The sequence below is a fragment of the Thermomonas haemolytica genome (assembly GCF_004346265.1).
Lineage (GTDB): Bacteria > Pseudomonadota > Gammaproteobacteria > Xanthomonadales > Xanthomonadaceae > Thermomonas > Thermomonas haemolytica.
Genome location: NZ_SMAP01000007.1, coordinates 1 through 57671, shown reverse-complemented (window position 1 = coordinate 57671; position 57671 = coordinate 1). Strand labels below are relative to the sequence as shown.

Genomic DNA, 57671 nt, shown 5'->3' with positions numbered 1-57671 from the left:
TGGTGGGGGCCGGCGGCGCCGGCCTGCGCGCCACCTTCGGCCTGGCCCAGAAGGGCCTGCAGACCGCCTGCATCAGCAAGGTCTTCCCCACCCGTAGCCATACCGTGGCGGCGCAGGGCGGCATCTCGGCCGCGCTGGGCAACATGGGCGAGGACGACTGGCGCTTCCACTTCTACGACACCATCAAGGGCTCGGACTGGCTGGGTGACCAGGACGCCATCGAGTACATGTGCCGCGAGGCGATCCCGGCGATCATCGAGCTGGAGCACCAGGGCGTGCCGTTCAGCCGCACCGAGGAGGGCAAGATCTACCAGCGCCCGTTCGGCGGCATGACCACCCACTACGGCAAGGGCATCGCCCAGCGCACCTGCGCCGCCGCCGACCGCACCGGCCACGCGATCCTGCATACGCTGTACCAGCAGGCGCTGGCACACCAGGCGCAGTTCTTCATCGAATACTTCGCGCTCGACCTGATCATGGACGAGGAGGGCGCCTGCCGCGGCGTGCTCGCGCTGGACATGGCCGAGGGCACCCTGCACCTGTTCCGCGCCCAGGGCGTGGTGCTGGCGACCGGCGGCTATGGCCGCGCCTATTTCAGCGCCACCTCGGCGCATACCTGCACCGGCGACGGCGGCGGCATGGCGCTGCGCGCGGGACTGGGCCTGCAGGATATGGAGTTCGTGCAGTTCCACCCGACCGGCATCTACGGCGCGGGCTGCCTGATCACCGAGGGCGTGCGCGGCGAAGGCGGCATCCTGCGCAACGCCAACGGCGAGCGCTTCATGGAGCGCTACGCGCCGAATGCGAAGGACCTGGCCAGCCGCGACGTGGTGTCGCGCTCGATGACCATCGAGATCCGCGAGGGGCGCGGCGTCGGCGAGCACAAGGACCACATCCTTCTCGACCTCACCCACCTCGACCCGGCGACGATCCACGAGAAGCTGCCCGGCATCGCCGAGAGTGCGCGCATCTTTGCCGGCGTGGATGTCGAGAAGCAACCGATCCCGGTGATCCCGACCGTGCACTACAACATGGGCGGCATCCCCACCAACTACCACGGCGAAGTGGTGCAGGTGAAGAACGGCGACCCCGATGCGGTGGTGCCGGGCCTGTACGCGATCGGCGAGGCCGCCTGCGTCTCCGTGCACGGTGCCAACCGCCTCGGCTCCAACTCGCTGCTCGACCTGGTCGTGTTCGGCCGCGCCGTGGCCAACCGCTGCGCCGAGACCATCAAGCCGGGCGCGCCGCACAAGCCGCTGGCCGCGGATGCCTGCGACAAGGCGCTGGCCAACCTGGACAAGCTGCGCAATGCCCACGGAGATACTCCCACCGCGCAGATCCGCCTCAACATGCAGCGCGCGATGCAGCGCGACGCCGCGGTGTTCCGCACCGGCGAGACCCTCGCCCAGGGCGTGAAGGCCATCCGTGACATCCACGCCAGCTTCGCCGACGTGAAGGTGTCCGACCGTTCGCTGGTGTGGAACTCCGATTTGATCGAGACCCTGGAGCTGCAGAACCTGCTGGGCCAGGCGCTGGTCACCATCGTGTCGGCCGAGAACCGCAAGGAATCGCGCGGCGCCCACGCCCGCGAGGACTTCCCCGAGCGCGACGATGCCAACTGGCAGAAGCACACCGTCTGCTGGGCCGACGAGGCGGGCAATACCCGCATCGACTACCGCCCGGTGCACATGTACACGCTCACCGGCGACGTCGACGTGGTGCCGCCGAAGAAGCGCGTTTACTGATCCGGGAACCCTGACCCCATGGCCGAATTCACCCTCCCGAAGAACTCCAGGATCCAGCCGGGCAAGCACTTCCCGGCGAAGGGCGCCAAGCAGCCGCGCACCTTCAAGATCTATCGCTGGAACCCGGACGATGGCCTCAATCCGCGCACCGACACCTACGAGGTGGACATGGCGGCGTGCGGCCCGATGGTCCTGGACGCGCTGATCAAGATCAAGAACGAGATCGACCCGACCCTGACCTTCCGCCGCTCCTGCCGCGAGGGCATCTGCGGGTCCTGCGCGATGAACATCGGCGGCACCAACACCCTGGCCTGCATCTGCGCGGTCGAGGACGTGAAGGGCAAGGAAATCAGCATCTACCCGCTGCCGCACATGCAGGTGGTGAAGGACCTGGTGCCTGACCTGACCCATTTCTACGCCCAGCACGCCAGCATCCGCCCGTGGCTGCGCACGCAGACCCCGCCGCCGCCGGACCGCGAGCGCCTGCAGAGCAAGGAAGACCGCGCCAAGCTGGACGGCCTGTACGAGTGCATCCTGTGCGCCTGCTGCAGCACGTCCTGCCCCAGCTACTGGTGGAACGGCGAGCGCTACCTCGGCCCGGCGATCCTGCTGCAGGCCTACCGCTGGATCGTGGACAGCCGCGACGAGGACACCGGCACCCGCCTGGACGAGCTGGAAGACCCGTTCAAGCTCTATCGCTGCCACACCATCATGAACTGCGCGCGCACCTGCCCGAAGGGCCTGAACCCGGCCAAGGCGATCGCCGAGATCAAGAAGCTGATGCTCGCGCGCAAGGCCTGACCGGCCCGCACCGCAGAAGCAGCGCAAGGCCGTCGCCCTCCGGGGCGGCGGCTTTCGCGTTCATGGACCTCTCGGCCTCACTTGACCCGTCGTTTCTCCAGCTTGCGCGCCAGCGTGCGGCGATGCATGCCGAGCTGGCGCGCCGCCTCGGAGATGTTGAAATCGGCTGCGGCCAATGCCTCGTGGATGTGCTCCCACTCCAGCGTTTTGATCGAGCTCTGGCGCTGGCCGAGGGCGACGTCGGTATCGCCGCCGGCGCGCTCGAAGGCGGCCTCGATGTCGTCGGTATTCGAGGGCTTGGCCAGGTAGTGGCGGGCGCCGAGTTTGATCGCCTCCACCGCGGTCGCGATGCTGGCGTAGCCGGTCAGGACCACGATCACCATGTCCGGGGCATGCTCGTGCAGCATCTTCACGCAGGCCAGGCCGGAACTGCCGCCGGCCAGCTTGAGGTCCACCACCGCGTGCGTGTGCGTGCAGCCGGTGGCCAGCAGGGCCTGCAGTTCCTCCTGCCCGGGCACCGTGTCCACGGCATAGCCGCGGCGCTCGAACGAGCGCGCCAGCGTGCGCGCGAAGGCGGCGTCGTCCTCGATCAGCAGCAGGCGGCGAGCGTGTCCGGTCATTGCGATGCACTCCCGTAGGGCGTCAGGGCCTGCAGCGGGATTTCCACCACCACCCGCGCGCCGCCCCCGGTGCGATTGTGCGCGCGGATGCTGCCGCCCAGGGTACGCGCCACGTTCACCGACAGGAACAGCCCCAGCCCGCGGCCGGGCGCGCCCTTGCTGGAATGGTACGGCGTGCCCAGGTGCTCGAGCATATCGGTGTCGAACCCGGGGCCGGCGTCGTCCACCACCAGCACCAGCGTCCCGCCCTGCAGCCGCGCCTCCAGCGCTACCTGGCCGGGCGAGGCCTCCTGCGCATTGTCCAGCACATTGAACAGCATCTGCTGTAGGCCGGTGTCGGCGATGATGGCGATCCCGGGTTGCAGCCGATTGTCCAGCGCCAGCGCGTCCATCGCGCGTTGCCGCCACTGCTGCGCCAGTTCCTCGATGAAATCGCGCAGGTCAGCGGCGTGCGGCGCCTCGCCGCGCGGTTCGCCGGCCGACTGCAGGATGCCGCGCACGATCGCCTTGCAGCGCAGTACCTGCGCCTGCATTTCCACCACGTCGTTCAGCAGCTCGGGATCGGAGGTGAAATGGGGTAGATGCTGCCAGTCGCCGAGGATGACGGCCATCGTCGCCAGCGGCGTGCCCAGCTCGTGCGCGGCGCCGGTGGCCAGCAGGCCCATGCGCACGATGTGTTCTTCTTCGATCGCGCGCTGGCGCAGGGCGGCCAGGCGCGCGTCGCGGGCGCGCAGGATCTCCCCGATCCGACCCATGAACACCACCAGCAGCGCGGCCACCAGCACGAAGCACAGCAGCAGGCCCTGCACGTAGCGGTCGCCTAACCCGGCATCCAGGTTCGCGGGCAGCCGCACCGGGCTTGGGATGAGCGCCAGCCACAGCAGGCAGCCGCTGGTCACCGCCACCAGCAGCCAGCGCGCGCGCGGGCGCAGCAGCACGGCCGCCAGCACCACCTGCAGCAGGTACAGGAACACGAACGGGTTGGCGATGCCGCCGGCCAGGTGCAGCAGCGCGGTCAGCGCCGCCACGTCCACCAGCAGCGCCAGCAGCAGGTGGCGCTGGCGCACGTGGTGTAGGCGCTGCCAGTACAGCGGCCCGGCGAGGTTGAACAGGCACAGCCCGGCCAGCACCAGCAGCATCGGCGCCAGCGGCAGGTGGATGCCCATGCCGAAGTGCACCACCACGATCGCCAGCAGCTGGCCGCCGATCGCGATCCAGCGCAGCTGCTGCAGCTGCTGCATGTTCTTGCCGCGCGCGGTGTTGCGCCAGTCCACCCGGCGGACGCCGGCACGGACGGGACGGGGCTCAGCGTTGGGCGTCGTTGCCATCGGCATCGCCGCCATGGTGCCGCATGTGGCGTGAATCCGACAGCAGACGCCAGATACCCCACAGCGCCATCGCCGCCAGCACGAACCAGGTCAGCGCGTATTGCAGGTGCTGGTTGCGGAAGTGGATCACGGTCATGCCGGCGCGTGGCCAGCCGCTGCCGGCACCGGCGTCGGCCTCGGCATCGACGAAGTAGGGCGCCACGTCGCGCAGGCCGCGCGCCTGCGCGATCGCCGCCACGTCGCGCGAGTACCAGCGGTCCTGGCCGGGGCGGTTGTCGCGCAGGAAGCCGCCGCCCGGCTCGCTGATGCGCAGCAGGCCGCGCACGCGCACCTCGCCGGGTGGGGGCGGTGCGGGGCGCACGCCGTCCGGCACGAAACCGCGGTTGACCAGCACGATGCTGCCGTCCGCCAGTTGCAGCGGGCTCAGCACCCAGTGGCCGGCGCCGAGCTCGGTCAGCGCCTGGGTCTGGGTCTCCAGCCCGCGCAGGTAGGTGCCGCGCAGTTCCAGGCGGCGGTATTCGTCACGCTCGACGCCGATCCGCGGCCAGTCGCTGCGCGACGGCGGCGGCACCGGCGCGGCATGCACGCGGGCATCCACGCGCGCGATCAGGGCGCGCTTCCAGTGCAGCCGCTGCACCTGCCAGCTGCCCAGCGCGATGAAGCCGGCGCAGCAGCAGGCCAGCAGCACCAGCAGGGCAAGGCGGCCGCGGCGGCTGGCCTGCATCGGCGACTCCGGCTCAGTCCACCATCTGCGCGTCGTGCGCGCTCATCGGCATCATGTTGGCGTTCATGTGGTGCATGACCCACAAGGTGCCGGCCAGCAGGATCACCAGCAGGATCACGGTGAAGATCACCGACAGCAGGTTCCAGCCGCCTTCGGAGCGGGCGTCGAGGTGCAGGAAGTACACCATGTGCACCAGGATCTGCACCACCGCGAACGCCACCAGCACGATGCCGGTGATGGTCGCGCTGGGGATGACCTTGGCCATCACCAGCCAGAACGGGATCGCGGTCAGGATCACCGACAGCACGAACCCGACCACGTAGCCGCGCAGGCTGACGTGCACGTGCGGGGCGCCGTGCTCGTCGTGGCCGCCGTCGTGTCCGTGCCCGTCGTGGTGCTCGTGCGCGTGGGAGGAATGCGGATGTTGGCTCATTGCAGCACGCCCATCAGGTAAACGAAGGTGAACACGCCGATCCAGACCAGGTCCAGGAAGTGCCAGAACATCGACAGGCAGAACAGGCGCCGGCGGTTGGCGGTGGTCAGGCCGAAGCGGCCCACCTGCACCAGCATGGTCAGCAGCCAGACGATGCCGAAGCTGACGTGCAGGCCGTGGGTGCCGACCAGCGCGAAGAACGAGGTCAAAAACGCGCTGCGCTGCGGGCCCGCGCCTTCGTGGATCAGGTGCAGGAACTCGTAGATCTCCAGGCTCACGAAGGCCGCGCCGAGCAGGCCGGTGACCGCCAGCCAGCCGAGCACGCCGCGCTTGCTGCCGGCCTGCATCGCGATCATCGCGAAGCCATAGGTGATCGACGACAGCAGCAGCAGCGCGGTGTTGACCGCCACCAGCTTGAGGTCGAACAGCTCTGCGCCGGACGGGCCGGCCGCGTAGCTGCGGCCGAGCACGCCGAAGGTGGCGAACAGGCAGGCGAAGATGAGCAGGTCGCTCATCAGGTAGATCCAGAAGCCCAGCAGCGAGCCGTTCTCCGGATGGTGGTGGCCCTTCAGGTCGAGGAAGGCCGCGGTGGGGTCGGCCGGACGGCCGCTAGCGGGCAGGAGGGTCGCGTCAGACATGGGCGGTCGCCAGTTGCTGGGTGCGCGCGGCTTCGGTCGCGGCCACGTCGGCGGCCGGGATGTGATAGTCGCGCTGGTAGTTGAAGGTATGCACGATCGCGGCGATCACCAGCGCGGCGAACGAGGCGATCACCAGCCACCAGATGTGCCAGACCAGGGCGAAGCCCAGCACCAGGCTGATCGCGGCCAGCATCACGCCGGCGGCGGTGTTCTTCGGCATGTGGATCGGCAAAAAGCCGCTTTCCGGGCGCTTGTAGTCGTGCTGCTTCATGTCGGCCCAGGCGTCGTTGTCGCGCACCACCGGGGTGAAGGCGAAGTTGTAGGCCGGTGGCGGCGAGGAGGTGGACCACTCCAGCGTGCGGCCGTCCCACGGGTCGCCGGTGACGTCGCGCAGCTGCTCGCGCTTGCGGAAGCTGACGAACAGATTGAGCAGGAAGGCGCCGATCCCGACCGCGATCAGCAGCGCGCCGAACGCGGCCACGATGAACCACGGCTGCAGGCTGGGGTCGTCGAAGTGGCTCATGCGGCGGGTGACGCCCATCAGGCCCAGCACGTACAGCGGGGTGAACGCGAACCAGTAGCCCAGGAACCAGAACCAGAACGAGACCTTGCCGAGGCGGGAATCCAGCTTGTAGCCGAACGCCTTCGGGAACCAGTAGTACATGCCGGCGAACACGCCGAACACCACGCCGCCGATGATCACGTTGTGGAAGTGCGCGATCAAAAACAGCGAGTTGTGCAGCACGAAGTCGGCCGGCGGCACCGCCAGCAGCACGCCGGTCATGCCGCCCACGGTGAAGGTCACCATGAAGCCGATCGTCCACAGCATCGGCACCTCGAAGCGGATGCGGCCGCGGTACATGGTGAACAGCCAGTTGAACATCTTCGCCCCGGTCGGGATCGAGATGATCATGGTGGTGATCCCGAAGAACGAGTTCACGCTGGCACCCGAGCCCATGGTGAAGAAGTGGTGCAGCCACACCAGGTACGACAGGATGGTGATGCACACCGTGGCGTACACCATGGAGCTGTAGCCGAACAGGCGCTTGCCGGTGAAGGTGGACACCACCTCCGAGAACACGCCGAACAGCGGCAGGATCAGGATGTACACCTCCGGGTGGCCCCAGATCCAGATCAGGTTCACGTACAACATCGGGTTGCCGCCGAGGTCGTTGGTGAAGAAGTTGGTGCCCAAGTAGCGGTCCATCGTGAGCATCGCCAGCACCGCGGTCAGCACCGGGAAGCTGGCCACGATCAGGATGTTCGAGCACAGCGAGGTCCAGGTGAACACCGGCATCTTCATCAGGCTCATGCCCGGCGCGCGCATCTTGATGATGGTCACGATCAGGTTGATGCCCGATAGCGTGGTGCCAACGCCCGCGATCTGCAGCGCCCAGATGTAGTAGTCCATGCCCACGTCGGGGCTGTAGTCGATCCCCGACAGCGGTGCCATCGCTAGCCAGCCGGCCTTCGAGAATTCGCCCACGAACAGCGAGATCATCACCAGCATCGCGCCGGCGGTGGTCATCCAGAAGCTGAAGTTGTTGAGGAACGGGAACGCCACGTCGCGCGCGCCGATCTGCAGCGGCACCACGTAGTTCATCAGGCCGGTGATGAACGGCATGGCCACGAAGAAGATCATGATCACGCCGTGGGCGGTGAAGATCTGGTCGTAGTGGTGCGGTGGCAGGTAGCCGAGGTTGTCGCCGAAGGCGATCGCCTGCTGGCCGCGCATCATCAGCGCGTCGGCGAAGCCGCGCAGCAGCATCACCAGGCCCAGCACCATGTACATGATGCCGATCTTCTTGTGGTCGATGCTGGTGGCCCAGTCACGCCAGAAGGTGCCCCACAGGCGGTATTTGGTGACCAGGCCGAGCACGGCCAGGCCGGCCAGCGCGGCACCGATGAAGGTCGCGATCAGGATCGGCTCGTGGTACGGGATCGCCGCCAGGCTGAGCTTGCCCAGCCAGGGCGAGACGCTGGCGTACGGGTCGGGGGAGGTGGTGGGGGTCATGATCGTCTTTCTGGATGCGGTGGATCAGGGGGCGCGCAGGGCCAGCGTCCACGCGGCGGGCTTGACCTCGTCGGCGGTGCAGGTGGCGCCCGGCACGTAGGGGCGGCCGCGCAGGTCGCCGCGGCTGCGCTCGCGCAGCACGGCCACGCCGCTGTCGGCGGCGCGCCGGCCGCCGGCGGCGTCGATCGCCATCATCTCGTGCATGCACATCCGGCGCGGGTCGGCGCAGCGGTTCAGGATGGCGTCGTACAGGCCCGGATCGACGCTGGCGTAGAGGCGGGCGGGCTCGCGCTCGCTCGGCTTCTCCAGCTGCAGGTAGCCGGCGCGGTCGAGGCCGCTGCCGCTGGCGCGGGCCTTGGCCACCCAGGCGTCGAAGCCGGCGGCGTCGGTGGCGTGCACCGCGAAGCGCATGTGCGAGAACCCGGCGCCGCTGTAATTGGACGAGAAGCCGACGAACTCGCCGGGCTTGTTGGCGACCGCGTTCAGCTCGGTCTGCATGCCGGGCATGGTGTAGATCATGCCGGCCAGCTCCGGGATGTAGAACGCGTTCATCACGTTCGACGAAGTGAGCTTGAAGCGCACCGGGCGATCCACCGGCAGGGCCAGGTCATTGACCGCGGCCACGCCCTGTTCGGGATAGATGAACAGCCACTTCCAGTCCAGCGAGACCACCTGCACCTCGAGCGGCTTGACGTCGGCCGGCACCGGCTTGCCGGGCGCGATGCGGTCCAGCGGGCGGTAGGGGTCGAGGGTGTGGGTGGTGATCCAGGTGATCGCCCCCAGCGCCAGGATGATCAGCAGCGGGCCGCCCCAGATCACCAGCTCCAGCTGGGTGGAATGGTCCCAGTCCGGGGTGTACTTGGCGCTGCGGTTGGAGGCGCGGTAGCGCCAGGCGAAGAAAAGGGTGAGCGCGATCACCGGCACGATCACGATCAGCATGAGTGCGGTGGCGACCACGATCAGGTTGCCTTGCTGGCGGGCGATGTCGCCGGAGGGGTCGAGCACGACTGTCCGCGCGCAGCCGGAAACGGCAAGCAACGCGGGCAGCAGCCACGTGGCGCGTGGGAGCTTGGGCATGGTTCGGAGGTACGACTTGGGGGAGTCGGCGCACAATTTACTCCCCTCGGCGGGGTGGGCGCGATTGGACGTTTTGTCCTATCGCAAGGACAAACGGCCGCGCCTATGCTTTGATAGCCCCATCCCGCGCCCGCGGCGCGCCTTTCGCCAGGATATCCCCCATGTCCGCCCAATTCCCCGCTGCCACCGACCACGACCACGGGCGCCAGGCCAGCCACGAAGTGGCCCCGGGCGAGATCGCGGTCGGGGTGGTGATCGGCCGTGCCTCCGAGAACTTCGACTTCTTCGTGTACGGCATCGCCTCGGCGCTGGTGTTCCCGAAGGTGTTCTTCCCGTTCGCCGACCCGCTGACCGGCGCGCTGTACTCGTTCGCCATCTTCGCGCTGGCGTTCGTGGTGCGCCCGCTGGGCACCGCGCTGTCGATGCAGGTGCAGCGCCGCTGGAGCCGCGGCACCAAGCTCACGGTGGCGCTGTTCATGCTGGGCGTGGCCACCGCCGGGATCGCCTTCCTGCCGGGCTACGCCAACCTCGGCGGCACCGCCATCGTGCTGCTGGCGCTGCTGCGGATGCTGCAGGGCATGGCGATGGGCGGCTCCTGGGACGGCCTGCCGTCGCTGCTGGCCATGAACGCCCCGAAGCACAAGCGCGGCTGGTACGCCATGCTCGGCCAGCTTGGTGCGCCGGTCGGCTTCATCGTGGCGGCCGCGCTGTTTGCTTATCTGATCGCCAGCCTGGCGCCTGCGGATTTTTACGCCTGGGGCTGGCGCTACCCGTTCTACGCTGCCTTTGCGATCAACGTGGTGGCCCTGTTTGCGCGGTTGCGGCTGGTGGTGGCGCCTGAGTACGCGCAGGAGATGGGGCAGCGCGAGCTGGAGCCGGTGCCGCTGCGCGAGCTGGTCGAGGTCAAGGGCCGCCACGTGGTGATCGGCGCCTTCGCCCCGCTGGCCAGCTACGCGCTGTTCCACATCGTCACCATCTTCCCGCTGTCGTGGGTGCTGCTGTTCGCCCAGCAGTCGATCGTCAGCCTGCTGTGGGTGCAGGTGCTGGGCGGGTTCCTGGCGATCGGCGGGGTGCTGGCCTCCGGCATGATCGCCGACCGTTTCGGGCGAATTCCGACCCTGGGCGGGCTGGCGCTGGCAATTGCGATGTTCAGCGGCTTCGCGCCGACCCTGCTCGGGGGCGGCGAGCTGGCGCAGGATGCGTTCATCCTGCTCGGGTTCCTGCTGCTGGGGCTGTCCTATGGCCAGTCGTCCGGCGCGGTGACCCGCAACTTCGGCCCGCGCTACCGCTACACCGGCGCCGCGCTCAGCACCGATTTCGCCTGGCTGATCGGCGCAGCGTTCGCACCGCTGCTGGTGCTGTGGCTGTGCGCCAACTTCGGCCTGGCTTTCCTCGGCGCCTACCTGCTCTCCGGGGCGATCAGCACCTTCCTGGCGCTGCTGGTCCACCAGCGCATCAAGCGCGCCGAGGCGCAGGCCTGAGCCCGATGCCGGACGCGCGCCACGCCGTTCCCGCCATGCAGGCGAACGCGAACGCGGACGAAGAAGTCCAGCTGCGCAAGCTGCGCTGGCGCTGCCGGCGCGGCATGCGCGAGCTGGACCAGCTGCTCGAGCGCTGGCTGGAGCGCCGGTGGCGGCAAAGTCCGACCCACGAGCGCGAGGTGTTCCTGCGGCTGCTGGACAGCGAGGACGACAGACTCTGGCGCTGGTTCCTCGGCCATGAAACGCCCCCGGATGCCGACCTCGCCGCCCTCATCCAGCACATCCGCCAGCTGCCGGTTTGAATGGCGGCCATCGCGTCTCGGCCAGGCCGCATTGCTCGGTCTGGCGGGCTTAGGCGTGTTCTGCGTGCTGGCCTGCGACCTGCCCGCCGCGCTGGCCTGGCCCGGCGCGCTGCTGGTGGCCGCGGGCGCAGGCGTGCAGCTGCGCCGCTACCGGCGGTTGCCGGCCTGCGTGGTGGAGATCGCGCCCGCGGCCGGCATCGCGCGCTGCGACGGCCGGCCGCTGCAGTCGCTGCGCCTGCGCGGGTCGCTGGCGTTCATCGGCTGGCGGCAGGCGGATGGTCGCCGCGCATGGCGGCTGTTCTGGCCGGACCAGCTGGATGCCGCGCAGCGACGTGAACTGAAACTGGCGCTGCGCCGCCCGGCGGCTGCCGCGGGCGCGCCTTCGATGGCACGATAGCCGGATACCCGACGAAGAGCCGCGATGTTCAGACCCCTTCCTGTCGCCATCGGCCTGCGCTACCTGCGCGCCAAGCGCCGCAATGGCTTCATCTCGTTCATCTCGCTGGCCTCGATCCTCGGCATCGCGCTGGGCGTCACCGCGCTGATCACCACCCTGGCGGTGATGAGCGGCTTCCAGAAGGAAATCCGCGACCGCATGCTGGGCATGGCGGCGCATGCCACCGTCAGCGGCTACGGGCAGCCGCTGCAGGAGTGGCGGCATGCGGTGCAGGTGGCGATGGCCGACCCGCGGGTGGCCGGGGCCGCGCCCTACATCGAGAAGGAGGCGCTGATCTCCGGCGCCGACAACCAGCCGGCGATGCTGCGCGGGGTGGATCCGGCGCAGGAAGGCAAGGTGTCGGTGCTGCCGGCGAAGATGGTGCAGGGCACGCTGGCGCAGCTCACGCCCGGCAGCTTCAACATCGTGCTGGGCAAGGAGCTGGCGCTGTGGCTGGGGGTGTCGGTGGGCGACGACGTGATCGTCACCCTGGCCGATTTCCGCAGCACCCCGGTGGGCGGGGTGCAGACCATGAAGCGGTTCCGGGTCAGCGGCATCTTCGAGGCCGGCTACAACGAATTCGACAAGGGCCTGGCGGTGGTCAACCTGGCCGACCTGCAGCGCGTGCTGCGGATGGGCGGTGGCGTCACCGGGGTGCGCCTGAAGCTGCACGACATGGACCAGGCCTTCGACGTGGCGCGCACGCTGGCGCTCAAACTGAAGGGGCCGTACCGGGTCAGCGACTGGACCCAGGACAACGCCAACCTGTTCCGCGCGCTGAAGATGGAGAAGACGGTGATGGCCATCCTGCTGTCGCTGATCGTGGCGATGGGCGCATTCAACCTGGTGTCCTCGCAGGTGATGCTGGTGACCGACAAGCAGGCCGACATCGCCATCCTGCGCACCCTCGGCCTGACCCCGGGGCAGGTGATGCGGGTGTTCATGGTGCAGGGCAGCCTGATCGGGATCATCGGCACCGTGGCCGGCGTGATCGGCGGCATCCTGCTCACCCTCAACCTCAACCGCATCCTGCAGGGGATCGAATCGCTGTTCGGGGTGCAGCTGCTGCCCGAGGACGTGTACTACATCACCGGGTTGCCCACCGACATGCAGGCCCACGACGTGGTGGTGATCGTGCTGGTGGCGCTGGCGATGGCCTTCATCGCCACCCTGTACCCGGCCTGGCGCGCGGCGCGCACGGCCCCGGCGGAGGCGCTGCGCTATGAGTGAGCAGCAGGCCATCCCGGGCGAGGCGGTGATCCGCGCCGAGCGGCTCGGCAAGACCTACGCCGAGGGCAAGCTCTTCACGCCGGTGTTCGACGGGCTGGAGTTCGCCGTGCACGCCGGCGAGACGGTCGCCATCCTCGGCGCGTCCGGGGCCGGCAAGAGCACCCTGCTGCACCTGCTGGGCGGGCTGGACGTGCCCACCGCCGGCGAGGTGTACGTGGCCGGACAGAAGATGAGCGCGCTGTCGGATGCCGCGCGCGGCCGCCTGCGCAACCGTGCGTTGGGTTTCGTCTACCAGTTCCACCACCTGCTGCCGGAATTCACCGCGCTGGAGAACGTGATGATGCCGGTGCTGCTGGCTGGGCGGCCGGTAGAGGAGGCCCGCCTGCGTGCCGGTGCGATGCTGGAGGCGGTCGGGCTGGGCCACCGGCTGGCGCACAAGCCGGGCGAGCTGTCGGGCGGCGAGCGCCAGCGCACCGCGGTGGCACGCGCGCTGGTCAACCATCCGGCCTGCGTGCTGGGCGACGAACCCACTGGCAACCTCGACGAGCGCACCGCGGCGCATGTGTTCGAACAGATGCTGGAACTCAACCGTGTGCAGCGCACCAGCCTGGTGCTGGTGACCCACGACCGCGGGCTGGCGCGCCGGCTGGACCGGGTGCTGGAGCTGCACGAGGGTCGCCTGCGCCCGCTGACGCATTCCGAGGTGTGAGCGCCGCCGCCCGCCGGTCGCCCCGGTAAAACCCCGACCCCAGCGCGCGCCATCCGCCGAGCGACGCGCGGAGGGCCGCGGCCGAGACTGTCGCGATGGTGACCCCGATCGCGGCCCCGGCATCCTCTACCGTATCGACGCCCCTGCGCCGCCTGAAGGTGGCGATTGCGGCGATGTCGGTCGCGCCGTTCGGGCCGGCCAGCGCGGCGCTGCTGCTGGCCGGGGTTGGCGCCGCCCTGGCGCTGCCGTCGCTACCGCCCTGGCCACTGCTGGCTGTTGCCGGCGTGCTGGGCCTGGGCCTGTTCCTGCGGGGCGGCATCCCGCGCTTGATTGGCGGGTTCCTGCTCGGCCTCGCTTACGCGGGGCTGCAGGCTGCGGTGGTCCTGGCGGCGCAGCTGCCGCCGTCGCTGCAGGGGCAGGTGGTGCGGCTGCAGGGGCAGGTGCTGGAGCTGCCGGTGCACGAGCCGCGCCGGACCCGGTTCCTGTTCCAGCTGGACGATGCGGCCACGCTGCCGCCGGCGCTGCGTGGGCAGCGCCTGCGCCTGGCCTGGTACGAGGACGATCCGCGTCCGCGCCTGCAGCTGCGCGCCGGCAGCCGTTGGGTGCTGCAAGCGCGGCTGCGCGCCCCGCGCGGACTGCGCAATCCCGGCGGTAGCGATGCCGAGATGTACGCGCTGGGCGCGCGCATCGCCGCCAACGGCACCCTGCAGAAACCAGCGACGGCGCGGCAGGTGACAGCCCCGGCCGGGATCGACGCCTGGCGCGAGGACATGAGCGACCGCATTGCCGCGGCGGTGCCCGGGTCTTCCGCGCGCTACGTGCAGGCGTTGGCGCTGGGCGATACCCGCGCGCTCGACACCCGCGACTGGACGCGCCTGCGTGCGGCCGGGCTGACCCATCTGATCGCAATTTCCGGCTTCCATGTCGGCCTGGTGGCGGGGTTCTGCGCCCTGCTGGCGGGCGCGCTGTGGTGGCTGTGGCCGCCGCTGTGCCGCTGGCTGCCGCGGCCGTTCGCGGCCGGGGCGGGGGCGGTGCTCGGGGCCTTCGGCTATGCGCTGCTGACTGGGATGGCGGTGCCCACCGTGCGCACTGCGGTGATGATCGCGGTGCTGGTGCTGGCGCGCTGGCTGCGGCGGCGGCTGGGGATGGCCGATACGCTGGCGCTGGGCGTCTGGGTGCTGCTGGTGCTGGACCCGCTGGCAGTGCTCGGGGCCGGTTTCTGGCTCAGCTTCGCCGGGGTGGCCTGGCTGCTGTGGTGCCTGCCGGAGGGCGATGGCCGCGGCTGGCGCGGCCTGCTGGGCGGCTTCCTCGCCGCGCAGGGGGTGGCCAGCCTGGGGCTGTTGCCGCTGTGCGTGGCGCTGTTCGGCCAGGCATCGCTGGCCGGGCCGCTGGCCAATCTGGTGGCGGTGCCGTGGTGGAGCCTGGTGGTGGTGCCGCTCAGTCTTTTGGGCGTCCTGGCCGAGACCCTGCACGCGGGCTGGGGGGCGTGGTGCTGGCAGACTGCGGCGGCCTGCTTCGACCTGCCTTGGCCGCTGCTGGCGGCGATCGCGGACAGCCCGCTGGCGCTGGCCTGGCTGCCGCAGTCACGCTGGTATGGGGTGCCGCTGGCCCTGCTCGGGGCGCTGTGGCTGCTGCTGCCGCGCGGGCTGCCCGGGCGCTGGCTGGGGCTGCTGCTGTGGCTGCCGCTGCTGCTCCCGCCGCGCGAGCTGCCGGCCGCAGGCGAGGCGGAACTGGTGGTCATCGACGTCGGTCAGGGCCTGTCGGTGCTGGTGCGCACGGCCGGGCATGCCCTGCTGTACGACATGGGGCCGGCGCTGCCGGATGGATTCGATGCCGGCGAGCGCGCGGTGGTGCCGGCCCTGCATGCGCTGGGTGTGCGCCATCTCGACCTGGCCATCATCAGCCACGGCGACAACGACCATGCCGGCGGGCGCGAGGCAGTGGCGGCGGCGTTTCCGTTGTCGCGGGTGCTGGCGCCCGAGGGCAGCCCGGCGCGCGGCGATGCGCCCTGCCTGGCGGGCCAGCAATGGCAATGGGACGGCGTGCGCTTCCGCGTACTGCATCCGGGGCCAGATTTTCCTTATCTGGGCAATGAGGCGGCCTGCGTGCTGCGGGTCGAAACCTCGCATGGGAGCGCATTGCTGCTGGGCGATGTGGGGCAGTACGTGGAGCGCAAGCTGCTGGCCGAACAGCCCGCCGCGCTGCGCAGCGACGTGGTGCTGGTGGCGCACCACGGCAGTGCCGGCTCGTCCGCGCCGGAGTTCGTGGCGGCCACCGGTGCGCGCCTGGCGCTGGTGTCCTCCGGGGCCGACAACCGCTTCGGCCATCCGCGCGCGCAGGTGGTGCAGCGCTGGTGCGGGGCGGGCGCCGAGGTGCTGGACAGCGCGCGCTCCGGCGCGCTCCGGGTCTGGCTGGCGGCGTCCGGCCTGCAGCTGCGCGAGCAGCGCAGCGCGCAAGCGCGGCCGTGGGATGCGGTGCGCAGGCGCGGCCAGGTGGCTGGGCTATGCTACGCGCCGGAGTTTTCGCGGCCATGGCGGCCGGAGGTGTGATTCGTGCTGGAACTGATCAAGGCCGGTGGCTGGCCGATGATCCCGCTGCTGCTGCTGGCCGTGGCCGCGCTGGCCATCATCATCGAGCGCTTCTGGAGCCTGCGCCGCGAGCGCGTGTTGCCGCCCGGGCTGGGCGAGGAAGTGCGGGAATGGGTGGGCCGCGGCAAGCCGCTGGAGCCGGCGCACGTGGAGTCGCTGCGCGCGACCTCGCCGCTGGGCGCGCTGCTGGCGGCCGAGCTGGACGTGCGCGGGCGCGGGCGCGAGGTCATGCGCGAACGGGTCGAGGACGTGGGTCGCCATCTGGTGCACCGGATGGAGCGCTACCTGAACGCGCTCGGCACGATCGCCGCCGCCGGACCGTTGCTGGGCCTGTTCGGCACCGTCGTCGGCATGATCCAGATGTTCCTCGGCATCCTCGACCATGGCATCGGCGATGCCAACCAGCTGGCCGGCGGCATCGGCAAGGCGCTGGTATGCACCGCCACCGGCATGGTGGTGGCGATCCCGGCGCTGGCCTTCCACCGCTATTTCCGCGGCCGCATCGCCAGCTATATCGTGGACATGGAGCACGAGGCGATGCAGCTGTCGGACGTGCTGGACGCCGCGTCCGGCGCCGCCGCGGGCCGGAAGAAGGGCTGAGCGCGGATGCGGATCGCCGACCACCGCAGCGACGACATCCCCGAGATCAACCTGGTGCCGTTGATCGACGTGGTGCTGTGCCTACTGATCTTCTTCGTGGTGACCACCACCTTCGATGCGCGCTCGGTGCTCAAGCTGCAGCTGCCGCGCGCCGACGGCCAGCCGGCGGATGCGCGCGTGCAGCCACTGGGCATCCTGATCAATGCCCAGGGCCGCTATTTCGTGGGCGACCGCGAGCTGCTGCGCACCGACGTGGAATCGCTCAAGCAGGCGCTGCGCGAGGTCGCCGGCGAGGATCGCGATCGGGTGGTGCTGATCCGCGCCGACGCGCGCACGCCCTGGCAGGCGGTGGTGACCGCCTACGAGGCGCTGGGACAGCTCGGCTTCCGCACGGTGGCCAACGCCACCGCCCCGGAAATCGATGGCGCGCGGGGGGGGACTCCGTGAGCCTCCCGCCTTCCGCCTGGGCGATCTACCGGCGCTTGCTGGGGCTGGTCGGCCCCTACCGTGGGGTGCTGCTGCTGGCGCTGCTGGGGCTGGTGGTGGAGGGTGCGGCGGCGGGCGCATTCGGCGTGCTCACCAAGCCGATGGTCGACGAGACCTTCGTCGCCCGCAACCGCGAGTTCGGCCTCCTGCTGCCGCTGGCCATCGTCGGCATCTTCGCGGTGCGCGGCATGGCCGGCTACCTGACCGACCTGTACATGGCCAAGGCCGCGCGCGGGGTGGCGCGCGACATGCGCGTGCGCGCGATGGACAAGTACCTGCGCCTGCCGGGGCTGCGCTTCGACGGCGAGCCGGTGCCGTCGATGCTGGTGCGGCTGGGCTCCGACAGCGACCAGGTGGCGCAGGCAGTGGTGGATGCCGGCAAGGTCATGCTGCAGCAGTCGTTGCAGGTGGTGGCGATGCTGGCGGTGATGCTGTATGCCAGCTGGCGGGTGACGCTGGCGGTGCTGCTGCTGGGGCCGCTGATCGCATGGATGATGGACAAGGTGGGCCGCCGCTACCGCCGCTACGGGCACAAGGTGCAGGAGACCTCGGCGCAGATGATGCTGGCCGCCGACCAGGCGCTGTCCAACCAGCAGGAAGTGAAGGTGTACGGCGCGCGCGAAATGGAGATGGCGCGCTACACGAAACTGGCGAACGACAATCTCCGCCTGAGCCTGAAGGTGGAGGCCACCCGCAGTATCTCCTCGGCCCTGGTGCAGCTCACGGGCGCCGTGGGGTTGGCGTTGCTGCTGTATTTCGCGGGACGCGAGGCACTGGCCGGGCGCCTGACCGCAGGCGGGTTCGTGCAGCTGATGATCTCCATGCTGGCGATCATTCCCGCGCTCAAGCAGCTGACCAATGTGCAGGGCATGTTGCAGCGCGGGGTGGCCTCGGCCGAGCGCCTGTTCCACGTGCTGGACGCCGAGGACGAAGTGGATACCGGCACCCGCCCGCTGCAGCGCGCGCAGGGCCTGATCGAGTTCCGTGATGTCAGCCTGCGTTACCCAGGCCAGACGCAGCCGGCGCTGGAGCGCATCAGCTTCATCGCGCGCCCGGGCACGGTGACCGCGATCGTCGGTCGCTCCGGCAGCGGCAAGTCCAGTCTGGTCAAGCTGATCCCGCGCTTCTACGACCCCGATGGCGGGCAGATCCTGCTGGATGGGCATCCCATCTCCGAGTATCGCCTGGTCGACCTGCGCCGGCAGCTGGCGATGGTCGGCCAGCAGGTCATGCTGTTCGACGGTAGCGTGGTCGAGAACGTGGCTTACGGCGAGTTGCAGCAGACTACGTCGGAGGACGTGCAGCGGGCGCTTTCCGGGGCCAATGCGATGGAGTTCGTGGCGCACATGCCCCACGGCGCGGATACCCACATCGGGGTCAAAGGCGGCAAGCTCTCGGGAGGGCAGCGCCAGCGCCTGGCGATCGCCCGCGCGATGCTCAAGGATGCGCCCATCCTGATCCTGGATGAAGCCACCGCGGCCCTCGACAACGCCTCCGAGCGCCTGGTGCAGGAGGCGCTGGCGCACCTGATTCCGGACCGCACCACCCTGGTGATCGCGCACCGGCTCTCTACCGTGGAGCACGCCGACCAGATCCTGGTGCTGGACGAGGGTCGGCTGGTGGAGCAGGGCACCCATGCCGAGCTGCTGGCGCGCGGCGGCGTGTACGCGCATCTGCACGCCATGCAGTTCCGGGAGGCCGGCGCTTGAACCCGCGGCGCATGCCGCGCACGCCCGCCTGGTGGTTCGACGGCAGCCCGCCACCGGCCTGGGCGCGCCTGCTGGCCCCGCTGTATGCCGCGATGGTGGCACTGCGCCGCCTCGGCTACCGCCGCGGCTGGCTGCGTCGCCGGCATCCGGGGGTGCCGGTGGTAGTGGTCGGCAACCTGGTCGCCGGCGGCAGCGGCAAGACCCCCCTTGTGCTGGCGCTGGTGGAGCACCTGCGCGCGGCGGGTTGGACGCCCGGGGTCGCCAGCCGCGGCCACGGCCGGCATGCGCCGGGCACCCCGCGCTGGGTGGAGGCGGGCATGCCGGCTGCGCTCTGCGGTGACGAGCCGCTGCTGATCGCGCAGGCCACCGGCGTGCCGGTACGGGTGGACCGCGACCGCCTGGCCGCTGCGCGCGCGCTGGCCGCGGCCGGCTGCGACATCGTCATCTGCGACGACGGCCTGCAGCATTACCGGCTGGCGCGCGACGTCGAGATCGAGGTACAGGACGCGCGCCGGCGCTATGGCAACGGCCGCCTGCTGCCGGCCGGGCCGCTGCGCGAGCCGCTGGAGCGCGCCGCCGATTGCGACCTGCGGGTGCTCAACCTCGGCGTGTCGGCGGGCGAGGAAGCAGACGCGACGGGGAGCAACGAGTGGCCGATGTGGTTGTTGCCGGGCGAGCTGCGTCCGCTGGCCGGGGGGCGGTGCCTGCCGCTGGCTGCCCTGGCGGGGCAGCGGGTGCACGCGGTGGCCGGGATCGCCGAGCCGGAACGCTTCTTCGCCATGTTGCGCGCGGCCGGGGTCGCGGTGGTGCCGCATGCCTTCCCCGACCATCACGCCTATGCGCCGGAGGACTTCACGTTCGGCAGCCCGTTGCCGGTGCTGATGACCGAGAAGGACGCGGTGAAGTGCACCGCCTTCGCGCGCCCGGACTGGTACGCGGTGCCGGTGCGCGCGCAGCTGCCGCCAGGGTTCTGGCAGGCATTGCTGGCGCGGCTGCCGGCGCGCGCAGGCTGAGCGCCGCCGCGGCCGCGGTTCACCTTCCGGATGGCGAACGGCCATAATTTCCGCATCCATCCCCCGCAGACGTCCTGCATGCACACGCCCGAGTTCATCGTCGCGATTCCCGCGCGCTTTGCCGCCTCGCGCCTGCCGGGCAAGCCCCTGCGCACGATCGGCGGCCTCCCGATGGTGCTGCACGTGGCCCGGCGCGCGCTGGCCGCCGGCGCACGTGCAGTGTGGGTGGCTACCGACGACGACCGCATCGTCGGGGCGCTGGAGGGCAGCGGCGTGCAGGTGGCGATGACCTCGCCCGCGCATGCATCTGGCACCGATCGCCTGGCCGAATGCGCGCGCATTGCCGGCTGGGCCGACGATACGATCGTGGTCAACCTGCAGGGCGACGAGCCCTTCGCGCCGGCCGATGGCATCGCCTGCGTGGCGCGCACGGTGGCCACCAGCGGCGCCGGCATCGCCACCCTGGCGACGCCGATCACGGAGGTCGAAACCCTGCTCGATCCGAACGCGGTGAAGGTGGTGCGCGCCGCCAGCGGCGATGCGCTGTACTTCAGCCGCGCGCCGGTGCCGTGGCCGCGCGATGCGTTCGCGCGTGACCGCAGCGCGATGCCGGAAGGGGAATGGCTGCGCCACATCGGCATCTACGGCTACCGGGTGGCGGCGCTGCGCGCGTTCGCGGCGTTGCCGCCGGGGCGGCTGGAGCAGGTGGAGGCGCTGGAACAGCTGCGCGCGCTGGAAGCCGGCTGGCGGATCGCGGTGGCACTGGCGCCGTCGCCGTTCCCGCCGGGCGTGGATACGCCGGAGGATCTCGTGCGCGCCGAACGCATCTACACGGAGCAATACGCAGGGAACACGCATGGTTAGACCGATCGGCATCCTGATGGTGTGCTTGGGCAATATCTGCCGCTCGCCGACCGCCGAGGGCGTGCTGCGCGCGCGCCTGGACGCGGCCGGGTTGAGTGAGCGGGTGCGGGTGGATTCGGCCGGCACCGGCGATTCGCACCTGGGCCAGGCCCCGGACCCGCGCGCGATCGCCTGTGCGGCCGGGCACGGGATCGATATTTCCGGCTTGCGCGCGCGGCGCCTGGCGGCCGAGGACTTCGATGCCTTCGACCTCGTGCTGTGCGCCGACCGCACCATCCTGCACGAGGCCCGCATCCGCAAGCCACGCACCTCGCACGCGCAGGTGGAGCTGCTGCTGGAGTGGGCCGGGCTGGGCAAGAAGGACGTACCCGACCCGTACTACGGCACCGCGCGCGACTTCGAGCATGCCTTCCGGCTGGTGGATGCCGCCGCGCAGGGGATCCTCGAACGGGTGCGCCAGGGGCGGCTCTGAGCCGATGGCCCGGCGCGCGCCGCCCGTCCCGGAGTTCGATGGTCGCGCGTTCGCCGCGGCGCTGCCGCTGGCGCCGGGCGTGTACCGCATGTTCGATGCCGCCGGAGGGCTGCTGTACGTCGGCAAGGCGCGCGCGCTGCGCAATCGCGTCGGCAGCTATTTCAACGCCGCGCCCAAGCCGGCGCGGATCATGGCGATGCTGGCCCAGGTGGCGCGCATCGAGACCACCGTCACCCACAGCGAAGCCGATGCGCTGCTGCTGGAAAACCAGCTGATCAAGTCGCTGCAGCCGCGTTACAACGTGATGCTGCGCGACGACAAGAGCTACCCGTTCGTGCTGCTGACCCGCGAGGAGTGGCCGCGGCTGGCCTTCCATCGCGGCCCGCGCGCGGTCCCGGGGCGCTACTTCGGCCCATACCCGAGCGCCGCCTCGGTGCGCGAGACGCTGGATTTGATGCACAAGCTGTTCCGCCTGCGCAGCTGCGAGGACAGCGTGTTCCACAACCGCAGCCGGCCCTGCCTGCAGTACCAGATCGGCCGCTGCAGCGCGCCCTGCGTGGGGCGGGTGGAGGCGGCCGAGTACGCGGATGCGGTGCACCGCGCCGGCCTGTTCCTGGAGGGCAAGGGCCAGCAGCTGGGCGAGGAGCTGGCGGCGGCGATGCAGGCGGCCAGCGCGGCGCTGGAGTTCGAGCAGGCCGCGCGCCTGCGTGACCTGATCGCGACCATCCGCAAGCTGCAAGCGCGGCACACCATGGATGGGCGTGATGCCGACCTCGACGTCCTGGGGGTGGCGATGCAGGGCGGGGCGGCCTGCGTGCTGCTGCTGGCGTTCCGCGGCGGGCGCAACCTCGGCACGCGGGCGTTTTTCCCGAAGACCAACGGCGAGGACAGCGCGGGCGAGGTGCTGGCGGCGTTCGTCTCGCAGTACTACGCCGAGCAGCCGCCGCCGGCGGAGATCGTGCTGGACGGCGACATCCCGGAGCGCGCGCTGATCGAGCAGGCGCTGTCGGAACACGCCGGGCGCAAAGTCGCCCTGCGCACCAGCGTGCGCGGCGAGCGCGCCGCCCACCTCGCGCTGGTGCGCCGCAATGCCCAGCTGGCGCTGGCCACCGAGCTGGCCAGCAGCGGCGCGCAGCAGGCGCGGGTGGAGGCCCTGCGCGAGCTGCTGGGCCTGCCCGAGCCGCCGGCGCGGATCGAATGCTTCGACATCAGCCACACCCTGGGCGAGGCCACGGTGGCCTCGTGCGTGGTGTTCGACGCACAGGGCCCGGTGCGCAAGCAGTACCGGCGCTACAACATCGCCGGGATCGCGCCGGGCGATGACTACGCGGCCATGCACCAGGCGCTGCAGCGGCGCTTCCGGCCCGCCGTCGAGGGCACGCCCGACGCCGTGTTGCCGGACGTGCTGCTGATCGACGGCGGCGCGGGGCAGGTGGCGCAGGCGCGCGAGGTGCTGACCGATGCCGGCATCACCGGGGTCGTGCTGGTCGGCGTGGCCAAGGGCCCGGAGCGCAAGCCGGGGGCCGAGACCCTGCTGCTGCCGGATGGGCGCGAGGTGCAACCCGGGGCGGCCTCGCCGGCGCTGCAACTGGTGCAGCAGGTGCGCGACGAGGCGCACCGCTTCGCCATCACAGGCCACCGCGGCAAGCGCCAGAAGGCGCGCAGCAGCAGCCGGCTGGAGGACATTCCCGGGATCGGGCCGCGCCGGCGGGCTGCGCTGCTCAAGCATTTCGGCGGGCTGCAGGGGCTCAAGGCCGCGCCGGTGGACGAGATCGCCAAGGTCGAAGGCGTCAACCGCGCGCTGGCCCAGCGCCTGTGGGATGCCCTGCACGGGCTGGCGCAGGCCGCGCCGGGCGAGGGCGACCAGTAGAATACGCGGATGACGCTGACCGTCCCGACCTGGCTGACCCTGGCCCGCATCGCCCTGATCCCGGTGCTGGTGGCGGTGTATTACCTCGACTACCGCTGGTCGAACCTGGCCGCCACCGTGGTGTTCGTCGCGGCCTCGGTCACCGACTGGCTGGACGGCTGGATCGCGCGCCGCTACCGCCTGTTCTCGCGCTTCGGCGCGTTCCTTGATCCGGTGGCGGACAAACTGATGGTCTCCACCGCGCTGGTGATCACCGTGCAGCACCACCACACCGTGTGGATGGCGCTATGGGCCAGCGTGATCATCGGCCGCGAGATCGCAGTGTCGGCCCTGCGCGAGTGGATGGCCGAGCTGGGCCAGCGCGCCAAGGTCGCGGTGGCACTGGTGGGCAAGGTCAAGACCATCGTGCAGATGGTGGCGCTGGGGTTCCTGCTGTACCGCGCGCCGGTGCTGGGGATCCCGGTGTTCCTGATCGGCGAGTGGCTGCTGGCGGCGGCGGCGATGCTGACCCTGTGGTCGGGCTTCGAATACCTGCGCGCGGCCTGGCCGACCCTGCTGGCGGACGAGCCGCGGACCGGAGATGAAAAAAATCCGTGAGACCCTGTTGACGCCCTGAAAAAAGCCCGTAGAATGGCGGGCTCAACGCGGGAATAGCTCAGTTGGTAGAGCACGACCTTGCCAAGGTCGGGGTCGCGAGTTCGAGTCTCGTTTCCCGCTCCAAATTCTGCAAGAACAGCTAATGTTCGAGAAGCCCCGTCCGCGGGGCTTCGTTTTTTCCGGAGCCTGCTCCGGCGTGCCGGGGCGAAGCCTCCGCAGTCGCGCAAACGCGCGCGATGTGGAAGAATCGCGGGGCACGGAACACGTCATCCGGCCGGGTGGCAGAGTGGTTATGCAGCGGACTGCAAATCCGCGTACGCCGGTTCAATTCCGACCTCGGCCTCCAATCGAACGCCCCGCGGAAGCGGGGCTTTTTTTGTTCGACGAAGTCGGGCGCATGCGGCCGCGGCGGGTCGCCGTGCCGTTGGCATGCCGCGCCTGCGCCGGCGTGGGGCGATGTGGACCGATCGCCGGCGGCCTGCCGCGGTCGCGCCGTGCATCCCGGCCATCACCACCTTCGCGGTAAGCTTCCCGCACAGCCCGGATGGCGAAACTGGTAAACGCAAGGGACTTAAAATCCCTCGGCCGCAAGGCCATGTCGGTTCGATCCCGACTCCGGGCACCACCTTCGCAGGGAGCTGCCGTGGCCCGCTATGCCGTGTACATCGCCAGCCTGCTGCTGGCGCTGGTTTTCCTGCTGCTCTCTGCATCGCATCCGCATGCGTGGTGGGGCGTGGCGGTGTTCGGCGCGCTGGCGGCGCTGGGCACGGCCGACCTGTTGCAGCGCAAGAGCACGTTGCGGCGCAATTACCCGGTGCTGGCGCACCTGCGCTACGGGCTGGAGACCATCGGCCCGGAGATGCGCCAGTACTTCATCCAGTCCGATACCGAGCAAGCGCCGTTCTCGCGGGAGCAGCGGGCGCTGATCTACCAGCGCGCCAAGCACGTCAGCGACGTGCGTCCGTTCGGCAGCCTGCAGGACGTGTACGGCATCGACTACGAGTGGATCAACCACTCGCTGGCGCCGGTGGAAGTGGCCGATCCCGACTTCCGCATCCTGATCGGCGCCGGCTGCGCGCAGCCGTATTCGGCCAGCGTGTTCAACATCTCGGCGATGAGCTTCGGCGCGCTCTCGCCCGCCGCGATCCGTGCGCTCAACGCGGGCGCCAGGCGCGGCGGCTTCTACCACGACACCGGCGAGGGCTCGATCTCGCCCTACCACCGCGAGGGGGGCGGCGACCTGGTGTGGGAAATCGGCTCCGGCTATTTCGGCTGCCGCGATGAGGACGGCCGCTTCAGCGAGGAACGCTTCGCCGCGCAGGCGCGCGATCCGCAGGTGAAGATGGTCGAGGTGAAGCTGTCGCAGGGCGCCAAGCCCGGCCACGGCGGGGTGCTGCCGGCGGCCAAGCTGACCGCCGAGATCGCCGCCACCCGCGGGGTGCCGATGGGCCGCGACTGCGTCTCGCCAGCAGGGCATTCGGCGTTCTCCACCCCGCTGGAGCTGCTGCAGTTCGTCGCCCGCCTGCGCGAGCTCTCCGGCGGCAAGCCGGCCGGCTTCAAGCTCGCGATCGGGCACCCGTGGGAGTGGTTCGGGATCGCCAAGGCGATGGCCGAACAGGCCGAGTCCCAGCCCGAGCTGCTGCCGGATTTCATCGTGGTGGATGGCGCCGAGGGTGGCACCGGCGCGGCGCCGGCCGAGTTCATCGACCATGTCGGGGTGCCGATGCACGAGGGCCTGATGCTGGTGCACAACACCCTGGTCGGGCTGGACCTGCGCCAGCGCATCCGCATCGGCGCTGCCGGCAAGATCGTCAGCGCCTTCGACATCGCGCGCACCCTGGCGCTGGGCGCCGACTGGTGCAACGCTGCGCGCGGCTTCATGTTCGCGCTCGGCTGCATCCAGTCGCTGCGCTGCCACACCAATCGCTGCCCGACCGGCGTGGCCACCCAGGATCCGGGACGCTGGAAGCGCCTGGACGTGCCGGACAAGGCGGCCCGGGTGTACGAGTTCCACCGCAACACCGTCTCGGCCCTGCGCGATCTGCTGGGTGCGGCCGGGCTGTCGCATCCCGACCAGCTCGGCCCCGAGCACATCCTGCGCCGGGTCTCGCCGACCGAAGTGCGTTCGCTGGCGGCGCTGTACCGCTATCTGGAGCCGGGCGAGCTGCTGGGCGGGCGGGTGCCGGGGCATGCCGTGTTCCGCGATTTCTGGCAGCAAGCGCGCAGCGATGCCTTCATGCCGCCAGGCCATGTCCTGCGCCTGCGGGCCAGCAAGTCGACCTGATACGCTTGCCGGCCTGCCGACCCATCCTGGTTCACTGGCCTTGGACACCCCTCTTTCCCACCTCGACCGGCTCGAGGCCGAAAGCATCCACATCCTGCGCGAGGTCGCCGCCGAGTTCCGCAACCCGGTGCTGCTGTATTCGATCGGCAAGGACAGCACGGTGCTGCTGCACCTGATGCGCAAGGCGTTCTTCCCGGCGCGCCCGCCGATCCCGCTGCTGCACATCGACAGCACCTTCGAGTTCCGCGAGACCTACGCCTTCCGCGACCAGGTACCGGCGCGCTGCGGGGTGGAGCTCCGCGTGCACGTGAACGAGGAGGGCGTGCGCCAGGGCATCAACCCGTTCACGCACGGGGCCAGCGTCTATACCGAGGTCATGCGCACGCGTGCGCTGCGCGAGGCGCTGGAGCAGGGCGGCTACGACTGCGCGATCGGCGGCGCCCGCCGCGACGAGGAGAAATCGCGCGCCAAGGAGCGCATCTTCAGCTTCCGCACCGCGCAGCACCGCTGGGAGCCGAAGAACCAGCGCCCGGAGTTGTGGAGCCTGTACAACACCCGCATCCACAAGGGCGAGTCGGTGCGCGCGTTCCCGATCTCGAACTGGACCGAGCTGGACGTGTGGCTCTACATCCTGCGCGAGGGCATCGAGCTGCCGCCGCTGTACTTCGCGAAGGTGCGCCCGGTGGTGGAGCGCGACGGCGTGCTGATCATGGTGGACGACGCGCGCATGCCGCTGCGCGAGGGCGAGGTGCCGCAGCAGAAGAAGGTGCGCTTCCGCACGCTGGGCTGCTACCCGCTGACCGGCGGGGTGGAGTCCGAGGCCGAGACCACCGCGCAGGTGGTGGCCGAGGTGCTGGCCGCGCGCACCTCCGAGCGCCAGGGCCGGGTAATCGACCACGACCCGGCCGATTCGATGGAGAAGAAGAAGCAGGAGGGCTACTTCTGATGCACATGCAGGACGCCGAGGCGCAGGTGGCCGACTACCTGCGCCAGCACGAGCACAAGCAGCTGCTGCGCTTCATCACCTGCGGCAGCGTGGACGACGGCAAGAGCACCCTGATCGGCCGCCTGCTGCACGACACCCGCCGCCTGCTGGACGACCAGCTGCACGCGCTGGAGGCCGACAGCCGCCGCCACGGCACCCAGAACGGCGCGATCGACTTCGCCCTGCTGGTGGACGGGCTGGCCGCCGAGCGCGAGCAGGGCATCACCATCGACGTGGCCTACCGCTTCTTCGACACCGAGCGCCGCAAGTTCATCGTCGCGGATTGCCCGGGGCACGAGCAGTACACCCGCAACATGGCCACCGGCGCCTCCACCGCCGACCTCGCGGTGGTGCTGGTGGATGCGCGCAAGGGCCTGCTCACCCAGACCCGCCGGCACAGCTACATCGTGTCGCTGCTGGGCATCCGCCACGTGGTGCTGGCGGTCAACAAGATGGATCTGGTGGGCTACGACCCGGCGGTGTTCGCGCGGATCGAGGAAGCCTACCGCGCGCTGGCCGCGCAGCTGGGCATCGCGCGGGTGGACGCCGTGCCGCTGTCGGCCCTGCGCGGCGACAACATGACCGCGCGCTCGCCGGCGATGCCGTGGTACGACGGCCCGGCGCTGCTGGAACTGCTGGAAACGGTGCCGATCGCGCGCGAGCGCGGCGATGCGCCGTTCCGGATGCCGGTGCAGTGGGTGTGCCGGCCCGACCAGGACTTCCGCGGCTTCGCCGGCACCGTGGCCTGCGGGCGGGTGGCGCCGGGCGACGAAGTGGCGGTGCTGCCGTCCGGGCGGCGCTCGCGGGTGGCGCGGATCGTCACCGCCGGCGGCGACCTCGCGCAGGCGGTGGCCGGGCAGTCGGTGACGCTGACGCTGGCGGATGAAGTGGATGCCAGCCGCGGCGACGTGATCGCCACCGCCGCCGCGCCGGCCGAGGTGGCCGACCAGTTCGCGGCGCACCTGCTGTGGATGGGCGATGCGCCGCTGCTGCCGGGGCGGCCCTACCTGCTGAAGCTGGGCACGCGCACGGTCGGCGCCTCGGTCACCGAGATCAAGCACAAGATCGACGTGAACACCCAGGACGCGCTGGCGGCCAAGCACCTGGAACTGAACGAGGTCGCGGTGTGCAACCTGCACCTCGACCAGCCGGTGGTGTTCGCGCCGTATGCCGAGGACCGCACCCTCGGCGGCTTCATCCTGATCGACCGCCACAGCAATGCCACGGTGGCCGCCGGCACCCTCGATTTCGCCCTGCGCCGCGCCGCCAACATCCACTGGCAGCACCTGGACGTGGACAAGGCCGCGCGCGCGCGGATCAAGCACCAGCCACCGCGCTGCGTGTGGTTCACCGGCCTGTCCGGTGCCGGCAAGTCCACCATCGCCAACCTGGTGGACCGCAAGCTGCTGGCAATGGGGCGGCACGCTTACGTGCTGGATGGCGACAACGTCCGCCACGGCCTGAACAAGGACCTCGGTTTCACCCCGGAGGACCGGGTGGAGAACATCCGCCGGGTGGCCGAGGTGGCCAGGCTGATGACCGACGCCGGGCTGATCGTGCTGGTCAGCTTCATCAGCCCGTTCCGCGCCGAACGCGAGATGGCGCGCCGGCTGTTCGCGCCCGGCGAGTTCCTGGAGGTCTTCGTGGACACGCCGCTGGAAGAAGCCGAGCGGCGCGACGTGAAGGGCCTGTACGCGAAGGCACGGCGCGGCGAACTGCGCAACTTCACCGGCATCGATTCGCCCTACGAACCGCCGGAACACCCGGAACTGCACCTGCACACCCACGGTGCCGACCCGGTGGCGCTGGCCGACCAGGTGGTCGCGGCGCTGGGGCTGGAGGACTAGCGCTTACCGCGCCAGCCGCAGGCGCAGGCCGTATTCGCGGGTCCAGCCGCTGGTTGCCAACTGCATGCGGCCGTCGGAGACGATCGGGGTTCCGGACTGGGGGGTGGATTCATGCCGCGCCAGTATCCGCGATCGCCGTGGCGTGAGTCAGTCGATCGCCCGCGCCATTCAGGCTCGAATGTCCCCCGGGACTTTTCGCGGCAAAATGGCGCGTCCTGTAACGGCCCCGGAACTGTGCGCATGCCCTCGCTGTCCCACCACGTCCCCGCGCCCGCAGTGGTGCCGGCCGGCACCACGCTGACCATCGCACGCCCCGACGACTGGCATCTGCACCTGCGCGATGGCGAGGCGCTGGCAGCGGTGCTGCCGCACACGGCGGCGCAGTTCGCGCGGGCGATCGTGATGCCGAACCTGCGGCCGCCGGTGACCACCACGGCGCTGGCGGCGGCCTACCGGGAGCGGATCCTGGCGGCGCGGCCGGCGGGCTCGGACTTCCAGCCGCTGATGACGCTGTACCTCACCGACAACACGCCGGCGGAGGAGATCCGCGCCGCCAAGGCCAGCGGCTTCGTGCATGCGGTGAAGCTGTATCCGGCGGGGGCGACCACCAATTCCGATTCCGGCGTCACCGACCTGCGCCACGCCCGCGCGGCGCTCCAGGCCATGCAGGAGACGGGCATGGTGCTGGCGATCCACGGCGAGGTGACCGACCGCGACATCGACGTGTTCGACCGCGAGAAGGTGTTCATTGAGCACACGCTGATCCCGCTGCGCCGCGAGTTCCCGGGGCTGCGCGTGGTGCTGGAGCACATCACCACGCAGGACGCGGCCGACTACGTGCGCGAGGCCGACGGCGAGATCGCCGCCACCATCACCGCGCACCACCTGCTGTACAACCGCAACGCGATCTTCAGCGGCGGCCTGCGCCCGCATTACTACTGCCTGCCGGTGCTCAAGCGCGAGCGACACCGGCACGCGCTGCTGGAGGCCGCCACCAGCGGCAACCCGCGCTTCTTCCTGGGCACGGATTCGGCCCCGCACGCCCGCGGCGACAAGGAAGCCGACTGCGGCTGCGCCGGCTGCTATACCGGCCTGCACGCGTTGGAGCTGTACGCCACGGCGTTCGAGGCCGCCGGCCGGCTGGAGCGGCTGGAGGGCTTCGCCAGCCACTTCGGCGCGGATTTCTACCGCCTGCCGCGCAATACCGGCACCGTGACGCTGCGCAAGCAGGACTGGGTGATCCCGTCTGAATTGCCGTTCGGTGAGCGCACGCTGGTGCCGCTGGCGCAGGGCGAGACGCTGGGCTGGCGGCTGCTTGGCTGAACCGTTTTCCGCCCGCAGGCCGTTGCGCTTACGCTATCTTCGTCGTTCCTGTTCCCCCGCAGGTGAGTCCCATGAAAGCGACCGTCGTCGGCCTGGTCACGCCGCATGTCCTGAAAGTGATCGATCTCGCGCGCCAGGCGGAAACCGGCGCCAATGTGGACTGGCACGTGCGCGATGCGGCCTCGCGCACGCTGCAGGAGATCGGCGAGCAGTTCAACGCGCGCGAATTGCTGGTGGCCTATGTCAAGGGGCTGCAGGGCGCGGTGCAGGACGCGCGGGAACGCCGTGCGCCTGCTTCCTACGTGGGTGCGCTGCAGGCGGCTCTGCAGCTGGCCTTGCGCGAGTTGCCGAGGGCTTCGTGAGTTTTGTGCCCGGTTTGTGCAGGCCGGCCGGGGGCCTCCTGTAAGAAACCGTCGCCCAGCGCGACCAAGCGACTGGGTCCCTCGGGAGAAGCGGCATGGTTGCGACCGTTGCGCCTGCCTGCAGCGCGCGCCAGCATCCGGCATGCGCGCATACTGGGCCGCGTCAGGCGAGGTGCCGGACGCTCCCTGCAGGGGAACGGCGAGACGTATCCGAGGGCCGGCCATCCGGCGGTGCGCGAGGCGGTCGACAGGAGGGCTGGATGGAGGGAGGAGATGCCATGGTTGCGGAAGGGGAAGGCCCGGCCGTGGCCGCAGGGGTATTCCACGATGCGGCCTTCCTGTCTGCGCTACGGCAGCAGATGGTCCGTTTTGCCAGCCTGCAGTTGGGCGATGCGCAGCTGGCCGAAGACGCGGTGCAGGAGGCATTGATCGGCGCGATGGCCAATGCCGCGAAGTTCGCCGGGCGTGCGGCGTTCAAGACCTGGGTGTTCACGATCCTCAAGAACAAGATCGCGGATGCGCTACGCCAGCGCAGCCGTCTGGTTGAAGCCAGCCAGCTGGCCGGTGAAGAGGAGGATACGCAGGTGCTGGAGATGCTGTTCGCGCGCAACGGGCACTGGCGGCGCGACCAGCTGCCGCGGGGTTGGGACGAACCCCAGCATGCGCTTGAAAACGCGCAATTCTGGCGCGTGTTCGAGGCCTGCCTGGCCCATCTTCCGGGGCGGCAGGGGCAAGTGTTCATGATGCGCGAATTCGTGGAGCTGGAAACGTCTGAAATCTGCGGCGCGCTGGGCCTGAGCGTCAGCAATGTCAATGTCATCCTGCACCGCGCGCGCCTGCGTCTGCGCGAGTGCCTGGAAAACCACTGGTTCGTCCGGGGGGCGTCATGTTGAACTGCCAGGAGGCCACGCGTCTGATGTCCGAAGCCCAGGAGCATTCGCTGCCGCTGGCGGCGACCATCTCCCTGCGCGCGCACCTGCTGCTGTGCAGCGGCTGCCGCAACTTCGGCAGGCATCTCGATGTGTTGCGCCAGGCTTCGCGCGCCTTTGCGCAAGGGGCAGGCGAGCGCGCGGACGCGACGAGCGAGGCGGATCAGGACACTCATCGCGGCGAACGCTGATCGCCGGCGTCGCGGGTCGGGGCGGGGCCCTGCGTGGGGCAGCCGTAGCGCATCATTCGACAAGCGCCGTTATGGCGGCGCAGTGAAGGTGTCCTGGTGCTGCGATGGTGGGCCAGAACGCAATGAAAAACCCCCGGAGGGCCGGGGGTTTTCCGCAATCTGGTGGGCGGTGCAGGGTTCGAACCTGCGACCCTTGCCGTGTGAAGGCAATGCTCTACCGCTGAGCTAACCGCCCGTTGCGAGGCGCGCATTCTACAGCAACGCCCGGATTAGGCAACAGGGATTTTTCCGGGCGCCGGCAAGGCGGCCGGGCAGCGGGCAGGCGGTCACGGAAACGGCTGGGCACGCGGCATCCGGCTTGCGCATGCTGGCACGGCCCGCATAATGCCAAGTCCCCCGGGAGAGGATTCCGCATGCGCAACGGGTTGCGTTTCTTGTTGGTCTTGATGCTGGCGCTGGGCCTGGCCGCATGCGCAAGCGATGGCGGCGCGCGACGCGAGCAGGCCAATGCGGTCGCCGGCAACGCGCTGCCGCCGCCCGATACCACCACGGCTTCCGGTGCCTACGAAGGGGCGACCGACTACCGCATCGGCGCCCAGGACCTGCTGGACATCAGCGTGTTCGGGGTGCAGGACCTGGACAAGGAAGTGCGGGTGAACTCCAACGGGCAGATCTCGCTGCCGTTGATCGGCATGGTGGTGGCCGGCGGCAAGACCGTGCCCGAACTGGAGGCCGAACTTGCCAGGCGCTACGCCGATGGCTACCTGCAGAACCCGCAGGTCACTGTGTTCATCAAGGAATACACCAGCCAGCGCATCACCCTGGAGGGCGCGGTCAGCAAGCCGGGGATCTATCCGATCACGGGCAAGACCACGCTGCTGCAGGCGATCGCGCTGGCCGGCGGCCTGGATAACAAGGTGGCCGACCTCGGCGGCATCGTGCTGATGCGCCAGGTCAACGGCAAGCGGATGGCGGCGGTGTTCGACCTGCGCCAGGTGCGCCGCGGGATCGTCGAAGACCCGCAGGTGTACGGTGACGACATCGTGGTGGTCGAACAGTCCGGCAGCAAGTCCGCGTTCCGCCACTTCATCGAGACCGCCCCGGCGATCGGTGCGTTCCGCTGGTTCTTCCCCTGATCATCAAGGACGATAGTCGATGACTGACGATCGATTGCCCGCCGGGCCTACTGGTGATGACAGCCACCTCCCGGCCCGGCATGACCCGCGGCAGCCTGCAGGCGCGCTGGCGCATCCGCGCGCGCCTGGCGGGATGCTCAGCCTGGAGCTGCAGGACGAACAGCGGCGGGATGACGACGAAATCGACCTGCTGGCGTACTGGCACGTCCTGGTCAAGCGGCGGCGCCTGATCATCGGCGTGCTCGCCGCGGTGGTGGCGCTGGCGCTGCTGGTGACCCTGCTCGCCACTCCTGTTTACAGGGCTACCACGGTCCTCCAGCTCGACAAGGAAGGAGTGCGGGTCATCCAGGTCGATGGTTTGCAGCCAGGAGATGAGCGAGGCCTGGATCCGACATTCCTGCAGACGCAATACGAACTGATCAAGAGCCGCTCCCTGGCCGAGCGCGTTGCGAATGAATTGAACTTGGATCCCAAGGAACTGGAGCGCCTTGCCGACGAGGGCTGGCTGGGGCGGATGTTGGATCTGCTCAAGCCCAAGCGCAAGAAACAAGGCGCAACGGGAGAGCCGGGCAATGCATCGGCTTCTTCGCGGACTGACTTCCAGGAAGCAGTCAAATTCATCGCTGACAGCTTGAGCGTGGAACCGATTCGCAACTCACGGCTGGTGCGCATCAACTTCGACAGCACTTCCCCTGAGTTCGCCGCGCGCGCGGCCAATGCCATCGCCGAGGGCTATATCGCGGCCGGGCTGGAGCGCCGCTTCGGCGCATCTTCCTACGCCAAGACCTACCTCGAGGATCAGCTGCGGCTGACCAAGGCCAAGCTGGAGGACTCCGAGCGCAAGCTGGTCGAGTTCGCGCAGAAGGAGAGCCTGGTCAACACCGGCGAGCAGGGGCAGTCGCTGGCGGCGCAGAACCTCACCCAGCTCAACGCTGCGCTGGCGACCGCGCAGGACCAGCGCATCCGCGCGCAGGCGCGCTGGCAGCAGGCATCCAGCGGCGCCATGCCGCCCGACATGCTGAGCAACTCCAACGTGCGGGCGCTGCAGCAGCAGAAAGGGCAGCTGCAGGCGCAGTACCAGCTGAAGCTGCAGACCTTCAAGCCGGACTATCCGGAGATGCTGCAGCTCAAGAGCCAGATCGACGAGCTGGATCGCCAGATCGCCACGGAGCTGGGCGGGATCCGCGCCTCGGTCAAGGCCGAGTACGACGCCGCCGTGCGCCAGGAACAGATGCTCACCGGCCAGATCGCGGCGCTGCGCACGCAGGCGCTGGACGTGGATGGGCGCAGCATCCAGTACAACATCCTCAAGCGTGAGGTGGATACCAACCGCCAGCTTTATGACGGTCTGTTGCAGCGCTACAAGGAGGTGGGCGTGGCCGGCGACGTGCGCGCCAACAACATCTCCATCATCGATCGCGCGGAAGTGCCCACCAGCCGCTTCAAGCCCAGCCTGACCCTGAACCTGGCGATCGGCCTTCTGCTGGGCGGCGTGCTCGGCGTGTTGCTGGCGTTCCTGCTGGAGTTCCTCGACGACACCCTGAAGACCCCGGAGGACATCGAGCAGAAGCTGAAGCTGCCGGTGCTGGGGGTCATCCCCAAGCTGGGCCCGAAGGACAACATCGCGGAGGTCGCGGCCAACCCGCAGTCGGCGTTCTCGGAAGCCTATCGCTCGGTGCGCACTGCGCTGCAGTTCGCCACCGACCACGGCGTGCCCAAGACCCTGCTGGTCACCAGCAGCGGGCCGGGCGAGGGCAAGTCCACCACCGCGCTGGCGCTGGCGCGCAACCTGACACAGCTCGGCAAGCGGGTGCTGCTGGTGGATGCCGACCTGCGCAATCCCTCGCTGCACAAGACCCTGGGGCTGCGCCCGGAGTTCGGCCTCAGCAACCTGCTGGCCGGCGCCTGTGCGTTCAGCGACGCGGTGCAGGAGACCGGAGACAAAGACCTGCAGGTGATCCTGGCCGGGCCGCTGCCGCCGAATCCGGCCGAGCTGCTGTCCGGCTCCAAGCTGATCTCGCTGCTGACCGTCGGCGGCGAGCGCTACGACCACGTGATCCTCGACGGCCCGCCGGTGCTGGGGCTGGCGGATGCGCCGATCCTGAGCAATGCGGTCGATGGCACTCTGATGGTAATCCCCAGCGCCAAGGCCAAGATCAGTGCGGCGCAGTCGGCCCTGAAGCGCCTGCTGGCGGCGCGTGCGCGCGTGGTTGGCGGGCTGCTGACCAAGTACGACGCCCGCACCGCCGGCTACGGCTATGGCTACGGCTACCGCTACGATTCGTACTACGCGTATGGCGGCAAGCCGCGGTTGACCAAGGGCTGACCGGTGGACAGCGCGAAGGGGAGCGCGCTGGAATGGGCACTGGCGCTGCTGCAGGCGCCGGGGGAGCGGCACCTGCTGCGGCAGAAGCCGCTACCGGACGGGATGGAGCCGTTGCTGGCGATCGCCGCCGGCGCGGCGCCCGAAACTTTGGCCCAGGCGATGGCGACGTTCGGGGAGAGCGAATCCCGCCTGCGCGAGGCGGCGCAGTTCTACGTGCGCGAAGTGCTGTTCTTCCCGCAGGCCGACGCCTACCGCATGCTCGGGGTGGCTGCGGATGCGCCGTTCGAGCGGATCAAGGCCCACCATCGCCTGCTGCAGTCCTGGCTGCACCCGGACCGCCCGCACAGCGAGGAGGATGCCGCCTTCGCCGCGCGGGTGAACGCCGCCTGGAACCGCCTGCGCAGCCCGGAGCGCCGGCGCGATTACGACGAGGCGCTGCGCAATGCGCGCCCATCGGAGGTATTCGACAGCGGCAGCCGTCCGGCGTTGGTGCCGGGGTGGCGGCCGCTGCCCGAGCCGGTCGCGGCCGAGGTGCGCTGGCGCCGGCGGCTTCCGATCCTGGCTTTGCTGGCGCTGTGCGTGGTGCTGGCGCTGCTGGCACTGCGCGACATGGCGCGCAGCCCGGAGCCTTGGGAGGAGCCAGCCCCGGGCACGCTGGCGCAGGCCGCGGGCAGTCCTGACGATGCGGAACTGGCGCTGAGCGTGCCGCGCAGGCCGGCGCGCGGTGAGTCGCGTGGGGCGGATGGCAGGACAGCGGACAAACGGCTGCAGCCGGCGGCCCGCCCCGCACCGCGCCGCGAGGCGAGGGTGGCGGCCGAGCGACGTCCCGCGCGGCCCGCGCCGGCAGTCGTGGCTGGCGGCTCCAGCCCCGCCACGTCCAGGCCAGGCCGATCCAGGGCTGACATGGCCGTCGCGCGTGCGCCGGAGACTGCATCCCCCGGCGTGCGCGACACTGCGGCGGCCCGGCCTGCGGCGTCGGCTTCTGTCGCGGCCCCGCCATCATCGCCTCCGCCGGTCGTGGCGAATGCCGGACAGCCGCTGCAACCGGTGCCGGTTGCCGCCGCTGCCCCGGCCGTCGCACAGTCCCCGATGCCGGCACCGGCGGCCAGTGATGGCGGCGCGCCTGATTTCGCCCGCCTCCAGGCGGCGCGCCAGGCCGGCGAGATGCTGCTGCGCTTCATGCAGTCGCCGGGGCGGGCCTCGCCTCCGATCTGGAACAGCCCGCGGGTCGAGGACGAGGCCGAGCAACTGCGTCGTCGCCTGCACGCGGGCGGGCGCGTGCGCTTGTTGCAGGCGCAATGGCAGATCGGTAACGACAGCGCGGAGCTGGGCTCCGCCTTTGCGGTCGCCGGGGCTTCGCCCGCCGCCGGCCAGCTGTTGGCGCGCCTGCACTGGCGGGACGGCTATTGGCTGGTGACCGGCATCCGTCTGGAAGGAGCGCCATGAGTTCAACCGCGAAGAGTACGAATCCAGTGATGCTTCCGATGCGTGCCACCGCAGCGGGCCCGGCGTGGCGCAAGGCCTTGCTGCCGGTGCTCGTGGTCCTGGCTCTCTGGGCCGGCTGGCGGATCTACGGCCAGCTGCGTGCCGAGCAGGCCGTCGCGGACGCTGATCCAGCGCTGGCCCTGCAATGGCGGCCGGGGTTTTCCGCGGCCCTGTTGGCGCAGGCCGAGCGCCAGCTGGCCGCAGGCGATCTGCAGGCCGCACAGGACAGCGCGCGCCGGGTGCTCGCCAATTCCCCGTTGCGCGGGCAGGCGTTCCGGATCCTGGCCCAGGTGGCCGAGCGCCGAGGTGACCCGGCGCAGGCGCTGCGCCTCTACCAGATCGCCGCCAAGCGCGCCCCGCGCGACTTGCCCAGCCGTGCCTGGCTGGCCCAGCACTACCTGCAGCAGGGGCAATACGCCGCAGCCCTGGCGCAGATCGACAGCCTGCTGCGGATGTCGCCGAGCCGTGCCACCGCCATCAACCCGGTCCTCGTGCAGATGGCGCAGGAGCCGGCGTTCGCGGACGCGCTGGCCCACATGCTGGCCGGAAACCCGCCGTGGCGGGAGGGCACCCTGGCCGCATTGCGCCACCCCACGCGCGGCAATCCTGAAGCCGCCGGCCGCATCATGCAGGCCCTGCAGGCGCAGGGTGGGCTGAGCCAGGACGAATACGACCGCTGGCTGGACAGCCTGATGGCGCAGGGCCGCTGGGGCGAGGCCTATGCGCGCTGGGCCAGCAGCGCGCCGAAGCCGGATGGCCGGTTGCCGTTGCTTTACAACGGCGACTTCCGCCAGACGCCTACGAATGCCGGCTTCGACTGGCGCGTGAAGCGGGTGCCGGGCGTGCTGCTGGATTTCGTCCCGGATGCCGGCATCCGCGGGCAGGCGGCCTATCTGAACTTCCTCGACCGGCGGGTGCCGGAGGCCGGCCTCAGCCAACCGCTGCTGCTCGGGCCGGGGGCCTATCGACTCGGCTTCCGTGCACGGGCCACGGCCCTGCGCAGCGAAATGGGCCTGCAGTGGCAGGTGGTGTGCGCCGGGTCGGGCATGGTCCTGGGGCGCAGCGACCCGCTCCAGGGCAACATGGGCTGGACCCGGTTCCAGATGGACTTCACTGTGCCGGCGACGAATTGCCCGGGACAATGGCTGCGCCTGGTGAATCCGGTTCCCGCTGGCGCCGCGCAGCGGGTGTCGGGCGAACTGTGGGTGACCGGATTCACGCTTCTGCCACAAACCTGAACATAAGTCAGGGGAAAAACATCGGCTTGCCGCTTGCGTTGAAATGCCGGTGCTGCTAGCCTCTGCCTGCAGGTACACCCCCAAACCAAGGATGATTGCCATGACCAAGTTCGCCGCCGCCCTCGTCGCCGCTTCTGTCGCGTTCGCCGCCCCGGTCTTTGCGCAGCAGCAAAACGACGGCATCGTCATCCAGATCAATGCCGGTTCGGCCATGACCAGCACCGGCGGGGACTACATGAATGCCAGCAGCGGCCAGCCGGTCGTGGTGGGCGAGAAGGTGATGGTCAACGCCGGCTCCGCGGCCACGCTGGTGTACAAGAACGGCTGCAAGATGGAGCTGAAGCAGCCAGGCGTGTACACCGTGCCGGGCGACTGCAAGGTGGCGGGCTGGACCAATGACGGCATGGCGTCGGGTGCCAATGCCGCCATCATCGCCGGCGTCGCCGCCATCGGTGCCGCCGTCCTCAACAACGAGAAGGACGTGCCGGTCGGCCCGCTGAGCGCGAGCATCCGTCACTTCTGATTTTTCCGCCGCTTGGGATCTTCCCGCAGGGCAGGCTTTCAAAGCCTGCCCTGTTTGCGTTGTGGGATGTCGTTTCTTGTTGCGTCGTGGGGTGCTGACTGTCGCCAATCCTGCGGCTTGCCGGATATGCTTGAACGATGATGATCGAACGCGCCCGCGGTGCCCTGCTTCCCGCCCTGTCGATCCTGCTGCTGGCCTGCTGGTTGGGCGGTGGCGTCACCGTCGATGACACCGGTATCGATGAGGGGTTGCAGCTGCTGGCGCTGCCGGTGCTGCTGCTGGCAGCATGGCTGCTGCTGGCGGACGGCGCGTCGCGCTGGGTGCAGGCCGGGATCGCGGTGGCGCTGCTGATCCTGCTGGTGCCAGCCGTGCAGTTGTTGCCAATCCCGCAGGGGCTCTGGCTGCTGCCGCCCGCCCGTCAGGCGCTGGCGGCGGACCTGATGGCCGCTGGCGTGCAGGTCAACCCCCACTGGAGCCTCACGCCCGCGGCCACCGAGCGCGGGCTGTGGGCGCTGCTGCCGGCGCTGGCCAGTTTCCTGGCTGCCTGCGCGCTGGAGCCGCGGCAACGGCGCACCCTGCTGCAGGTCGTGCTGGCGCTGGTGCTGTTCAACGTGGCCTTCGCGTTCTTCCAGGCCGGGCTGCCGCCGGACAGCGCGCTGCGGCTGTACCAGGATTTCAGCAACGGCTTCGGCGGGCTGCTGGTCAACACCAACCACCAGGCCACGGCCTGCATCATCGGCATGGTGCTGGCGCTCGGCCTGGCCGCGGAGGCGCGGCTGCGCGAGTTGCGCGGCGAATTGCCGCCCCATCATCACTGGCGTTACCTGGGCCTGGCGGTATTCCTGCTGCTGGTAGTACCACTCTCGACATCCCGCGCCGGGATGGTGATCGTCCTGCCAGCATTGGCCGTCGCGCTGGTGATGACCGGTTTGCTGCAACTGAGAAAGATCCTGCGCCGTCGTCGATTGGTGGTGGTCGCGCTGGGTGCCCTGGTGATGGCGGTGATTGGCATTCGCGCCGGCATTGGCTGGATGGAAGTGGATGCGCTGGAGGAACTGCGCCACACGATGGCCACCGCCGCGCTGGCCATCGGCAAGACCGAGGCGCCGCTGGGCAGTGGTGTAGGTAGTTTCGTGCCCGCGTTCGAGCAGGCGGCGCCGCTGTCGCTGAAGCTGCCGCAGTACGTCAATCATGCCCACAACGAGTACGCGCAATGGTGGATGACCAGCGGCTGGTTGGGGATGCTGGCGCTGGCGGCGGTGGTCGGGCTGCTGCTGGCGGTCGGCGGGCGCCTCCAGCGCAGCGAAGGCCGCCAGGCCGTGCTGGCGGCGGCCTGCTGGGTCGCGCTCATGGCCGTACTGGCGCATTCGTGGGTGGATTATCCGCTGCGCACGCTCACCCTGATGGCCACCTGCGGCGCGCTGGCGGGGGTGATGCTGGCGGCGACGGGGGAAGCGCGCAAGCGTGAGCCGCAGTTTCCGGCGGCATTGGAAAATGCGTCGCCCGGCGGCTGAGATTTTTTCTCATAACGCTTGCCATTCTTCGCCTGGGCGGGGTATGGTGCGGCGGTGTTCAAGTCGTGAACGCCGCGATTCATGGGTGCCATGGGCGAGACATCGGAAGAACTGCACGTGGCGATCCTGCGCCGGCTGCAGGCCGAGCCCCAGGCCAGCCAGCGTGAGCTGGCGCGCGCCACGGGGGTATCGCTCGGCAAGCTGAATTACGCCCTGCGTGCCCTGATCGAAAAGGGCTGGGTGAAAGTCGGAAATTTCAGCCGCAACCCCGACAAGCTGGGCTACGCCTACCTGCTCACGCCGCGCGGGATCGAGGCCAAGGCGCGCCTGACGCGCCAGTTCCTTGCCCGCAAAATGCGCGAATACGACCAGCTGCGCAGCGAAATCGAACGCCTGCAGCGCGAGGTTGCCGCGGCGGAGGAAGATCCGCCACCGGGTAGACAGGGCTGACCGCGCTGCAGCGCGGCCTTGCCTGCCTGCATGGAAGCGCCAACACGGAAACGCGAAACCAAGAGGAATTTCCGGGAATGCAATCACACAGGGACGCACGCATCGCCATCGTTGGCCTGGGCTACGTGGGCCTGCCGCTGGCGGTGGAATTCGGCAAGCAGTACGCCACCACCGGCTTCGACATCAACGCCGCGCGCATCGCGGAACTGCGCGCAGGCCGCGACAGCACGCTGGAGGTGGAACCGGAGCTGCTCGCCCAGGCCGGGCGCCTGGCCTTCACCGACCGCCTGGACGACATCGCGTCCTGCAACGTCTACATCGTCACCGTGCCGACGCCGATCGACGCCGCCAAGCGGCCCGATCTCACGCCGCTGGTGAAGGCCAGCGAGGCGATCGGTAAGGTGCTCAAGCCCGGCGATACCGTGGTCTACGAGTCCACCGTGTATCCCGGCTGCACCGAGGAAGTCTGCGTCCCCATCCTGGAGCGCGTTTCCGGCCTGCGCTTCAATGCCGATTTCTTCGTCGGCTACAGCCCCGAGCGCATCAACCCCGGCGACAAGGCCCATCGCGTCACCACCATCAAGAAGGTGACCTCCGGTTCCACCCCGGCCGCCGCCGATTTCGTGGATGCCCTGTACGCCAGCATCATCACGGCTGGCACCCACAAGGCTCCGAGCCTGAAGGTGGCGGAGGCCGCCAAGGTGATCGAGAACACCCAGCGCGACCTCAACATCGCGTTGGTCAACGACCTGGCCATCCTGTTCAACAAGCTGGGCATCGACACGCTGGACGTGCTGGAAGCCGCCGGCACCAAATGGAACTTCCTGCCGTTCCGGCCCGGCCTGGTGGGCGGCCACTGCATCAGCGTGGATCCGTACTACCTCACCCACAAGGCGCAGGAAGTGGGCCACCACCCGCAGGTGATCCTGGCCGGACGCCGCACCAATGACGGCATGGGCCCCTACGTGGCCGACCAGGTCATCAAGCTGATGGTGCGCAAGGGCATCAACCCGGTGAATGCCCGCATCCTGATCCTGGGCCTGGCGTTCAAGGAGAACTGCCCGGACCTGCGCAATACCCGCGTGGTGGACATCGTGCAGGCCCTGCAGGGCTACAACGCCCGGGTGGAGGTATTCGATCCGTGGGTGGACGCGGCGGAGGCCCGGCACGAATACGGCATTACGCCGGTCTCCGCGCCGGAGGCTAACGGCTACGATGCCGTGATCCTGGCCGTTGGCCACGACCAGTTCCGGCAGCTGGGCGGGCAGGGCGTGCGCGCCCTGTGCAGGCCGCAGGCCAGTGTGGTGTACGACGTGAAGGGTGTGTTGCCGCGGGATGTGGTGGATGGGCGGCTGTAACGCTTTTTACGCCGCTGTCGCAGAGCATCGCGTACCGGCCGCCCCGTTCGCCCTGAGCGTAACGTCGCAGGCGCGGAGTTTAATGGCCCCGCATGACGCCCCCCCAGATGATGTTAAACGTATCGATATCGAAGTCCTGACGAGCCATCCACGAGAGATTGCCGTATTGGCAACATTAGTTCTTATGATGTTTTTGAACTTAAAGGTGACGCGTTATGTTGACTTCGAGACGTATACTTCGCGGTCGATGCTGCGGAATGCATTATTTGGTTCTTGGATGAGTACTAGGGAACCTCTGAGCAACGCAGAGGTTCCCGCCGGCCATGGATGGCCGGCCACGCATCCATCATGCAAGTGATTGAAGTATGTGAGCTGAGTCCGGGCCCGTATCGGACTCGGCGTGGGCTGGCTACGCCTGAATGGCGTTGTTCAGATCTTCCTTAGGTCGCGGTTTGGATAATTGAAAGTGTTCCTGAATTTGATCAAGACAACCGACGACGCAGGAAACGAGCGTTACAGGAAGGCCGCGTTGACGTCGCTCATGAACGTCGCATCGCAGGCGATCCAGATGGCGACGGGGCTGATCAGCGTGCCCTTGGCGCTCAACTATGTCGGCGTCGAGCGTTTCGGCATCTGGATGACGCTTTCCACCGCACTTGCGTTCATCACCTTCAGCGATTTCGGCGTCGGCATCGGCACGCAGGACCGCATGTCGAAGCTTGCTGCGGTCGGTTTGCACGGCGAGGCACGCGGCACGTTCACCAGCTCCATGCTCTTCGCGATCGTGCTGGCGGCGTTGCTGTTGGCGATCAGCTGGTTCGTCGTCCCGCGCATCGGGCTTGCGACGCTTTTTTCGCTCAAGTCCGAAGCCGCCATCCGGGACATCGTTCCAACGACCTTGATGGTCGTGCTCGTCTTCGCGCTGGGGCTCGTGGCGGGAATCGTCCAGCGTGCCTTCTCCGCGTTGCAGGACGGATTCTTCATCGCCCTGATCCAGGCGGTTTCACGGGTGTTGTCGCTGGCGCTGCTGTTCGTGGTGGTATCTGCCGGCATGGGCTTGCCCGCGTTGGTGTTCGTAGTGGGCGGCCTGTCCAGCGCAGCCATCGTGGCAGTCGGTACTCCCATATTGCTCCGCCGCTATCCATGGCTCAGGCCCGAGCGCACGTCGCTCGCCAACATGTTCGACCGGCAAAGCCTGCACGAGGTGCTGAAGGTCGGGCTGCTCGGGTTGGGCGCGTCGGTCGCCATCTACCTGGTCAACAACTCAGCGCTCGTGCTGATGTCCGCGAAGCAAGGCGCCGCGAGTTCCGCCGACTACGCGGTGCTGCTCAAGCTGGTCGGCATCCCGTTGATGGTGCTGACCTATGCACTGCTGCCGCTTTGGCCGGCCATCGCCGAAGCCAACGCGAAACGGGATTTCGCCTGGATCGGGCATGCCTACAAGAAGTACAAGCGGATCACGCAGGCGGTTGCCGTGGTATCCGCCGTGGGCATCCTGCTGTTCGGTCGCCAGGCGATATCGATGTGGACCCGAAATGCCGAGGTAGTGCCGTCCAACGGACTGTTGCTGGCAACCGCCGGATTCATGGTGCTCGGTTTCTGGAACGCGCTGACCTCGGTGTTCCTGAACGGGTTGTCGATGTACAGGAGCCAGGCGACGGTAGGCTTGTTGCTAGCATTTGTGTCCGTGGTGGTCGCGGCCTACGTCCCGAGTGGGTATGGGAAGGAGTCGATCATCTGGATCATTGGTTGCGGGTATTTCCTGCGCTGCTTGATGATGCAGATTCAAATCGGTTCATTCCTACGCTGCAATAGAATTTTTCCGGAGGTTAAGGAGTGAATCAGAGAAGGTCGGAGTTGAACGTTTACGGGCCGCTGAAGGTTTCGGTCGCGTATCTCGCGTTCACGCTTTTTCTGCATGTCTTTGGTCCGTGGACTTATGCGGATGAAAAATTGCTCCCTGTTTTCTTGTTCATGCTGGCTGCGATCGCCATGTTTTCTCTTGGTTATTACAGCATTGCAAGGAAATGGCGGGGGGCGATTGTAAAGGATGAGCGGAAATGCGAATCAAACTATCGGCGGTATCGTAGTTTCGCGAAAATCTGCATTGTCGTGCAACTGATTTTGGTAGTTTTATCGTTCGTATTGGACTGGAGGGATGGGCTGCTGTCACTAGGTTCGATATTTAATCCTGGGCAGATTTATTACGATGCGCTTGAGCGCGTGGGAAACGAATCTTCGGTATCGATTACCGGCAAGATCAGTACGTTGATATCTCCAGTAATTTATTTCAGCACTATTTTCTTTATTCTGAATTTCGCAAGAATCAACAAGAAGTGGCGAATTCTTTTGGTGTCGACGTTGGCGCTTCAACTTCTTTATGACACGCTTCTGAAGGGGGCGCAAAAGGGTTTTTTTGATCTCGGAATCATGGTGGTGACGGTTACATTCATCGCCGTGTTTTTTAGCCGGCTCAAGTACAGGGCCTTGTTAAGCAAAGGCATGGCGATATTGGTCGCGCTCGTCGCGATATTCATTTTCTTCCAATTGTCGAGAATGGATGCGTATGGTGTTGTGTACTACACCGGCAACGGTACGATGATGCTTGATAGAGATGGCATCTTCTTTACTTTGTTTGGAGATTCGCTGGGTCTCGGCCTGGCATTGCTCGTTACCTATCTTAGTCAGGGCTATTACGGGCTGTCGCTTTGTCTTCAATTGCCGTTTCAATGGACCTACGGGCTCGGCAATTCGTTCGCTCTTACTTCTTATGCTGAGCAATATCTCGGTGTGTACGGAATTTTCGAAGGAACTTATCCGGCGCGCATGGAAGCGACGTTTGGCTGGCCCGCGAAGATGTATTGGCACACATTCTTCCCTTGGGTGGCGTCCGATATAACATTTCCAGGCACGATCATTTTGATGTTCGTGATTGGGCGAGTGTTTGCGAAGTCAATGTGGGACGGAATTGCAAAGGGAAGTGCGCTTGGAGCCAGCATTTTTTATTTCATGGCGACATTGATTTTTTATCTGCCGGCAAATAATCAGTTGATGCAGACAAGAAAGATGATGATTGGCTTTGTAGTGCTGTTTGCCTTGTGGATGCTTGGTGGGTTGATCTTGTCAATGCAACGGATGCGTGCGGCGCGATGATTCCTGGATATGCGAAAGCTCCACGAGTGCTCGTTTTATCTGCAGCTTCCCTGTCACGCGAGGGAGCTACAGGTATCACTCTTTCAAATCTGTTCACTGGATGGCCGCACGACAGGCTGGCTCAAATCTTCGGAGATGCGCCGCCGCCGGATCCCTCGATCTGCGCAAACAGTTATCAGTTTTCGAGCAATCAAATCGCCATCGTCCGTGCGATGAAATTCTTGCGTGCTTGGATGAGCGGCATGCGTGAGGATTCGGGACGATCCGCCGATGGCAGGCACGGAATCGCAGGCGGTGCGGTAAAAGGCAGTGCGCTGGCGTCGTTCGCGGACGCTGTGCCGTTCCGGCTTCCGCAGGATTTGATCGAATGGGTCGCGAAATTCGATCCGCAAGTGATCTATTCGCCCCTGGGCAGCATTAGGATGATGAGCGCCGCATTGCAATTGTCGCAACGGTTCGACATTCCGATCGTGCCGCATTTCATGGATGACTGGCCAAGCACGGTGTATATGGATGATGCGCGGTACTTCCCGTTGCGACGCATATTGCGGAACAAGCTCGAGAAGATTCTGTCGCGCGCGCCTTTCGGGCTCACCATCTGCGACGACATGTCCGGGGAATACGGACGTCGTCATGGCATGCGGTTCGAGGCGTTCATGAATTGCGTGGACGTTCCAGCACAATCGGTTGGGGAGGCCCGTCATGGCGGTGGCGAAGTCGTGTTCGGGTACGTCGGCGGTTTGCACCTGAACCGGTGGAAGTCCCTGTGCGACGTGGCTGCGGCGCTGCAGGCCGCGAAGGACGCAGGCAGCGATGTATGGCTGGATATCTTTGCCCCCGAAGCCGATATCCGTGCGTACAGGAGCGAATTCGACGGATTCACCGCCGTGCGCAACATGGGCTCGTTGGGATATTCCGATGTCCGCGAAACGCTGCGGAATTACGACGTGCTGGTCCATGTCGAATCGTTCCTCCCGGCGGATTCGCGTTACACGCGACTGTCCATCTCCACCAAGATTCCGCAGTACATGGCCGCCGGACGCCCGATCCTGGCTTATGGCCCGGACACACTGAGCTCGATCGCATACGTTGCCCGTGTCGGGGCAGGACTGGCGGTCACGAAAGAGGGCGACGTCCCCGGTCTGCTGGACGGCGCGCGCAGGCTGATCGGACTGCCGGGCTTGCGGACGCAGCTGGGCGAAACCGGGCGGAACGTTGCATCGGAACGTCATGACGCGGCGCGCGAGCGGAAACGCCTGATGGCGTTGCTGGCAAGCGCGGCGGCGAAGGGGGAGGCATGACGCAAAGGCATGGCTGGATCGCCTACGTCGGTCCGTTCCCATTTCCGTCGGGAACGGCAGGATCGCGCCGAATGCTCGGAGTCGCGCTTTCCCTTGCGGCTGCTGGTCGTCGCGTGGTCGTGGGTAGTGGCGATCCGTCTCCCACGCAGCCCACGCCGTTGGGCGAAGGCGATCCGGCGGGCAACATCGCTTACGTCGGGTTGGGCGAATCGCCGGCGATAGGCGCCTCGGTCCTGCGGAAGGCGGGACGCATCTTCTGGTCGTGGGGCAGGCGGACGGTTGCCTGGCTCGACGCGCAACCCGTCAAGCCCGCCTGCGTCGTGGTTTATGGCGGCAGCGCACAGTACTTGCTGCGGTTGTTGCCATGGTGCCGCAGGCACGGCGTTCCGCTGGTTGCAGACGTCGTCGAATGGTACGACCCCAGGCAAATGACGGGCGGGCGGTTCGGGCCGTTCAACCTGAGCGCGCAATGGGCATTGCGCCGCCTATATCCGCGCACCGATGGCGTGATCGCGATTAGCCGGCTGCTGGCGGATCATTATTCCGAAACGGGGCGTCCCGTCGTCCGCGTGCCGCCGACCCTCGATGTGCATGGGATTGAACCGGGCGCCGGTTCGGGGCGCGCTGATGGCGCAAAGTTGCGATTGGTCTACGCGGGGACGCCCGGGAAGAAGGACTTGCTCGGCAACGTGATCGAAGGCGTCGAAGCGGTTGATCCCGGCGGCACGCAGGTCGAATTGATGGTGCTGGGTCCATCCCCGGACGAGGTCAGGTCGATGCTGGGTGGGCGCGAGATACCTCGCTGCGTACGGGCGATGGGCCGGGTGGTGCAAGCCGAAGTCGCCGTTTATCTGGCATCCGCGGACTTCAGCGTCTTGCTGCGTGAACCAGCGCGTTTTTCGAATGCGGGGTTCCCGACGAAATTCGTGGAGAGCATGGCCCATAGCACGCCGGTCATAGCGAACCTGACCAGCGACATGGCGCTGTTCCTCCATCACGGGGAAGAAGGACTGGTCTGTAGCGATTGGTCGGCCAGCGCCTTTTCGGATGCGCTCAGGGAAGCGCTCGCGCTTGCACCGACGCAACTGGCGGCCATGCGCAACGCTGCCCGTCGGCAAGCCGAACGCTCTTTCGATTACCGTGGGTATTCTGGGGCGTTGTCGGAGTTTCTTGGGCGGCTGCAGGTGGGATCTTGAGCATCCCATGACGCAAGAACCGCTCAATATCTGCCTGGTGGCACCCTTGCCACCGCCTTACGGCGGCATCGCGCATTGGACGCAGATGATGTTGCGCCATGCATCGACGGTGGACGGCGTGCAGTTGGCCGTGATCAACACGGCGCCGACATGGCGCTCCATCCACGCCAACGGCCTCATGGTTCGTGCGTTTGGCGGCGCACTGCAATTGCTGCGCGATTGCGTCCGCATCGCGAAGACCCTGTCCGGGCGCAGGTTCGATGCCATTCACCTGACCACGTCCGGGCACCTGGCCGCGTTGCGTGACCTGGCGGTGTCGTACCTGGCGGGCTGGTTCGGGGTCGGACTGGTCTATCACGTCCGGTTTGGCCGGATTCCATCGCTTGCCGGCGGGCGTTCGCTGGAGTGGCGGTTGATCCGTAGGGTCATGCGCCGTGCTGCCGCAGTGATCCTGATCGATGCGGCGACATTCGAGGCGGTGCGCCGGGCCGAGCCGCGCGCCAATGCGGTGCTGGTTCCGAATTGCGTGGACACGGACGCGCTCCCGCGAGGCGTACCTGGCGAACAGGGCGTGAAAGTCGCCCTGTTCCTGGGCTGGGTGGTGCCGACAAAAGGCGTGGGTGAATTGGTGGAAGCCTGGACTCGGTTGAATCCGCTAGGATGGCGGCTGGATATCGTGGGTCCATTCGACGAAGTCTATCGGGATGCGCTGCTTGCGGGACGCACCGCCGCGAACCTCCGTTTCCTAGGGCAGTTGCCGCATGAGGAAGCGATGAAGCACATGGCCGCCTGCGACCTGTTCGTCCTGCCGAGTTACACGGAAGGCTTTCCCAATGCGGTGGTCGAGGCAATGGCGCTTGGGCGTCCTATCATTGCCACCGATGTCGGCGCCATCCCGGAAATGCTGGCGGACGGCGCCGGGGTGTTGGTGAAGAGCCGCGATGCCGATGCGCTGGCCGAAGGCTTGACCAGGGTTGTCGGGGATGAGGGGCTGCGGGATCGAATGGCGGGCCGCGCGCTTGAAAAAGCGCACAGGCTGTACACGATCAATGTGGTATTCCGTGCCTATGAAGGGATTTGGCGCTCGGTATCCGGCGTCGATGCAATGGACTCAATGGAGCGATAAATGTTTAGTGGCAAGACACTCTTGATCAGTGGCGGTACAGGTTCATTCGGCAACGCCGTCCTCCGTCGCTTCCTGCAGACGGATATTGCCGAAATCCGCATCCTCAGCCGCGACGAGAAAAAGCAGGACGACATGCGCAAGCGCTACGTGTCTGACAAGCTGAAGTTCTACATCGGCGACGTGCGCGACCCGGCCAGCGTGATGAATGCGATGCGCAGGGTGGACTACGTGTTCCATGCCGCGGCGCTGAAGCAGGTGCCGTCCTGCGAGTTCCATCCGATGGAAGCGGTGAAGACCAATGTCATCGGTACGGAAAATGCCACCGAGGCGGCCATCCAGTCCGGCGTGAAACGCATGATCTGCCTGAGCACCGACAAGGCGGTCTACCCCATCAATGCCATGGGTATTTCCAAGGCGATGATGGAGAAGGTGTTCGTGGCCAAGTCCCGCAACGTCGATCCGGCCAGGACCACGATCTGCGGAACCCGCTATGGCAACGTGATGGCCTCGCGCGGTTCGGTGATTCCCTTGTTCGTCAATCAGATCAATGCCGGCCAGCCGATCACCATCACCGACCCGGAAATGACCCGGTTCATGATGACCCTGGACGATGCGGTGGATCTGGTGCTGTACGCCTTCGAGCATGGCAACAGCGGCGATATCTTCGTGCAGAAGGCACCCGCAGCGACCATGCATACGCTGGCGCAGGCCCTGACCCAGCTGCTGGGTAAACCGGATCATCCCATCCAGATCATCGGCACACGCCACGGCGAAAAGAAGCATGAGACCCTGCTCAGCCGCGAGGAAATGGCCCATGCGCAGGATCTTCCGGGCTATTTCCGCGTGCCGCCGGACCTGCGCGATCTGAATTACGGAAAGTATGTGGAGCAGGGCGAGCGCAGGATCAGCGAAGCGCAGGACTATACCTCCGCCAACACCGAGCGGTTGGATGTGGAGGGAATGAAGTCACTATTGATGAAGCTGGACTTCATCCGCGATCTGGTGGCAGGCCGTCCTGCCGTGCCGGTGGATTGACGTGAAGGTCCTGGTGACCGGTGCCGACGGTTTCATCGGCCAGAACCTGCGCGTGGCACTGGGTGAGCGGGAGGGCTTTGAGGTTCTTCCCATTACCCGCGCCAGCAGCGCGCACGATCTGCGGGTCTCGGCTGCAGAGGCGGATGCGGTCATCCACTTGGCGGGCGTCAACCGTCCGCAGGATCCGGCAGAGTTCTTTGCGGGCAACGCTGATTTCACCGCCACGTTGTGCGATGCGTTGGCGAGCGCCGGTCGTGCCATTCCCGTGGCGTTCGCCTCGTCGATCCAGGCCCAACGCGATAACCCCTATGGCATGAGCAAGCGCCAGGCCGAGGCGCATCTGGCCGCTTACGGGGAACGCACGGGCGCACCCGTGGCCCTGTATCGCCTGGCCAATGTGTTCGGCAAGTGGAGTCGCCCCAATTACAACAGCGCCGTGGCTACTTTCTGCCACAACATCGCACGCGGGTTGCCCGTCCGTATCGACAACCCTGATGCGTTGGTGCAGTTGGTATATGTGGATGATGTCGTGGCTGAGTTCCTGCAGTTCCTGGCAGAGCCGGGGCGGGGGGTGCGGCAGGCCGAGGCCGGGCCCGTGCATGCGATTACGGTTGGCGATCTGGCCCGCCAGATTGAAGCCTTCAAGAACGTGCGCAGCACGCTGGTCACCGAGCGGGTGGGTACCGGGCTGGTGCGGGCGTTGTATGCCACCTACGTCAGCTTCCTGCCACCGCAGGCGTTCAGCTACAGCGTCCCGAAGTACGCAGATGCGCGCGGCGTGTTCGTGGAAATGCTGAAAACGCCGGATTGCGGGCAGTTTTCCTTCTTCACCGCGCATCCCGGTGTCACCCGTGGTGGTCACTACCATCACACCAAGACCGAGAAATTCCTGGTCATCAAGGGCCGTGCCCGCTACCGCTTCCGTCACCTGCTGACTAATGAGACGTTCGAGGTGGTCAGCCACGGCGATGAGCCGCTGGTGGTGGAAACAATCCCCGGCTGGGCGCACGACATCACCAATATCGGCGAGGACGATCTGGTGGTGATGCTTTGGGCCAATGAAATCTTCGACCGGCAGAAGCCGGATACCGTGGCAAGCAGGGTGTAAGCATGCGCAAGTTGAAAGTCGCCACCATCGTCGGCACCCGCCCTGAAATCATTCGCCTGTCGCGGGTCATGGCCGCGCTGGATGCCCATTGCGATCACGTGCTGGTGCATACCGGCCAGAATTATGACTACGAACTCAACGGCATCTTCTTCGAGGACCTGGGCATCCGTAAACCCGATGTCTTCCTGGAAGCGGCAGGTGCCACCGGTGCGGAAACCATCGGCAAGGTGATCATCGCAGCCGATGCGGCGCTGGCGCAGATCCAGCCAGACGCAGTCCTGGTGTTGGGCGATACCAATAGCTGCCTGGCGGTGATTCCGGCCAAACGCCGCAAGATCCCTACCTTCCACATGGAGGCCGGCAACCGCTGCTTCGACATGCGGGTGCCGGAGGAGATCAATCGCCGTATCGTGGACCATACCGCGGACATCAACCTGACCTACAGCGATATCGCCCGTGAATATCTGTTGGCGGAAGGCCTGCCGCCAGATCGGATCATCAAGACTGGCAGCCCGATGTGCGAAGTGCTGGCGCACTATGCGCCGAGGATCGTCGCGTCGGATGTGCTACCGCGCCTGGGACTGGAGGCGGGCCGCTATTTTGCGGTTAGCGCACATCGTGAGGAGAACATCGAGTCCGACCGCAATTTTACCGGTCTGGTGGAAATCCTGAACACCGTGGCAGCGCACTACGACATGCCGGTGGTGGTTTCTACCCATCCGCGTACCCGCAAGCGCATCGACGCGTTGGGAGTCACGCTGGATGCGCGCGTCCAGCTGCTCAAGCCGCTTGGTTTCAGCGACTACGTGCGGTTGCAACAGGATGCCAAGGCGGTACTGTCCGACAGCGGCACCATCAATGAAGAAGCGTCCATCCTCAATTTCCGCGCCCTCAACCTGCGTGATGCGCACGAGCGTCCGGAGGGTATGGAGGAGGCGGCGGTGATGATGGTCGGCATGAACCCGGGGCGGGTGATGCAGGGCTTGGCAGTGCTGGAATCCCAGCCCATCGGCAGCGAGCGTTTGCTGCGACAGGTCGCAGATTACAGCATGCCCAACGTGTCCGCGAAGGTGGTGCGCATCATCCACAGCTACGTGGACTATGTGAACCGGGTGGTCTGGAAGCGGTACTGATGCGCCTGTTGCTGGTCATCGATACCTATCCGCCTGCACGGATCTCGGGTGCATTGCAGATGCGCGATCTGGCGCAGGCGCTGGCTGCGCAGGGGTATCGTCCGTTGGTGTTGACGCCCGCATTGGATGGCGTGGAACGGCTGGAAAGCGAAGGCGATGTGCAGGTGCTGCGGGTACCTGCGCCGCGGACGAAAGACGTGCCGTACTGGCGCCGAACGCTGGCCGAACTGGTGCTGCCCTGGATCTTGGTGCGAGGGTTGCGGCGCAGTGCGTTGCGCAATGATCATTGGGACGGCGTGGTCTGGTACTCACCCACGATTTTCCTGGGGCCGCTGGTCCGTGCGTTGAAGCGGCGGCATGCCTGTCCCGGCTATCTGATCGTTCGTGACCTGTTCCCGGACTGGGCAGTGGATGCGGGGGTGATGCGCAGGGTGGCGCTGCCCTATCGCTTTTTCAAATGGATCGAGCGCTTCCAGTACCGGCAGGCGGACGTAATCGGCGTGCAGACACCTTCCAACGTTGAGCTGGTGGCAAAAGATGCCCCGGCTGGAACGCGGATCGAAGTGCTGCACAACTGGTTGTCTGCTCCTGCCAGATCGGCGCCAGACGCATGTCCGTCGCTGGGTGCATTGGACGGTCGCATCAATTTCGTTTACGCGGGCAACATGGGTGTCGCACAGGACATGGATGCCTTCGTAGAGCTGGCCCGGCGCCTGGTGGATCGACCAGATGTTGGCTTCGTGTTTGTCGGACGCGGTAGCGAGGCCGCACGCCTCAAAGCTTTGGCAGGCGGGTTGGATAACCTGTGCGTATTGGATGAAGTGGCGCCCGAAGTATTGCCGGCGCTGCTGGCGCGCTGTCACGTGGGCATCGTTGCCCTTCACCCAGCGCACGCCACCCACAACATCCCTGGCAAGCTCCTCACTTACTTGCACGCCGGGCTGCCGGTACTGGCGCGCGTCAATTCCAATAACGATCTGGTGGCGTTAGTCGAACGCGAGGGGGTCGGGTTGGTTGTGGCCGGTGACAATCCGGCATTGCTGTATGCGCAGGCAATCAAGTTAATAGAGTCCCCTGGCCTGCGCGCGCAGATGGGAGGCGCCGGCGCGGCATTGGCCAAGCGGATGTTTTCTCCAGCCAGTGCGGCGCACCAGGTGGCGGCCTCTTTGCAGGAGTCCGCGCAGCATCGGGATGCCTGAGATCAGAACGCATAGCATCTGCGGCCGTATCCTTCGCCCAGTTCGCCGTCAACCACCGTGCCCAACCCCAACCAACCCAGCTATCCTTCAATGCCGGGCTCTCCCAGTAACTTCTTGCATGGCTAATGGAGGCGGGGCGCAGTTGCTTTGGAGGGAAGGGGAATGACCACCTGGCTCGTCACCGGCGGCGCCGGTTTCATCGGCGGCAACTTCGTGCTGGACGCGGTCGCACGCGGGGTGCGGGTGGTGAATCTGGACGCGCTGACCTATGCCGGCAATCGCGACACTCTTGCGTCGGTCGAGGGGCATCCGCTGCATGTATTCGTGCACGGCGACATCGGCGATCGCGCGCTGGTGGCGCGCCTGCTGGCCGAGCATCGCCCGGACGCGGTGCTGAACTTCGCCGCCGAGAGCCACGTGGACCGTTCCATCGACGGCCCGGCGGCCTTCATCCAGACCAACGTGGTCGGCACCCTGGCCCTGCTGGAGGCGGTGCGCGACCACTGGAAAACGTTGGATGCGGCAGGGCGCGACGGGTTCCGCTTCCTGCACGTCTCCACCGACGAGGTGTACGGCAGCCTGGGCGAGACCGGCGCCTTTAACGAGGACACGCCGTATGCGCCGAACTCGCCCTATGCCGCGTCCAAGGCCGCGTCCGACCACCTGGTGCGGGCCTTCCACCACACCTACGGGCTGCCCACGCTGACCACCCACTGCAGCAACAACTACGGCCCCTACCAGTTCCCGGAGAAGCTCATCCCGCTGGTGATCGCCAAGGCCCTGGCCGGCGAGCCGCTGCCGGTGTATGGCGATGGCGGGCAGGTGCGCGACTGGCTGCATGTGGCCGACCACTGTGCGGCGATCCGCGCGGTGCTGGCCGGCGGCCGGGTGGGGCAGACCTACAACATCGGCGGCAATGCCGAGCGCCGGAACATCGAGGTGGTGAAGGCGATCTGCGCGCTGCTGGATGCGCGTCGCCCGCGCGCGGACGGACGCCCGCGCGAATCGCAGATCACCTTCGTGCAGGACCGTCCCGGCCACGACCGCCGCTACGCCATCGACGCCGGCAAGCTGCGCCGCGAGCTGGGCTGGGCGCCGGCGCGCAGCTTCGAACAGGGCCTGGCCGAGACCGTGGACTGGTACCTCGCGCATCAGGACTGGGTGGCGCGGGTGCTGGATGGTTCTTACCGCCTGGAACGCATCGGGACCGCCGCATGAGCGCGCACACGTCATCTTCGCAACGCAAGGGCATCATTCTGGCCGGCGGCTCCGGCACCCGGCTGTACCCGATCACCCAGGCGATCAGCAAGCAGCTGCTGCCGGTGTACGACAAGCCGATGATCTATTACCCGCTGGGCGTGCTGATGCTGGCGGGCCTGCGCGAGGTGCTGATCATCACCACCCCGCACGAGCAGGCCTTGTTCCAGCGTCTGCTGGGCGATGGCAGCCAGTGGGGCATGCGTCTCGAATACGCAGTGCAGCCCAGCCCGGACGGGCTGGCGCAGGCGCTGCTGATCGCCCGCGACTTTCTGGCCGGCGCGCCCAGCTGTCTGGTCCTGGGCGACAACCTCTTCCACGGCCAGGGCCTGACCGAGCTGCTGCGCCGCGCCGATGCCCGTCGTGACGGTGCCACCGTGTTCGGCTACTGGGTGCGCGACCCGCAGCGCTACGGCGTGGCCGAGTTCGACGCCCACGGCCGGGTGGTGGGGCTGGAGGAAAAGCCGGCGCAGCCGAAATCCCACTACGCTGTCACCGGCCTGTATTTCTACGACGGCCGCGCCAGCGATTTTGCGGCGCAACTGACGCCTTCTGCGCGCGGCGAGCTGGAGATCACCGACCTCAACCGCCGCTACCTCGAGGACGGCAGCCTGCATCTGGAAACCCTGGGCCGCGGCTTCGCCTGGCTGGACACCGGCACCCACGAATCGCTGGTGGAGGCGGCGGCGTACATGGAGACCATCGAAAAGCGCCAGGGCCTGCGCGTGTGCTGCCCGGAGGAGATCGCCTGGCGCAACGGCTGGATCGACGATGCCGCCCTGCGCGCACTGGCGCAGCCGCTGGGCAAGAGTGGATATGGGGAGTATTTGCTGGGGTTGCCGGGGCTTCGCTACCGATAGCGTAAGAAAATGCAAGCCGGGATGCATTCACGGAAGCGGGTGGATCTGGCAACTTTGATGCTTTAAGTCATGCAGCTCGTCACGGCGCTGCAAAGGACCAACATGAAAATCCTCGTCACCGGCACCGCCGGCTTCATCGGCTCCCACGTCGCCCAGCGCCTGTTGGCGCGCGGCGACGATGTCATCGGCCTGGACAATCTCAACGATTACTACGACGTCACCCTGAAGCAGGCGCGACTGGCGCGACTGATCGATGTGCCGGGGTATACCCACATCACCGCGGATCTGGCGGACCGTGCGGCGATGGAGCAGGTGTTTGCCACCCATAAACCGCAGCGCGTGATCAACCTGGCCGCGCAGGCGGGCGTGCGCTATGCCGCGGAGAATCCGCATGTGTACGTGCAGAGCAACGTGGTCGGCTTCCTGCACGTGTTGGAGGGCTGCCGCCATCATGGCGTCGAGCACCTGGTGTATGCCTCCACCAGCTCGGTATACGGCGCCAATACGGCGATGCCGTTCTCGGAGCATGCTTCGGCCGAGCATCCGTTGACGCTGTACGCGGCCAGCAAGAAAGCCAACGAGATGATGGCGCACAGCTACGCCCACCTGTACGGTATCCCGTGCACCGGGCTACGCTTCTTCACCGTGTATGGCCCGTGGGGACGGCCGGACATGGCGTTGTTCCTGTTCACCCGCGCCATCCTCGAAGGCAAGCCGATCCGGGTGTTCAACCACGGCCGCCACAAGCGCAGCTTCACCTATGTGGATGACATCGTGGAGGGCGTGGTGCGCACGCTGGATCGGTTGCCGGGCAAGGACCCGGCCTGGTCGGGCGCACGGCCCGATCCAGCCACCAGCGGGGTAGCACCTTATCGGCTGTACAACATCGGTAACGAACAGCCGGTAGAACTGCTGCGCTATATCGAAGTGTTGGAGCAGCACCTGGGCCGCAAGGCGCAGATGGAGCTGTTGCCGCTGCAGCCTGGCGACGTGCCCGACACCGAGGCCGATGTCTCCGACCTCATCGCCGACGTGGGCTACCGCCCGGTGGTGCCGGTGGAGGAGGGGGTAGCACGGTTCGTGCAGTGGTATAAGGAGTATTATCAGGCCGGCTGAGGGGGTGCCCGAGGAAGTGGGGCATATAGCTGGATGGCATTTGCATGAACGCCAATCCTGATGGGGAAGCAAGGAGGCAGATGATGCTGGATTCGATGGGGATTGACTTTGGGGCCACGCTGGCGGCCTTCGCCCTCACCGCGGCGTTGCTGTGGCTCTTGCAGCCGCTGGCGCGCCGGTTGAACCTGCTGGACCATCCGGCCGGGCGCAAGGATCACGCGGTGGCGACCCCGATCACCGGCGGCATCGCCATTTTCCTGGTGATTACCGTCCTGTTTTTCTGGACCGGTGCCCGCAGTCCGGCGGCCTATTCCTTCCTGGCGGCTTCGGGGTTGCTGATCGTGCTCGGCGTGCTGGATGACCTGTACGACCTGCGCTGGTACTGGCGGATCCTCTGCCAGACCGCGGCGGCGCTGCTCATCATCTATTGGGGCGGGGTGCGGGTGGAGTACATCGGCCCGGTGTTCGGGATGAGCCCGACCGCGCTGGGCTGGCTGTCGGTGCCGTTCACCATCTTCGCCACCCTCGGCGTGATCAATGCGATGAACATGATCGACGGTGCCGACGGCCTGTGCGGGCTGCTCGGGCTGGCGGCGCTGGCGATGCTGACCGCGGCGGCGATCTACTCCGGGAACGCATTGCTGGCGGAGCGGCTGTCGGTGCTGGTGGGGGCGCTGGCCGGCTTCCTGCTGTGGAACATGCGCCTGCCGTGGCGGCCGCGCGCCAAGGTGTTCCTGGGCAATGCCGGCAGCGCGATGCTGGGGCTGGTGATCGCCTGGGTCAGCTTCCGCCTGACCCAGACCCCGGCGCATCCGGTGATCCCGGTGCTGGCGCTGTGGATGCTGCCGATCCCGGTGATGGACTGCCTGGTGCTGATCGTGCGCCGCCTGCAGGAAGGGCGCTCGCCGTTCTCGGCCGGGCGCGACCATATCCACCACATCATGCAGGACGCCGGCTTCGGGCCGACCCGCGCCGCCGTGCACCTGGCCTGGTTCAGCCTGCTGTGCGGCTTCTGCGCGGCCTGGCTCAAGCGCATGCAGGTGCCGCCGCCGCTGCTGCTGCTGGCCTTCGTCCTGCTGTGCGTCGGCTGGTACTGGCTGACTACGCGCCGCGAGCGCGCCGTGGCCTTCTTCCGTCGCCTGCGCCGCGCGCCAGCCTGCCCGGAAAGCAATCGCGCTGCCCTGCCGGACGTGGAGTGAGGCTGAGCTCCGCGCGCGCGAAGCCAAATTCTCATTCGGCGTGGGGCTTGCGCTCCCGTTCGAGGTCAGCCTCGCGTTCCCGTTCGTGGCGAGCCTAGGTTCCCGTTCGTGAAGAGGCTCATGCTCCCGTTCGTGGTGAGCCTGTCGAACCATGAACGGGAACGGCGATCGGCCTGATTCTGCCGCGGCGCCCTTCGACACGCTCAGGGCGAACGGAGTAGCGGATTTTCCCGTACGTCCTGCGGCCTAGGGTTCCATTCGCCGTGTGGCTCGGTTCCCGTTCGTGATGAGGCCTATGTT

The 57671-nt window shown here is 67.6% G+C and carries 51 protein-coding genes and 4 tRNA genes (1 of these 55 running past the window's edge); 47 read left to right on the top strand and 8 right to left on the bottom strand.

The window, feature by feature from the left end; translation table 11 throughout:
- Positions 1-1745, top strand: the 3' portion of a protein-coding gene (gene sdhA / locus EDC34_RS09210; RefSeq protein ID WP_114960521.1) for a succinate dehydrogenase flavoprotein subunit. It extends 43 nt beyond the left edge of the window; only the last 1745 of its 1788 coding nucleotides appear in the window; its start codon lies off the left edge, out of view; the stop codon is at positions 1743-1745.
- Between the two features lie 18 nt (positions 1746-1763).
- The gene (locus EDC34_RS09205; RefSeq protein ID WP_114960522.1) at positions 1764-2546 is read left to right on the top strand and encodes a succinate dehydrogenase iron-sulfur subunit; all 783 of its coding nucleotides are present in this window, start codon (positions 1764-1766) and stop codon (positions 2544-2546) included.
- Between the two features lie 77 nt (positions 2547-2623).
- On the opposite strand, the gene EDC34_RS09200 is transcribed toward EDC34_RS09205, so the two are convergent.
- From EDC34_RS09200 to cyoA, 7 genes are read right to left on the bottom strand one after another with little or no spacing between them, the layout of a single operon-like run.
- On the bottom strand, positions 2624-3166 hold the full coding sequence (locus EDC34_RS09200) for a response regulator transcription factor (RefSeq protein WP_114960523.1): 543 nt from the start codon (positions 3164-3166) through the stop codon (positions 2624-2626).
- Positions 3163-4440, bottom strand: coding sequence for an ATP-binding protein (locus tag EDC34_RS09195; RefSeq protein WP_205388068.1), 1278 nt, complete (start codon positions 4438-4440; stop codon positions 3163-3165). Before EDC34_RS09195 ends, EDC34_RS09200 begins: the two co-directional genes overlap by 4 nt.
- 31 nt (positions 4441-4471) lie before the next feature.
- Positions 4472-5218 (bottom strand): SURF1 family protein, encoded by a 747-nt coding sequence (locus EDC34_RS09190; protein ID WP_114960524.1) that lies wholly within the window; start codon positions 5216-5218, stop codon positions 4472-4474.
- A 13-nt stretch (positions 5219-5231) separates the two neighbouring features.
- Positions 5232-5651 carry a cytochrome o ubiquinol oxidase subunit IV gene (cyoD, locus tag EDC34_RS09185; RefSeq protein ID WP_114960525.1) on the bottom strand — a complete coding sequence of 140 codons (420 nt, stop codon included), beginning with the start codon at positions 5649-5651 and terminating at the stop codon, positions 5232-5234.
- Complete coding sequence (cyoC, locus tag EDC34_RS09180) at positions 5648-6289, bottom strand: cytochrome o ubiquinol oxidase subunit III (RefSeq protein ID WP_114960526.1); 642 nt, start codon at positions 6287-6289, stop codon at positions 5648-5650. The genes cyoD and cyoC overlap by 4 nt, the downstream gene beginning before the upstream one ends.
- Entirely contained in the window at positions 6282-8303 is a 2022-nt protein-coding gene (cyoB, locus tag EDC34_RS09175; RefSeq protein WP_114960527.1) for a cytochrome o ubiquinol oxidase subunit I, read from the bottom strand. Before cyoB ends, cyoC begins: the two co-directional genes overlap by 8 nt.
- Positions 8304-8327: 24 nt before the next feature.
- Positions 8328-9380 (bottom strand): ubiquinol oxidase subunit II, encoded by a 1053-nt coding sequence (gene cyoA / locus EDC34_RS09170; RefSeq protein WP_114960528.1) that lies wholly within the window; start codon positions 9378-9380, stop codon positions 8328-8330.
- 161 nt (positions 9381-9541) lie between these two features.
- Here cyoA and EDC34_RS09165 point away from each other — a divergent pair, with 161 nt between their 5' ends.
- From EDC34_RS09165 to EDC34_RS09050, 24 genes are all read left to right on the top strand, one after another.
- Positions 9542-10861 (top strand): MFS transporter, encoded by a 1320-nt coding sequence (locus EDC34_RS09165; protein ID WP_114960529.1) that lies wholly within the window; start codon positions 9542-9544, stop codon positions 10859-10861.
- A 35-nt stretch (positions 10862-10896) separates the two neighbouring features.
- Positions 10897-11163: an FAD assembly factor SdhE gene (locus tag EDC34_RS09160; protein ID WP_114960575.1), complete on the top strand. Its 267-nt coding sequence runs from the start codon at positions 10897-10899 to the stop codon at positions 11161-11163.
- 55 nt (positions 11164-11218) lie between these two features.
- Positions 11219-11560, top strand: coding sequence for a hypothetical protein (locus EDC34_RS09155; protein WP_114960530.1), 342 nt, complete (start codon positions 11219-11221; stop codon positions 11558-11560).
- Positions 11561-11584: 24 nt separating this feature from the next.
- Positions 11585-12829, top strand: a complete 1245-nt coding sequence (locus tag EDC34_RS09150; RefSeq protein WP_114960531.1) for a lipoprotein-releasing ABC transporter permease subunit — start codon at positions 11585-11587, stop codon at positions 12827-12829.
- Entirely contained in the window at positions 12822-13538 is a 717-nt protein-coding gene (gene lolD, locus EDC34_RS09145) for a lipoprotein-releasing ABC transporter ATP-binding protein LolD (RefSeq protein ID WP_114960532.1), read from the top strand. Before EDC34_RS09150 ends, lolD begins: the two co-directional genes overlap by 8 nt.
- A gap of 95 nt (positions 13539-13633) precedes the next feature.
- On the top strand, positions 13634-16087 hold the full coding sequence (locus EDC34_RS09140) for a DNA internalization-related competence protein ComEC/Rec2 (RefSeq protein WP_240311105.1): 2454 nt from the start codon (positions 13634-13636) through the stop codon (positions 16085-16087).
- Positions 16088-16090: 3 nt separating this feature from the next.
- On the top strand, positions 16091-16726 hold the full coding sequence (locus tag EDC34_RS09135; protein ID WP_114960534.1) for a MotA/TolQ/ExbB proton channel family protein: 636 nt from the start codon (positions 16091-16093) through the stop codon (positions 16724-16726).
- 6 nt (positions 16727-16732) lie between these two features.
- Positions 16733-17173 carry an ExbD/TolR family protein gene (locus tag EDC34_RS09130; RefSeq protein WP_114960535.1) on the top strand — a complete coding sequence of 147 codons (441 nt, stop codon included), beginning with the start codon at positions 16733-16735 and terminating at the stop codon, positions 17171-17173.
- Positions 17170-18921 carry a lipid A export permease/ATP-binding protein MsbA gene (msbA, locus tag EDC34_RS09125; protein ID WP_240311106.1) on the top strand — a complete coding sequence of 584 codons (1752 nt, stop codon included), beginning with the start codon at positions 17170-17172 and terminating at the stop codon, positions 18919-18921. Before EDC34_RS09130 ends, msbA begins: the two co-directional genes overlap by 4 nt.
- 11 nt (positions 18922-18932) lie before the next feature.
- On the top strand, positions 18933-19934 hold the full coding sequence (gene lpxK / locus EDC34_RS09120) for a tetraacyldisaccharide 4'-kinase (protein WP_114960536.1): 1002 nt from the start codon (positions 18933-18935) through the stop codon (positions 19932-19934).
- Between the two features lie 78 nt (positions 19935-20012).
- The gene (gene kdsB, locus EDC34_RS09115; RefSeq protein WP_114960537.1) at positions 20013-20798 is read left to right on the top strand and encodes a 3-deoxy-manno-octulosonate cytidylyltransferase; all 786 of its coding nucleotides are present in this window, start codon (positions 20013-20015) and stop codon (positions 20796-20798) included.
- A gap of 4 nt (positions 20799-20802) precedes the next feature.
- Entirely contained in the window at positions 20803-21270 is a 468-nt protein-coding gene (locus EDC34_RS09110; protein ID WP_114960577.1) for a low molecular weight protein-tyrosine-phosphatase, read from the top strand.
- A 4-nt stretch (positions 21271-21274) separates the two neighbouring features.
- Positions 21275-23140: an excinuclease ABC subunit UvrC gene (gene uvrC / locus EDC34_RS09105; protein ID WP_114960538.1), complete on the top strand. Its 1866-nt coding sequence runs from the start codon at positions 21275-21277 to the stop codon at positions 23138-23140.
- Positions 23141-23149: 9 nt separating this feature from the next.
- Positions 23150-23737, top strand: a complete 588-nt coding sequence (gene pgsA / locus EDC34_RS09100) for a CDP-diacylglycerol--glycerol-3-phosphate 3-phosphatidyltransferase (RefSeq protein WP_114960539.1) — start codon at positions 23150-23152, stop codon at positions 23735-23737.
- A gap of 47 nt (positions 23738-23784) precedes the next feature.
- A tRNA-Gly gene (locus EDC34_RS09095) sits at positions 23785-23860 on the top strand.
- A gap of 149 nt (positions 23861-24009) precedes the next feature.
- A tRNA-Cys gene (locus EDC34_RS09090) sits at positions 24010-24083 on the top strand.
- A 192-nt stretch (positions 24084-24275) separates the two neighbouring features.
- Positions 24276-24362: transfer RNA gene (locus EDC34_RS09085), tRNA-Leu, on the top strand.
- Between the two features lie 18 nt (positions 24363-24380).
- Positions 24381-26021 carry an FMN-binding glutamate synthase family protein gene (locus EDC34_RS09080; RefSeq protein WP_162797704.1) on the top strand — a complete coding sequence of 547 codons (1641 nt, stop codon included), beginning with the start codon at positions 24381-24383 and terminating at the stop codon, positions 26019-26021.
- A complete protein-coding gene (cysD, locus tag EDC34_RS09075) occupies positions 25987-26967 on the top strand; it encodes a sulfate adenylyltransferase subunit CysD (RefSeq protein ID WP_114960541.1) in 981 nt (326 codons plus the stop codon). The genes EDC34_RS09080 and cysD overlap by 35 nt, the downstream gene beginning before the upstream one ends.
- On the top strand, positions 26967-28853 hold the full coding sequence (gene cysN / locus EDC34_RS09070; protein WP_114960542.1) for a sulfate adenylyltransferase subunit CysN: 1887 nt from the start codon (positions 26967-26969) through the stop codon (positions 28851-28853). The genes cysD and cysN overlap by 1 nt, the downstream gene beginning before the upstream one ends.
- A 240-nt stretch (positions 28854-29093) precedes the next feature.
- Complete coding sequence (gene pyrC, locus EDC34_RS09065) at positions 29094-30176, top strand: dihydroorotase (protein ID WP_114960543.1); 1083 nt, start codon at positions 29094-29096, stop codon at positions 30174-30176.
- 71 nt (positions 30177-30247) lie between these two features.
- A complete protein-coding gene (locus EDC34_RS09060; protein WP_114960544.1) occupies positions 30248-30538 on the top strand; it encodes a hypothetical protein in 291 nt (96 codons plus the stop codon).
- 260 nt (positions 30539-30798) lie between these two features.
- Positions 30799-31431, top strand: a complete 633-nt coding sequence (locus EDC34_RS09055) for an RNA polymerase factor sigma-70 (RefSeq protein WP_205388069.1) — start codon at positions 30799-30801, stop codon at positions 31429-31431.
- A complete protein-coding gene (locus EDC34_RS09050; protein ID WP_114960546.1) occupies positions 31425-31658 on the top strand; it encodes a zf-HC2 domain-containing protein in 234 nt (77 codons plus the stop codon). Before EDC34_RS09055 ends, EDC34_RS09050 begins: the two co-directional genes overlap by 7 nt.
- 160 nt (positions 31659-31818) lie before the next feature.
- Here EDC34_RS09050 and EDC34_RS09045 read toward each other — a convergent pair.
- Positions 31819-31893, bottom strand: a tRNA-Val gene (locus EDC34_RS09045).
- A 178-nt stretch (positions 31894-32071) separates the two neighbouring features.
- Here EDC34_RS09045 and EDC34_RS09040 point away from each other — a divergent pair.
- The 21 genes from EDC34_RS09040 to EDC34_RS08940 all read left to right on the top strand — a co-directional run bounded on the left by EDC34_RS09040 (position 32072) and on the right by EDC34_RS08940 (position 57371).
- Positions 32072-32794 carry a polysaccharide biosynthesis/export family protein gene (locus EDC34_RS09040; protein ID WP_114960547.1) on the top strand — a complete coding sequence of 241 codons (723 nt, stop codon included), beginning with the start codon at positions 32072-32074 and terminating at the stop codon, positions 32792-32794.
- A 133-nt stretch (positions 32795-32927) separates the two neighbouring features.
- On the top strand, positions 32928-35120 hold the full coding sequence (locus tag EDC34_RS09035) for a GumC family protein (RefSeq protein ID WP_162797705.1): 2193 nt from the start codon (positions 32928-32930) through the stop codon (positions 35118-35120).
- Between the two features lie 3 nt (positions 35121-35123).
- Positions 35124-36566 (top strand): DnaJ domain-containing protein, encoded by a 1443-nt coding sequence (locus tag EDC34_RS09030; protein ID WP_114960549.1) that lies wholly within the window; start codon positions 35124-35126, stop codon positions 36564-36566.
- A gap of 29 nt (positions 36567-36595) precedes the next feature.
- Entirely contained in the window at positions 36596-37843 is a 1248-nt protein-coding gene (locus EDC34_RS09025; protein ID WP_162797706.1) for a tetratricopeptide repeat protein, read from the top strand.
- 100 nt (positions 37844-37943) lie between these two features.
- Positions 37944-38366, top strand: a complete 423-nt coding sequence (locus EDC34_RS09020) for a hypothetical protein (protein WP_114960551.1) — start codon at positions 37944-37946, stop codon at positions 38364-38366.
- Between the two features lie 137 nt (positions 38367-38503).
- Positions 38504-39880 (top strand): O-antigen ligase family protein, encoded by a 1377-nt coding sequence (locus EDC34_RS09015; protein ID WP_114960552.1) that lies wholly within the window; start codon positions 38504-38506, stop codon positions 39878-39880.
- A 90-nt stretch (positions 39881-39970) separates the two neighbouring features.
- Positions 39971-40330: a MarR family EPS-associated transcriptional regulator gene (locus EDC34_RS09010; RefSeq protein ID WP_114960553.1), complete on the top strand. Its 360-nt coding sequence runs from the start codon at positions 39971-39973 to the stop codon at positions 40328-40330.
- A 77-nt stretch (positions 40331-40407) separates the two neighbouring features.
- The gene (gene tviB, locus EDC34_RS09005; RefSeq protein ID WP_114960554.1) at positions 40408-41688 is read left to right on the top strand and encodes a Vi polysaccharide biosynthesis UDP-N-acetylglucosamine C-6 dehydrogenase TviB; all 1281 of its coding nucleotides are present in this window, start codon (positions 40408-40410) and stop codon (positions 41686-41688) included.
- Positions 41689-42148: 460 nt separating this feature from the next.
- Entirely contained in the window at positions 42149-43528 is a 1380-nt protein-coding gene (locus EDC34_RS09000) for an MATE family efflux transporter (RefSeq protein WP_132982877.1), read from the top strand.
- A gap of 17 nt (positions 43529-43545) precedes the next feature.
- Complete coding sequence (locus EDC34_RS08995) at positions 43546-44841, top strand: hypothetical protein (protein WP_132982876.1); 1296 nt, start codon at positions 43546-43548, stop codon at positions 44839-44841.
- Between the two features lie 212 nt (positions 44842-45053).
- Positions 45054-46142: a glycosyltransferase family protein gene (locus tag EDC34_RS08990; protein WP_132982875.1), complete on the top strand. Its 1089-nt coding sequence runs from the start codon at positions 45054-45056 to the stop codon at positions 46140-46142.
- 71 nt (positions 46143-46213) lie between these two features.
- Positions 46214-47338, top strand: a complete 1125-nt coding sequence (locus EDC34_RS08985) for a glycosyltransferase (RefSeq protein ID WP_205388071.1) — start codon at positions 46214-46216, stop codon at positions 47336-47338.
- Positions 47339-47345: 7 nt separating this feature from the next.
- The gene (locus tag EDC34_RS08980; protein WP_114960559.1) at positions 47346-48464 is read left to right on the top strand and encodes a glycosyltransferase family 4 protein; all 1119 of its coding nucleotides are present in this window, start codon (positions 47346-47348) and stop codon (positions 48462-48464) included.
- Positions 48465-49499, top strand: a complete 1035-nt coding sequence (locus tag EDC34_RS08975; RefSeq protein ID WP_114960560.1) for a polysaccharide biosynthesis protein — start codon at positions 48465-48467, stop codon at positions 49497-49499.
- A gap of 1 nt (position 49500) precedes the next feature.
- Positions 49501-50607 carry a UDP-2-acetamido-2,6-beta-L-arabino-hexul-4-ose reductase gene (wbjC, locus tag EDC34_RS08970; protein ID WP_114960561.1) on the top strand — a complete coding sequence of 369 codons (1107 nt, stop codon included), beginning with the start codon at positions 49501-49503 and terminating at the stop codon, positions 50605-50607.
- Positions 50608-50609: 2 nt separating this feature from the next.
- Entirely contained in the window at positions 50610-51740 is a 1131-nt protein-coding gene (gene wecB, locus EDC34_RS08965) for a non-hydrolyzing UDP-N-acetylglucosamine 2-epimerase (protein WP_114960562.1), read from the top strand.
- The gene (locus EDC34_RS08960; protein ID WP_114960563.1) at positions 51740-52939 is read left to right on the top strand and encodes a glycosyltransferase family 4 protein; all 1200 of its coding nucleotides are present in this window, start codon (positions 51740-51742) and stop codon (positions 52937-52939) included. The genes wecB and EDC34_RS08960 overlap by 1 nt, the downstream gene beginning before the upstream one ends.
- A 162-nt stretch (positions 52940-53101) precedes the next feature.
- The gene (gene rfbB / locus EDC34_RS08955; protein ID WP_114960564.1) at positions 53102-54157 is read left to right on the top strand and encodes a dTDP-glucose 4,6-dehydratase; all 1056 of its coding nucleotides are present in this window, start codon (positions 53102-53104) and stop codon (positions 54155-54157) included.
- Positions 54154-55056, top strand: coding sequence for a glucose-1-phosphate thymidylyltransferase RfbA (gene rfbA, locus EDC34_RS08950; protein WP_114960565.1), 903 nt, complete (start codon positions 54154-54156; stop codon positions 55054-55056). Before rfbB ends, rfbA begins: the two co-directional genes overlap by 4 nt.
- A gap of 102 nt (positions 55057-55158) precedes the next feature.
- Positions 55159-56172, top strand: coding sequence for an NAD-dependent epimerase (locus tag EDC34_RS08945; protein ID WP_114960566.1), 1014 nt, complete (start codon positions 55159-55161; stop codon positions 56170-56172).
- A gap of 44 nt (positions 56173-56216) precedes the next feature.
- On the top strand, positions 56217-57371 hold the full coding sequence (locus EDC34_RS08940; protein ID WP_114960567.1) for an MraY family glycosyltransferase: 1155 nt from the start codon (positions 56217-56219) through the stop codon (positions 57369-57371).
- The last annotated feature ends 300 nt before the right edge of the window (positions 57372-57671 follow it).

Bases quoted from the DNA above. Each gene is read 5' to 3' on its own strand.
- EDC34_RS09205 (WP_114960522.1), top strand. From the start codon at position 1,764: ATGGCCGAATTCACCCTCCCGAAGAACTCCAGGATCCAGCCGGGCAAG.
- EDC34_RS09200 (WP_114960523.1), bottom strand. From the start codon at position 3,166: ATGACCGGACACGCTCGCCGCCTGCTGCTGATCGAGGACGACGCCGCC.
- EDC34_RS09190 (WP_114960524.1), bottom strand. From the start codon at position 5,218: ATGCAGGCCAGCCGCCGCGGCCGCCTTGCCCTGCTGGTGCTGCTGGCC.
- cyoD (WP_114960525.1), bottom strand. From the start codon at position 5,651: ATGAGCCAACATCCGCATTCCTCCCACGCGCACGAGCACCACGACGGG.
- cyoC (WP_114960526.1), bottom strand. From the start codon at position 6,289: ATGTCTGACGCGACCCTCCTGCCCGCTAGCGGCCGTCCGGCCGACCCC.
- cyoB (WP_114960527.1), bottom strand. From the start codon at position 8,303: ATGACCCCCACCACCTCCCCCGACCCGTACGCCAGCGTCTCGCCCTGG.
- cyoA (WP_114960528.1), bottom strand. From the start codon at position 9,380: ATGCCCAAGCTCCCACGCGCCACGTGGCTGCTGCCCGCGTTGCTTGCC.
- EDC34_RS09165 (WP_114960529.1), top strand. From the start codon at position 9,542: ATGTCCGCCCAATTCCCCGCTGCCACCGACCACGACCACGGGCGCCAG.
- EDC34_RS09160 (WP_114960575.1), top strand. From the start codon at position 10,897: ATGCAGGCGAACGCGAACGCGGACGAAGAAGTCCAGCTGCGCAAGCTG.
- EDC34_RS09150 (WP_114960531.1), top strand. From the start codon at position 11,585: ATGTTCAGACCCCTTCCTGTCGCCATCGGCCTGCGCTACCTGCGCGCC.
- lolD (WP_114960532.1), top strand. From the start codon at position 12,822: ATGAGTGAGCAGCAGGCCATCCCGGGCGAGGCGGTGATCCGCGCCGAG.
- EDC34_RS09140 (WP_240311105.1), top strand. From the start codon at position 13,634: ATGGTGACCCCGATCGCGGCCCCGGCATCCTCTACCGTATCGACGCCC.
- EDC34_RS09130 (WP_114960535.1), top strand. From the start codon at position 16,733: ATGCGGATCGCCGACCACCGCAGCGACGACATCCCCGAGATCAACCTG.
- lpxK (WP_114960536.1), top strand. From the start codon at position 18,933: ATGCCGCGCACGCCCGCCTGGTGGTTCGACGGCAGCCCGCCACCGGCC.
- kdsB (WP_114960537.1), top strand. From the start codon at position 20,013: ATGCACACGCCCGAGTTCATCGTCGCGATTCCCGCGCGCTTTGCCGCC.
- uvrC (WP_114960538.1), top strand. From the start codon at position 21,275: ATGGCCCGGCGCGCGCCGCCCGTCCCGGAGTTCGATGGTCGCGCGTTC.
- pgsA (WP_114960539.1), top strand. From the start codon at position 23,150: ATGACGCTGACCGTCCCGACCTGGCTGACCCTGGCCCGCATCGCCCTG.
- cysD (WP_114960541.1), top strand. From the start codon at position 25,987: ATGTCCTGCGCCTGCGGGCCAGCAAGTCGACCTGATACGCTTGCCGGC.
- cysN (WP_114960542.1), top strand. From the start codon at position 26,967: ATGCACATGCAGGACGCCGAGGCGCAGGTGGCCGACTACCTGCGCCAG.
- pyrC (WP_114960543.1), top strand. From the start codon at position 29,094: ATGCCCTCGCTGTCCCACCACGTCCCCGCGCCCGCAGTGGTGCCGGCC.
- EDC34_RS09060 (WP_114960544.1), top strand. From the start codon at position 30,248: ATGAAAGCGACCGTCGTCGGCCTGGTCACGCCGCATGTCCTGAAAGTG.
- EDC34_RS09055 (WP_205388069.1), top strand. From the start codon at position 30,799: ATGGAGGGAGGAGATGCCATGGTTGCGGAAGGGGAAGGCCCGGCCGTG.
- EDC34_RS09050 (WP_114960546.1), top strand. From the start codon at position 31,425: ATGTTGAACTGCCAGGAGGCCACGCGTCTGATGTCCGAAGCCCAGGAG.
- EDC34_RS09040 (WP_114960547.1), top strand. From the start codon at position 32,072: ATGCGCAACGGGTTGCGTTTCTTGTTGGTCTTGATGCTGGCGCTGGGC.
- EDC34_RS09035 (WP_162797705.1), top strand. From the start codon at position 32,928: ATGCTCAGCCTGGAGCTGCAGGACGAACAGCGGCGGGATGACGACGAA.
- EDC34_RS09025 (WP_162797706.1), top strand. From the start codon at position 36,596: ATGCTTCCGATGCGTGCCACCGCAGCGGGCCCGGCGTGGCGCAAGGCC.
- EDC34_RS09020 (WP_114960551.1), top strand. From the start codon at position 37,944: ATGACCAAGTTCGCCGCCGCCCTCGTCGCCGCTTCTGTCGCGTTCGCC.
- EDC34_RS09015 (WP_114960552.1), top strand. From the start codon at position 38,504: ATGATGATCGAACGCGCCCGCGGTGCCCTGCTTCCCGCCCTGTCGATC.
- EDC34_RS09010 (WP_114960553.1), top strand. From the start codon at position 39,971: ATGGGCGAGACATCGGAAGAACTGCACGTGGCGATCCTGCGCCGGCTG.
- tviB (WP_114960554.1), top strand. From the start codon at position 40,408: ATGCAATCACACAGGGACGCACGCATCGCCATCGTTGGCCTGGGCTAC.
- EDC34_RS08990 (WP_132982875.1), top strand. From the start codon at position 45,054: ATGAAATTCTTGCGTGCTTGGATGAGCGGCATGCGTGAGGATTCGGGA.
- EDC34_RS08985 (WP_205388071.1), top strand. From the start codon at position 46,214: ATGCTCGGAGTCGCGCTTTCCCTTGCGGCTGCTGGTCGTCGCGTGGTC.
- EDC34_RS08980 (WP_114960559.1), top strand. From the start codon at position 47,346: ATGACGCAAGAACCGCTCAATATCTGCCTGGTGGCACCCTTGCCACCG.
- EDC34_RS08975 (WP_114960560.1), top strand. From the start codon at position 48,465: ATGTTTAGTGGCAAGACACTCTTGATCAGTGGCGGTACAGGTTCATTC.
- wecB (WP_114960562.1), top strand. From the start codon at position 50,610: ATGCGCAAGTTGAAAGTCGCCACCATCGTCGGCACCCGCCCTGAAATC.
- EDC34_RS08960 (WP_114960563.1), top strand. From the start codon at position 51,740: ATGCGCCTGTTGCTGGTCATCGATACCTATCCGCCTGCACGGATCTCG.
- rfbB (WP_114960564.1), top strand. From the start codon at position 53,102: ATGACCACCTGGCTCGTCACCGGCGGCGCCGGTTTCATCGGCGGCAAC.
- rfbA (WP_114960565.1), top strand. From the start codon at position 54,154: ATGAGCGCGCACACGTCATCTTCGCAACGCAAGGGCATCATTCTGGCC.
- EDC34_RS08945 (WP_114960566.1), top strand. From the start codon at position 55,159: ATGAAAATCCTCGTCACCGGCACCGCCGGCTTCATCGGCTCCCACGTC.
- EDC34_RS08940 (WP_114960567.1), top strand. From the start codon at position 56,217: ATGAACGCCAATCCTGATGGGGAAGCAAGGAGGCAGATGATGCTGGAT.